This is a genomic window from Ferrovibrio sp., assembly GCF_046297895.1.
Lineage (GTDB): Bacteria > Pseudomonadota > Alphaproteobacteria > Ferrovibrionales > Ferrovibrionaceae > Ferrovibrio.
This window is the reverse complement of record NZ_JBKBHC010000004.1, coordinates 223,415-279,541: the sequence shown is the minus strand read 5'-3', so window position 1 is coordinate 279,541 and position 56,127 is coordinate 223,415. Positions and strand designations below refer to the sequence as shown.

Sequence of the window (56,127 nt, the reverse complement as noted above, 5' to 3'; positions counted from 1 at the left end):
CCACACCGTTCACCTGCGGGTGCCAGGCATCGGAAACGATCAGAATGCGCATGGATAGATCTCGCTTTTCCTCCGGCCCGACCGCCGGCGATTCACCGATTCCCAATTCGATCACGATTCGATGACAGGGCGATGAAAGCCTGGGGATAAGTCGGAGACGGACATGAATCTTCGATGACAATCCACAGGATATGGGCAGGCCGGGACCTTGCTGCGACGCAGCGGACGGCATTGCTGCCGCGCGCCGGCCTTGTCATAATTCGGCCATCCACGGGGGAGTCGACCATGCGCCACAGCCGTCCTTTCGCCATCCTTGCCACTGCCGCCCTCGCTCTGGCGGTCGCCACGTTCGGCACGGCCGTCCGGGCCCAGGACAAGGTGGTGAACATCTACAACTGGTCAGATTACATCGACCCGCAGGTGCTGAAGGATTTCGAGAAGGAGACCGGCATTCGCGTGCGCTACGACGTCTACGATTCCAACGACACGCTGGAATCCAAGCTGCTGGCCGGCAAGACCGGCTACGACATCGTGGTACCGACGCAATACTACATGGCCCGCCAGGTGCAGGCGAAGCTGCTGCGGCCGCTCGACAAGGCCAAGATCCCCAACCTGAAGAACCTCGACCCCGAACTGATGCAGCGGCTGGCGAAGTTCGACCCCGAGAACAGGCACGCCGCCATCTATCTGTGGGGCACCAGCGGCATCGGCCTGAACCCCGACAAGATCAAGCAGCGCCTGACCAACCCACCGGCCAATAGCCTGCGCATGCTGTTCGATCCGGCGGTGGTGTCGAAATTCGCCGATTGCGGCGTGGTGGTGCTGGATGCGCCGGACGAGCTGATGACGGCAGCGCTGAAATATCTCGGTCTCGATCCCAATGCCAAGGATGCCGATAGCATTGCCAAGGCCGAGGCGGCGCTGATGAAAGTGCGGCCCTATATCCGCAAGTTCCACTCCTCGCAGTACATCAACGATCTGGCGAATGGCGATGCCTGCCTGGCCTATGGCTTCTCGGGCGACATCCTGCAGGCCCGCACCCGCGCCGAAGAGGCCAAGAAAGGCGTGCGCGTGCAATACCTGCTGCCCAAGGAAGGTGCGCAGCAATGGTTCGACGTGATGGCGATCCCGGCCGACGCGCCGAACGTCGACAATGCCCATGCCTTCATCAACTACATCCTGCAGCCCAAGGTGATCGCGAAAATCACCAACGCCGTGCAGTATCCCAACGCCGTACCGGCCTCGCTGTCGCTGGTCTCCAAGGAGGCAATGGCCGACAAGGACGTGTTTCCCACCGCTGACATCATCAAGACGCTGTATACCGTGCAGCCCTTCAACCAGAGCGAACAGCGCCTGCTGACCCGTGCCTGGACCCGCGTGAAAGGTGGCAACTGAGATCATGGCGCTGCTGGAACTGCGCGGCGTCACCAAACAGTATGGTGGCGAAACGGCGGTCGATGGCATCGACCTGAATGTCGAGGCCGGAGAAATCCTCGTGCTGCTCGGCCCGTCGGGCTGCGGCAAGTCCACCCTTCTGCGCATGATCGCCGGCCTGGAACTGCCGGATGGCGGCAGCATCCTGCTGGACGGGCAGGACATCACGTCCCTGCCCGCCTACCGCCGGCCGGTGAACATGATGTTCCAGTCCTATGCCTTGTTCCCGCATCTCACCGTGCGCGACAACATCGCCTTCGGCCTGCGCCGCGAAGGCCTGCCGGCGGCCGAGATCGCTACACGCGTGGATGAAGCCATGGCGATGCTCGAGATCGGCGGCTTCGCCGCCCGCAAGCCCGACCAGTTGTCCGGCGGCCAGCAGCAGCGCGTGGCGCTGGCCCGCGCCCTGGTGAAACGGCCGCGCCTCCTGCTGCTGGATGAGCCGCTCGGCGCGCTCGACAAACGCCTGCGCCAGCAGACCCAAGCCGAGCTGCGCAGGCTGAACCGCCAGACCGGCATCGCCTTCGTCTTCGTCACCCACGACAACGACGAGGCGATGGCACTGGCCGACCGCATCGCCGTGATGCAGCATGGTCGCTTCCGTCAGATCGACGCGCCCCGCCGTATCTACGGCCGGCCGGTGGACCGTTTCGTCGCCAGCTTGATGTGCGACATCAACCTGTTCGATGCGGAAGTGCAGGCCGAAAGCGGCGACCTTGTGCTGGCAAAGGCCGGCGGCCTTGATCTGCGGTTTCCCGCCGATGCCACACCGCGCGCGGCCGGCGGCCGGCAGCTGCTTGGCCTGCGGCTGGAGCAGATCGAGATCTCGCGCGAACCCCTGCCCGCTGGACCCAATACCGCCTCTGGTGTCATCACCGATATCGAGTATATCGGCGACATGACCACCATCGCGGCGAAGCTGGCCGATGGCCGCATCCTCAAGGCCTCGCAGCTCAATGCCATCCACGAGCCGCTGCTGGAGCTGGACCAGACCGTCTGGCTGCAATGGGAAGCCGCCGCCGTGATTCCGCTGGCCGACTGAGATGACCCGGCGCGGTTTTGTCCTGATCGCCCTGCCGGCCCTGTGGACCGCCCTGCTGGTGGCCGTGCCGCTGCTGATGGTGCTGAAGATCAGCTTCGCCGAACCGCAGATGGCGCAGCCGCCCTATACGCCGCTGTTCGCCGATGGCGCACTGAGAATCCATTTCGGTAACTATGCCCTGCTGATGGCCGATGCCCTGTATCTGCGCGCCCTTGGCAACAGCCTGCTTTATGCCGGCATCGGCACCGCCTGCTGCCTGACGCTGGGCCTGGCCATCGCGCGGGCGGTGGAGCGCGCGGCGCCGCGCTGGCAGCCCTTCCTGCTGGTGATGATCATCCTGCCCTTCTGGACCTCCTTCCTGATCCGCGTCTATGCCTGGATCGCGCTGCTCAAACCCGAGGGCCTGATCAACGCGGCGCTGGTCTGGCTCGGCCTGATCGACGAGCCGCTGGTGATGATCAACACCGGCTTCGGCGTGGCCCTGGGCATGACCTATTCCTACCTGCCGTTCGCCATCCTGCCGATCTATGCCAGCCTGGTCGGCCAGTCGCCGAAACTGACCGAGGCCGCCGTCGACCTCGGCGCCTCGCCGCTGCAGGCCTTCTGGCTGGTCACGCTGCCGCTGGCGCGGCCGGGACTCATCGCAGCCGGCCTGATGGTGTTTATTCCCATGGTCGGTGAATTCGTCATCCCCGATCTGCTCGGCGGCTCGGCGACCATCATGCTTGGCCAGACCTTGTGGAGCGAGTTCTTCTCCAACCGCGACTGGACCATGGCCAGCGCGCTGGCGGTGCTGCTCACCCTGCTGCTGCTCGGGCCGGCCTTGTGGCTGCAGCGGCTGGAACTGGGGGGCCGCGCACGATGAGGCGCTTCAGCGGCATCAACCTCGCGGCGCTGGCCCTCGGCCTGGCTTTCCTCTACCTGCCGATCCTGCTGGTGGTGATCTTTTCCTTCAACGCCTCCAAGCTGGTCACGGTCTGGGGCGGCTTTTCGCTGCACTGGTACGGCGTGCTGTTTTCCAATCCGGCCTATCTGGAAGCCGCACTGCATTCCCTGCAGATCGCGGTCGTCGCCGCCACGCTGGCCACCCTGCTCGGCACGCTGGGCGCGCTGGCGCTCACCCGGCTCGGCCGCTTTCCCGCCCGTCAGGTTTTCGGCGGCCTGATGCTGGCGCCGATGGTGCTCCCCGAAGTGATCCTCGGCGTCTCCGCGCTGATGCTGTTCGTCGCCCTCAATCTCGAGCGCGGCCTGCTGACCGTAGCGCTGGCCCACGCCACATTCGGCACCGCCTTTGCGCTGGTGATCATCCAGTCGAAACTGGTCAGCCTCGATCCCAACCTGGAAGCCGCCGCGCGCGACCTGGGCGCCGGGCCGGTCTCGGCCTTCCTTCTGGTGACGGTGCCCAGCCTGCTGCCGGCCCTGGTGGCAAGCTGGCTGCTGGCCTTCACGCTGTCGCTGGATGACGTGGTGATCGCATCTTTCGTCAACGGCCCCGGCGCCACGACATTGCCGGTGCGGGTCTACAGCGCCGTGCGCCTGGGCGTCTCACCCGAGATCAACGCGATCTCGACCATCATGCTGGCGCTGGTTAGCCTCTGCGTCATCGCCGCCAGCCTGCTCTACAAGCGCAATCTTCCGAAACGCTGATCAGCGCGCCGCGTCGAAGCGCCGCCAGAATTCGGCTTCATCGGCCGGCAGGCCAAAACGCATCCACTGCGGCTGGCGCTCGAAAATGCGCACATGCACGCCCTGTTTCCGCAGCGACGCCGCCAGCTTCGCGGCTTCGGGCACCTTGGCCAGACGATACAGGCTGGTACCGCCCAGTACATGGATGCCGCGTTCGCGCAGGGCGAGATCGAAGCGCTGGGCGCGGGCGCGCAGCTCATCGCGCATCGCGGCCTGCCAGCCCGTATCGTTCAGCGCCGCAGCGCCAATCGTCAGCGCCGGGCCACTCACCGCCCATGGCCCGAGTGATGCACGCAGGGCTTCGGCCATTGCCGGCTGCGCCAGCACAAAACCCAGCCGCAGGCCGGCCAGGCCAAAGAACTTGCCGAACGAGCGCAGGATGATCAGGCCGGCCGCGCCGGCATCGCCAGCCAGGCTTGCCTCCGGCACCACATCCGCGAAGGCCTCGTCCACGACCAGCCAGCCACTCCTGGCCGCCAGTTCCTGCCGCCAGCGCTGCAGCAGATCGGGCCCCAGTGTGCGGCCATCGGGGTTGTTGGGATTCACCACGACCAGGATATCGGTCTCGGCCAGCGTGCTCGGCAGCCCATCCAGTTCGGTGACGCGATGGCCCAGCAGCCGCCAGGCATAGGCATGCTCGGCATAGGTGGGCCCGAGGATCGTCACCCGTGACGGAGCGAACAGTCGCGGCAGAATCTGGATCGCCGCCTGCGTGCCAGGCAAAGCGGCAATGCCGGCCTCGGCCGGGCAGCCATAGGCCTTGCGCGCCGCCGCCAGCAGGTCGTCCAGCGCGGCGGCAGCGGGCAACCGCCCCCAGTCCTCAGGCCCGAGCGGCGGCAGCGGATAGGCATACGGATTGATGCCGGTGCTGAGGTCCAGCCAGTCGCCCTCATAAGCACCGGGGGTGGCCTTCAGTGCACTGAGATCGCCGCCATGAACCAGCGGCATGTCCCCGGGGGCCGGTTGACGGGATGGCGAAGCCTCGCCCATGGTGGTGTTCTCTTTCATCGGCGGCGATCTTACGGTGTACCCGGTTGCGATCAACCTCTGGCTCCTCGTCATCGCGCTTGGGCTCGATGCCGCCTTCGGCTGGCCGGATGCGCTCTACCGCGCCATCCGCCACCCGGTGGTGTGGATCGGCGCGCTGATCGGCCTGCTCGACCGCAGCCTCAACCGCACGGCCTGGCGTGTCTGGCAGCGGCAGATGGCCGGTATCATTGCCCTGCTGATCCTGCTCGTCATCTGCGCCGGCACGGCCGCCGTGATCAGTGTATTCCTGCGCGCCCTGCCCTGGGGCTGGCTTATCGAGGGTCTGCTGGCCGCCAGCCTGATCGCCCAGCGCAGCCTTTACGATCATGTCGCCGCCGTGGCGCGCGGCCTGGAACAGGACGGCCTTTCCGGCGGCCGCAGGGCCGTAGCCATGATCGTCGGCCGCGACCCTGAGAGCCTGGATGAGGCCGGCGTCAGCCGCGCCGCCATCGAAAGCCTGGCCGAGAATTTTTCCGATGGCGTGGTGGCACCGGCCTTTTGGCTGGCCCTGTTCGGCCTGCCCGGCATCGTGCTCTACAAGGCAGCGAACACCGCCGACAGCATGATCGGCCACAGGAACGACAAATACCGCGCCTTCGGCTGGGCGGCGGCGCGGTTCGACGACCTGCTGAACCTGCCGGCCTCGCGGCTGTCCGCCCTGCTGCTGATCCTCGCCGCCATGATCACGCCGAAGGCTTCGCCCGCCGATGCCTTTGCCGCCGTCGAGCGCGATGCCGGACAGCACAAATCCCCCAATGCCGGCTGGCCCGAAGCGGCCATGGCCGGCGCACTCGGCCTGAAACTGGCCGGTCCGCGCCGCTATGGCGAGCGCTGGGTCGAGGACCACTGGATGGGACATGGCCGCGAAAATTCCAATGCGGCCGATATCCGCCGCGCGTTGCGGCTGTTTGTCGTGGCCTGCCTGCTGCTGTTCGGTGTGGCCGTGCTGGCGGTTATCGCGCTGCGCTGATCAGCGCATCCATATCAAGATGCCGTTCGACGGCGGTGGCCAATGCATCCAGGGCCGCCTCGACATCGGCCTCGTAATTGCCGGTCGCCACCGCGCGTCCGCTCAGCAACGTCAGATAGGCCGAGCGGAAGGCATCGGATGCAAACAGGCCATGCAGGTAGCAGCCCGCGATGCTGCCATCGGCCGAAACGGCGCCGTCGTGACGGTTGTCCAGCCGCAGCAACGGCCGCTCGGCATCGGCGCCGACCGTACGTCCCACATGCATCTCATAACCGCGCACGACCTCGCCGGTGAAGCGTTCAAAACCCTGTGCTTCGTGCAGGGCCTTGTCGCCGGTCAGTTCGGTTTCGACATCCAGCAGCCCCAGGCCCTCCACGGCCTCGGGCGGCCCTTCGATGCCCTGTGGATCGCTTATCACACGACCCAGCATCTGGTAGCCGCCACAGATACCCAGCACGCGGCGGCCGCGCCGCAGATGGCCGACAAGGTCGATATCCCAGCCCTGCTGGCGGAGGAATTTCAGGTCGGCGATGGTGGCCTTCGATCCGGGCAGGATCACCAGCGCAGCCTCGGCCGGCAGGGGCTTGCCGGCCGGCACAAAAACCAGCTTCACCCCCTGCTGCTGCCGCAGCGGATCGAAATCGTCGAAATTGGCGATATGAGCCAGGCGTGGCACGGCGATGACGATATCGCCATCGCTGGCGCCCGCATTGTCCAGCGCCATGCTGTCCTCGGCCGGCAGGCGCACCACCTCGGGCAGGTGCGGCAACACACCGAAACTGCGCCAGCCAGTACGCTGGGTAATGATCCTCAGGCCGTCGTCGAACAGGCTGACATCGCCACGGAACTTGTTGATCAGGAAACCGGCCACCTGCGCCGCCTCTTCCGGCTCCAGCAAGGCCGCCGTGCCGACCAGCGAGGCGATCACGCCGCCGCGGTCGATATCGCCCACCAGCACGACAGGAACACCGGCGCGAGTGGCAAAGCCCATATTGGCGATGTCGTTGGCGCGCAGGTTCACCTCGGCCGGCGAACCGGCGCCTTCCACCACGACGAAATCGGCGTCCTGTTTCAGTTTGCCGAAGCTCTCGGCGACGAAGGGCCACAGCTCGGCCTTCTTCGCCAGATAGCCGCGCGCATCGGTGCTGCCATGGATGCGGCCCTGCACCACGATCTGGCTGGTGCGATCGCCTTGCGGTTTCAGCAGGACGGGATTCATGTGCACGCTGGGCGCCACGCCGGCGGCGCGCGCCTGCAGGGCCTGGGCGCGGCCGATCTCGCCGCCATCGGCCGTGACGGCGGCATTGTTCGACATGTTCTGCGGCTTGAATGGCCGCACGCTGTGACCGCGCCTGACCAGCGCCCGGATCACGCCGGCACAGAGCACCGACTTGCCCACATCCGAGCCGGTGCCCTGGAACATGAGGGCGCGCGCGGTCATTTCAGAATCAGCGGCAATCCGGCCGCCATGAACACGACATGGTCGGCCCTCGCCGCGACAGCTTGGTTCAGGCGGCCCTGATGGTCGCGGAAATCACGCGCCAGCCTGTTGTCGGGCACGATGCCGAGCCCCACCTCGTTGGAGACCAGCAGCACGGGAAACCGCACGGCATCGAGTGCTGCCAGCAGGCCGGCCGTTTCCATTGCAATGTCGCGATTGGCATGCATCAGGTTGGAGAGCCACAGCGTCAGGCAGTCGACCAGCACCGCACCGGTATCGGCGGGCAGGGTCCGCAACGCCTCGGCAATGGCAATCGGCATCTCGACGTCATGCCAGCGGTCGCCGCGGCGCACCTTATGTTCGGCAATACGGGCTCGCATTTCGTCATCCCAGGCTTCCGCCGTGGCAATGTAGACCAACTGCCCGTCACGCTTCTGGGCCAACTCCTCGGCCAGCCGCGACTTGCCCGAACGCGCACCGCCGAGGATCAGGGTGATCTTCGCCTCGGCGCGCGCGGGAGACATTACGCCTTCCCCTTTTCGCGCAAGGTGACGAATTCCTCGGCCGCCGTTGGGTGAATGCCTACGGTGGCATCGAAATCGGCCTTGGTGGCCTTTGCCTTTATGGCGATGGCAATGCCCTGGATGATCTCGCCAGCCTCGTGGCCAACCATATGGGCGCCCACCACGCGGTCGGTCTTCGCATCCACCACCAGCTTCATCAGGATACGCTCATCGCGGCCCGACAGCGTCGCCTTCATCGGTCGGAATATGGTGCGATAGATATCCACCTCGCCATAGGCCTTGCGTGCGTCTTCCTCGCTCAGGCCCACCGTACCCACGCTGGGCTGGCTGAACACGGCGGCTGGCACATCGTTATGATCGGCCTTGCGCGGCTTGTTGCCGAACACGGTATCGGCGAAGGCATGGCCCTCACGGATCGCCACCGGCGTCAGGTTGATGCGGTTGGTCACATCGCCCACAGCGTAGATGTTCTCCACGCTGGAACGCGAATACTCGTCCACCACCACCGCGCCATCGGCATCGGTCTCCACGCCCACGGCTTCCAGGCCCAGGCCATCGGTGTTGGGCTTGCGGCCGGTGGCGGCCATCACGGCATCCACCTCCATCGAGCTGCCATCGGTGAGGTGCGCCAGCAGGCCGCCGGCCACCTTCTCGATCCGCGTGACATCGGTTTTGAGCTTCAGGTCAATGCCGCTTTTGACCAGTTCGCCGGCCAGATGGCTGCGGACATCGTGATCGAAGCCGCGCAGAATCTGCTCGCCGCGATAAAGCTGCGTCACCTTGGCGCCGAAACCGTTGAAGATGCCAGCGAACTCGCAGGCGATATAGCCGCCGCCGATCACGATGATCCGCTTCGGCATCTCCTTCAGATGAAACGCCTCATTGGAGGTGATCATCAGCTCGGCGCCGGGAATGGACGGCTTCACCGGGTGGCCGCCCGTGGCGATCAGGATCGTGCCGGCCGTGACGGGCTTGTCGTTGATCAGGACGGTATGGGCATCCTTCAGCGTGGCGCGACCGTCGAAGGTCTTCGCGCCGGCATTCTCGAACAGGCCGCGGTAGATTTTTTCCAGCCGGCCTATCTCTTTGTCTTTAGCCGCGATCATCGCCGTCCAGTCGAACCGGCTCTCGCCCACGCTCCAGCCGAAACCGGCAGCATCTTTGAAGGCGTGGGAAAATTCCGAACCGTAGACCAGCAGCTTCTTGGGCACGCAGCCGCGGATCACGCAGGTGCCGCCATAACGATATTCCTCTGCCACCGCGACACGGGCGCCATGGCTCGCCGCGATGCGACCGGCGCGTACACCGCCGGAGCCGCCACCGATCACAAACAGGTCGAAATCATACTGGCTCATGGGGGTCCGGTCCTTCCGCAGCATATTCCGCAGGCAATTCATGCCCACGACCGACGCTGGAGATCAAGGTCCGAACCTCAGGATAGCGGTGGGCTGTAGCAATGTGGTGCAGCCGCAGTGCCTCGACAAGCGCGCCACCCAGGCCCAGCAGGCGGTCGGCATGCTGGATCATGACGGTATTGGGCCAGGCCCGGGGCCGGATATCGGCCAGCGTGGCGAAAATATCGGTCTCGCGGCCCGGATTGCGCTGCGCCATCAGGCTGACGGCGGCGGCCGTGGAGCGCGACACCCCGGCAAAGCAATGCACCAGCAGGTGATCCACGCGATCGGCTGCCAGCCGTTCGCCCACCTCAAGTATGGCGGCCACGTCCCGCTCGCCCGGCAGGCTTCGGCCCTCGGCCGGCGTCACGATATCGTAGAAGCGGAACTCGTTGCGCCGCGCCGCCGGATGATGGGCGTAACCATCGGGTTGCGGCGTGCCGGGATCAAGGATGCCGAGAATATGCGTCACGTCGCCGGCAAACTGATGCAGCTCCGCCACGCCGCAGATGCTGAGACGGAACGGCAGCAGGCCACGCGCGACGACCGGACTCATTCACCAATCCTTTTCATTCAACCGTTACCGACTTGGCCAGGTTGCGCGGCTGGTCTACATCGGTGCCCTTCAGCACGGCGACGTGATAGGCCAGAAGCTGAACCGGAATGGCATAGAGGATCGGCGCCACGAAAGGCTCGACCTCGGGCAGAACCACGGTGGCGAAGGTGCGCTCGTCCACATGGGCCAGGCCGGCCTTGTCCGACATGAAGATCACCTTGCCGCCGCGCGCCATCACCTCCTGCATGTTAGAGATGGTCTTCTCGAACAGGCCATCGCTGGGGGCAATGACGATCACCGGCACCTGCTCGTCGATCAGCGCGATTGGGCCGTGCTTCAATTCGCCGGCGGCGTAGCCCTCGGCATGGATGTAGGAAATCTCCTTCAACTTCAGCGCACCCTCCAGCGCGAGCGGGAAGCACGGGCCGCGGCCGATATACAGAACATCGCGCGCATCCATGATCTGCTCGGCCAGGGCCTGCAGATCGTCGTCGTGGTTCAGCACCTCGGCGGCCCGGGCCGGCACCTCGATCAGCGCCCCCATCAGCCGCGCGGCTTCGTCTTGGCTCAGCGCCTTGCGTGCATGGGCCACGGCCAGGCTGAAGGCGGCCAGGGTAACGAGCTGGCAGGTGAATGCCTTGGTGGAGGCCACGCCGATTTCCGGTCCGGCCTTGGTTGGCAGCACGCCGTCGGCTTCGCGTGCCATACTGCTTTCCGGCACATTGACGATCGCCAGGGTGCGCCCGCCATTCTGCTTCACGTAGCGCAGAGCGGCGAGCGTATCGGCCGTCTCGCCTGACTGCGAGATGAAAATGGCCAAACCCTTGGGATCGACCGGTGCCTCGCGGTAACGGAACTCGGAGGCCACATCCACTTCCACGTTGATGCGGGCATAACGTTCCAGCCAGTATTTCGCCACCAGGCCGGAATAATACGAGGTGCCGCAGGCCACGATGGTGATCCGGCTGATTTGCGCCAGGTCGAGCCCGAGATCGGGCAGGTGCACCCAGCGGTCGGTCGGGCTCACCACGGTATTGATGGTATCGCCCATCACCGCTGGCTGCTCGTAGATCTCCTTCTGCATGTAGTGGCGGTAATTGCCCTTGCCGATCATGGCGCCGCTGATCGCAGTGGGACGCACTGCGCGCTGCACTGGTTTGTTGTCGGCATCGAAGAAACGCGCTGCGCCACGGCTCAACACGACCCAATCGCCTTCTTCCAGATAGGCGATCTTGTCGGTCAGCGGCGCCAGCGCCAGGGCATCGGAGCCCAGATACATCTCGCCATTGCCGAACCCGACCGCGAGCGGCGCGCCGCGGCGGGCGCCAATCAGCAGGTCATCCTTGCCGTGGAACAGGATGCCCAGCGCAAAAGCGCCGCGCAGTCGGCCGAGCGCCGTTTTCACCGCTGTTTCGGGATCCATGCCCTCGACGAGATACTGGTCGATCAGTCGGAGCGCCACCTCGGTATCGGTCTGGCTCTGGAAAACCTGCCCTTTGGCAATCAGTTCCTCGGCCAGTTCGCGGTAATTCTCGATAATGCCGTTATGCACGAGCGCCACGCGCTCGGTCGCATGCGGATGGGCGTTGGCCTCGTTCGGTGCGCCATGCGTGGCCCAGCGGGTATGGGCGATGCCGATCAGGCCCTGCAGCGGCAGCTCGGCCAGCCGGCCTTCCAGATTGACGATCTTGCCTTCGGCGCGGCGGCGCTCGATCACGCCCTTCCCGCTCAGCGTGGCGACACCGGCGGAATCATAGCCACGATATTCCAGCCGCTTCAGGCCGTCGATCAGCAGGGGGACGACATTCCGCGTGCCGACGACGCCGACAATTCCGCACATACGCGCTGCTCCTATTTCTTCGTCTTGCGCGCCGCCTTCAGGGCGCGGAACTTCGCTGCAAAGCCGGGCTTGTCGTCCTGACGGCCGCGCGCTACGGCCAGGGCATCGGCCGGTACGTCGCGCGTGACCACGCTGCCGGCTGCCACCATGGCGCCGGCGCCGATCTTCACCGGCGCCACAAGGGCCGAATTCGAGCCAATGAAGGCGCCCGCGCCGATATCTGTGTGATACTTGTCGAAGCCATCGTAATTGCAGGTGATGGTGCCGGCGCCGACATTGGCCTTGGCGCCCACGCGGGCATCGCCGATATAGGTCAGATGATTGACCTTGGCGCCCTTCTCCACGCGGGCATTCTTGATCTCGACGAAATTGCCGATATGAGCCTGCTCGTCGATGCGGGCACCGGGCCGCAGCCGGGCGAACGGTCCGATGGTGGCGCCCGGCGCGATGCTGGCGCCCTCGATATGGCTGTGACTGCGGATCACCACGTCGTCAGCAACACTGACGCCAGGGCCAAACACCACGAAGGGTTCGATCACTACATCGCGGCCGAGTCTGGTATCGCTGCGCAGATATACCGTTTCCGGTGCCGTCATGGTCACGCCGCTGGCCATGGCCGCGGCGCGCAGGCGTTGCTGCATCGCCGCCTCCGCCATGCTCAGCTCGGCCCGGGTGTTGATACCCATCACCTCGACCGGATCGGCCTCCACCACGCGGCAGGTCCAGCCCTGCGCATTGGCATGCTCCACCACGTCGGTCAGCAGGTATTCGCCCTGCGCGTTTTTGTTGCTCAACTTTTTCAGCAGCACGGGCAGCCGCGCGCCGTCCAGCGCCATCAGGCCACCATTGCATAGCCGCACGACCCGCTCCTCGGCCGAGGCATTCTTGTATTCGACGATCTTCTGCAACTGGCCCTTCGCATCGGTGATCAGGCGACCATAGGCAGCCGGATCGGCCGGGCGGAATCCGACGATCACGGCGGCCGGATCACTTTTATGCCGGCGGGCCGCCACCAGGTTTTTCAGCAGACCCGGCGTGAGCAGCGGCGTGTCGCCGAACACCACCAGCACATCGCCGCTGAACCCCTTCAGCGCCGGCAGGGCGGCTATCACTGCATGGCCCGTGCCCTGCGCCGGATGCTGCACGACAGTCTGCGCGGGCCTGGCGGCGTCCATCACGGCGGTCTGGTCCTTGCCGGTCACGACAATGACCCGTTCAGGCTTCAGGCTCGCGGCGACATCCAGTACATGATGCAGCATCGCCCGGCCGGCCACCGGATGCAGCACCTTGGGCAGGCGCGATTTCATCCGCGTGCCCTGGCCGGCAGCCAGGACCACGACCGCCACGCTCCGTTTTCCCGTCTTTCGCTTTGCTGGAGGGCGTTTCGCCATCAACCTGTTCCGTGTACAAAAATCGCGATTCGCCGCATTCGGCGCGGCGGGACTGTGTCATAGCCGCCCAGGGCAACGGAAATCAAATGCTCTTTCCGTCTGTTTCAGGGTCTTTCTAAATGTAACACCATGACTCGTAAGGCAATTCTGTTCGATCTCGACGGCACGCTGGTTGATACGGCGCCCGATCTTGCGGCGGCGACAGATCATGCGTTGACCCGTGCCGGGCGGCCCGCCCTCGGGCTGGAAGCCGTGCGCAGCATGGTGGGGGACGGCGCCCGCGCCCTGCTGGAAAAGGGTTTCAAGGCCAGCGGCGGCATGCCGGGACCCGAGCAGTTTGAGAACGCGTTCACGGATTTCATGGTCTATTACGGCCGCCATCTGGCCGATACCAGCCGCCCCTTTCCCGGCGCGCTGACCTGCCTGGCTTCTCTGGCCGAGCAGGATTACGCACTGGCCGTCTGCACCAACAAGCCCGAGGGCCTCAGCCGCAGCCTGCTGGGCCAGCTCGGTATGCTCGACCTGTTTGGCGCCGTGGTTGGCGGCGACACCCTGGCCATGCGCAAGCCCGATCCCGGCCATATCCACGGCACCGTCGCGGCATTGAACGCGCGTTTGGGCATTGCCCATGGCTGGGCCGCCATGGTGGGCGATTCCGCCAACGACGTGAATGCAGCCAAGGCCGCCGGCCTGCCCTGCGTGGTGGTCAGCTTCGGCTATACGCAGATTCCGCCCCATGAACTGGGCGGCGACCGCCTGATCGACCATTTCGCCGACCTGCCCGAGGCCATCGCCGCGCTCGGAGGCTGAGGCGACCTATTCGGCGTCAGGCTGCTTGTCCGGGGCTGCTTTGGCGAAGGCCTCCAACTGGCGGCACTCGCCATCGATGCGCACCAGTGTCGGATAGGCCGAAAGGTCGCAGTTGAAGCGGCGGGCATTGGCGACCTGCGGCACCAGGCAGATGTCGGCCATGGTGGGGCTGTCGCCGTGGCAGAAACGGCCGGTGGCCGGGCTGCCGCTCAGCATCTTTTCCACCGCCTGAAAGCCGTTTTCGATCCAGTGCTGGTACCATTGGTCCTTCTTGTCCTCCGGCAGTCCCATCTCCTTGACCAGGTAGCGCAGCACGCGAAGGTTGTTCAGCGGGTGGATGTCGCAGGCAATGGCCAGCGCCAGGGCCCTTACGCGGGCCCGCTCCTTGGGATCGGCGGGCAGGAAGGCCGGCTCGGGATGGGTTTCGTCCAGGTATTCCATGATGGCCAGCGACTGGGTCAGCAGCGTTCCGCCATCGACCAGGGCGGGAACCTGCTTCTGGGGATTCAGGCGGGCAAAGTCATCCGACAACTGGTCGTTCTTCTGGAGGTGGATGAAGCTGTTGTCATAGGCGAGCCCCTTCAGATTCAGCGCGATCCGCACCCGGTAGGCGGCCGAGGACCGGAAATACCCATAAAGCAGCATGTAAAACCCTCCCGGAAAGGGCCGGATCGTAGCGCAATACCGTTGTGTTACAAAGCCTTCGAGGGAAATAGGACCAATGGAAGGGTTGCCCCGGCGCCGTCCCGCGCTCTATTGTCTGCCCGCCCATCGGCCCCCATCTGACCGGTGCGGCCAAAAAGACCGCGCGTAGGCAGGGTAGCGCAGAACATGCAGTTGACGATCAATGGCGAAGCCCGCGAGATGGGCGGTGCAGCAACGGTGGCGGAGCTACTGTCCGCCCTGTCGCTCGACGCCCGCAAGATTGCCATCGAACTCAATCGGGAAATCGTGCCGCGTTCGGCCTATGCCGAGACCGCGCTCAACGACGGCGACAAAATCGAGATCGTGCATTTCATTGGCGGCGGCAACGCGCCCATGAAGCCCGCCGAGGACGATTATTTCGAGGTTGCCGGCAAGCGCTTCCGCTCACGCCTGCTGGTCGGCACCGGCAAGTACAAGGATTTCGAGCAGACTAGGCTCGCCATCGAGGCCTCGGGCGCCGAGATCGTCACCGTCGCCGTGCGCCGCGTGAACGTCACTGATCCGAACCAGCCGATGCTGGTCGATTACGTCGATCCCAGGAAGTACACCTACCTGCCCAACACCGCCGGCTGCTACACCGCCGACGATGCGGTGCGCACGCTGCGCCTAGCCCGCGAGGCCGGTGGCTGGAAGCTGGTGAAGCTGGAAGTGCTGGGCGACCAGAAGACGCTCTATCCCGACATGGAAGCCACGCTGGAAGCGACCAAGCTGCTGGTGAAGGACGGATTCGACGTCATGGTCTACTGCGCCGACGATCCGATCGCGGCAAAGAAGCTGGAAGACCTGGGCGCTTGCGCGATCATGCCGCTGGCGGCGCCGATCGGCTCGGGCCTTGGCATCCAGAACCCAGTGAACATCCGCATCATCATCGAGAATGCCAAAGTGCCGGTGCTGGTCGATGCCGGCGTCGGCACCGCCTCGGATGCCGCCATCGCCATGGAACTGGGCTGCGACGGCGTGCTGATGAATACCGCCATCGCCGAAGCGAAAGATCCGATCCGCATGGCCCGGGCCATGAAGCTGGCGATCGAGGCCGGCCGACTGGCCTATCTGGCCGGTCGCATGCCCAAGAAGCGCTATGCCGATCCTTCCTCGCCGCTTGCCGGCCTGATCTGAACCGGCACACGAGGCTCCTGTGGATATCGATATTTACGGTCTGATCGAACAGTATCGCGAGTGGTTCTACATCATCACCTTCGTCTGGACGTTCCTGGAAGGTGAGACCTTCGTGATCTTCGCCGGAGCGGCCGCAAGCCAGGGCATGTTGCATATGTACTGGCTGATCGCGGCTGCCTGGCTAGGCAGCTTTTCCGGCGACCAGCTCTATTTCTGGATCGGCCGGAAATACGGCCACCGTCTGCTCAAGCGATTCCCCAAGCTGCAGGGCGGCGTCAACGTGGCGCTCGACATGCTGCACAAATACCACATCGGCTTCATCCTCAGCTTCCGCTTCATCTACGGCGTGCGCAACTTCTCGTCTCTGGCGATGGGCATGAGCATGATCTCCTGGCCGCGCTTTGCCGTGCTCAACTTCATCGCCGCCGGCCTGTGGGCGAATGCCTTCTCCTGGGCCGGCTATCTGCTGGGCGTCGCCTTCGAGGCGGTGTTGGGCGACATCGCCAAGGATTTCGGCCTGATCATGCTGGCCATCTTCGCCGTGGTCGGCGTGGTGCTGTTCCTGGTGCACCGTCGCGGCAAGGCGCGCTTCGAAGCGCAGATCGCCGCCCAGCAGGCCAAGCAGGTGGTGCCCCCGGCTTCGGAATGACTGCGGCCTAGCGTTCGGTGGCTAGCACGTCCATCTTGCCATTCAGCTTGTCGATGATGCGGTCGAGCTGGGCCGCTTCATCGACAGTCAGGACCGTCAGCAGCTCGCGCTCAAAGCCCAGCGCCAGCGGCGCGATTTCGGCATAAACGCCTTGCCCCTTGCCTGACAGCGTCAGCCGCGACTTGCGCTTGTCGCCATCGTCTCGCTCCCGATCCAGCAGGCCCTTGGATTCCAACGCCGCCACGGCGCGGCTGACTGTCACCTTGTCCATGGCCGAGCGTTCCGCCACCTGGTTGGCACTCAGGCCGGCATAACGGCCGAGGATCGCAATCACCCGCCATTCTGGAATGCCGATGCCGAACCGGTCGGCGTAATGCCGCGACAGCGCGCCGCTGACCCGGTTGGTCAGCACCGAGAGCCGGTAAGGCAGGAACCGCTCCAGTGCCAGCGGCGCTTTGGCCATTTTGGTCTCTCCCATGGCGATGTTCGGCCTTGAATATAGTTTCAAATGTAACTATTATGCGACTCAATCGCAATTCCTTTTGGGAGGATAATCCCCATGGCCGATCTGTTCGACAACCCGATGGGCACCGATGGCTTTGAATTCATCGAATACGCCGCGCCCGAACCCGAGAAGCTGGCTGCGCTGTTCGAGCGCATGGGCTTCGTCGCCGTGGCCAGGCACCGCTCCAAGAACGTGACGCTTTTCCGCCAGGGAGACGTCAATTTCATCCTCAATGCCGAGCCGGCCAGCTTCGCCCAGAGCTTCGCCCGCATCCACGGCCCGTCGATCTGCGCCATGGCCTTCCGCGTGAAGGATGCCGCCAAGGCCTACAAGCGCGCCACCGAGCTGGGCGCCTGGGGTGTCGAGGCCCAGCCCGGCCCGATGGAGTTGAATATCCCCGCCATCAAGGGCATCGGCGACAGCCTGATCTACCTGGTCGACCGCTATGGCGAACGTGGCACCATCTACGATGTCGACTTCGTGCCCCTGCCCGGCGTGGACCGCAATCCGAAGGGTGTTGGCCTCACCTATGTCGACCACCTGACCCACAACGTGCATCGCGGCCGCATGAACGAATGGGCGGAATTCTATGAGCGCCTCTTCAATTTCCGAGAGATCAAGTATTTCGACATCGAAGGCCAGCTCACCGGCCTGAAATCCAAGGCGATGACCAGCCCCTGCGGCAAGATCCGCATTCCCATCAACGAAAGCTCTGACGACAAGTCGCAGATCGTCGAATACCTGAATGCCTATCATGGCGAGGGCATCCAGCATGTGGCGCTGGGTACCGACGACATCTACACGACCGTCAGCACCATGCGCGGCCGCGACGTGCCGTTCCAGTCCACGCTGGACACCTATTACGACCAGGTCGAGGGCCGCGTGCCGGGTCATGGCGAGAATCTCGCCCGCCTGAAGGAGTTGCAGATCCTGATCGACGGCGCGCCGACCCAGAACCAGGGCCTGCTGCTGCAAATCTTTACCGATACCGTGATCGGGCCGATCTTCTTCGAGATCATCCAGCGTAAAGGCAACGAGGGCTTCGGCGAGGGCAACTTCAAGGCCCTGTTCGAGTCCATCGAACTAGACCAGATTCGGCGCGGCGTGCTGAAAGCCAATTAATCAGACAGAAGAGTCAGGAGGAAACGCCCCATGGCCAAGACCTGGATACCCATGACCCACAGCGAGGGCCAGTCCGCGCGGCAGGCCCATGTCGCCCTGCCCCAGGGCACCTTCGAGCGCGAGATGGGCAAGGAAGGCTTCTTCGGCCCCGCCGCCCATCTCTATCACCAGAACCCGCCCACCGGCTGGATCGACTGGGAAGGCCCGCTGAAGCCGCGCGCCTTCGACACGGCGAAGTTCGCCGATGCGGTCGACTGCCCGTGGAAGGCTAAGCTGCTCATGGGCAATGCCCATGTGAAATACCGCCACCTGCTGATCGCCCAGGCGATGGATCACCTGGTGCGCAACGGCGATGGCGACGAGTTGCTGTTCGTGCATGCGGGCAGCGGCGCGCTGTTCTGCGACTTCGGCCATATGGAGTATGGTGAAGGCGATTACATCATGCTGCCGCGCGGCACCATGTGGCGCCTGGAGCCTGCCTCGCCAAGCAAGATCCTGATGATCGAGGCCACCAACGACAGCTATCGCCTGCCCGACAAGGGCCTGCTGGGACCGCATGCGATCTTCGATCCCGGCGTGCTGCAGATTCCGCGCATCGACGATCCCTTCCGCGCCCAGCAGAAGAATGGCCCGGCTTCGGGCGGCAGCAACTGGCGCGTGGTGATCAAGCGCCGCGACCAGATCTCCACCGTAACGTACCCCTTCAACCCGCTCGACGTGGTGGGCTGGAAGGGCGACCTGACCGCGGTGAAGCTGAACTGGCGCGACATCCGGCCGCTGATGAGCCACCGCTATCACCTGCCGCCGAGCGCGCACACCACCTTCCTCGCCTCGCGCTTTGTGGTCTGCACCTTCGTGCCGCGCCCGATCGAATCCGATCCCGAAGCCCTGAAGGTGCCGTTCTTCCACAACAACGACGATTACGACGAGGTGATCTTCTATCACCAGGGTCAGTTCTTCAGCCGCGACAATATCCATCCCGGCATGATCACCGTGCATCCCTGCGGCTTCCCCCATGGCCCGCATCCCAAGGCCTTTGCGGCCGGCGCGAAGGCGGCCCGCAAGGAAACCGACGAAGTGGCGGTGATGCTGGATACCCGGGACGCGCTCGATATCGCGCCGGCGGCCGAGAGCGTCGAGTTCAAGGGCTATGTCGGTACCTGGAACCCTGAAGGCTTCAAGCAGGCCGCCGAGTAAGCACAACCAAGTCTAGGGAGTAATTTGCGATGAAACTCGCCTCGCTGCGGCATGGCCGCGACGGACGTCTCTGCGTGGTCAGCCGCGACCTGGCCCGCATGCTGCCAGTCGACCAGCTCTGCCCCACCCTGCAGATGGCGCTTGATTCCTGGGCCGTGATGGCACCGAAGCTGCAGGCCGTGTACGATGCCCTGAACAAGGGCGAAGCGGCCGGTGCGCTTCCCTTTGACGCCGGCAAGCTGGCCTCGCCGCTGCCGCGCGCCTATCAGTGGTGCGACGGCTCGGCCTATCTCAACCACGTCGAACTGGTGCGCAGGGCGCGCGGCGCCCAGATGCCGCCGGAATTCCTCCACGATCCGCTGATGTATCAGGGCGGCTCGGACGATTTCCTGCCGCCCACCGCCGACATCCCCGTGGCCGACGAGGCCTATGGCATCGATTTCGAGGGCGAGGTGGCTGCGATCACCGGCGACGTGGCTATGGGCTCCTCGTCAGCCCAGGCGGCGGCTCAGATCCGCCTGCTGATGCTGGTGAACGATGTCAGCTTACGCAACCTGATCCCGGCCGAGCTGGCCAAGGGCTTCGGCTTCTTCCATGGCAAACCCTCTACCGCCTTCTCGCCGGTTGCTGTCACGCCCGACGAACTGGGCGACGCCTGGAAGGATTCGAAGGTCTGCCGGCCGCTGGTGACTCATCTGAATGGCAAAAAGTTCGGCGAACCCGATGCCGGCGCCGACATGCAGTTCAGCCTGGCCGATCTGGTCGCCCATGCGGCCAAGACGCGCAACCTGAAGGCCGGCTGCATCGTCGGCTCGGGCACCGTGTCGAACCGAGATGCCAGCAAGGGCTTCTCCTGTCTGGCCGAAATCCGCATGATCGAGACGATCAACGAGGGCAAGCCAAAGACGCCGTTCATGAAGTTCGGCGACCATGTGCGCATCGAGATGTTCGATGCCGCCGGCAAGTCAATCTTCGGCGCCATCGACCAGAAGATCGTGAAATACACAGGCCCGTGACCGCCGTCACGTTGACACTCCTCCCCCTCCCGTTAGTTGGGCTATGCTGCCGCAGCCATCACACGGGAGGGGATCATGGCGCTGACTTTCTATTACGGTTCGGGTTCGCCTTTTGCCTGGCGGGTCTGGCTCGCCCTTGAGCACAAGGGCCTGTCCTACGATTTCCGGCTTATCTCCTTCGACAAGCGCGAGCACAAGACACCGGAATACCTAGCGGTGAATCCACGCGGCGAGGTGCCGGCCCTGGTGGATGACGGTTTCGCCATCTTCGAATCGAATGCCATCGTCGAATACATCGCCGAACGCTGGCCCGAAGGCCCTACGCTCTTCCCCGCCGATATCCGCCAGCGCGCCATCCAGCGCCGCATGATCCGTGAAATCGACAACCATTTCGTCGAAGCCGTCGAGATGATGGTCCGGCCGCTGCTGGAACCCGGCCTGCCCGATGCCGCCGAACGCACGGCGAAGGGCCTCGCCGCCCTGCGCACGGAATTCGCCTACTGGGAAAAATTGCTGACCGGCGACTGGTTCGGCGGTACGGCGCCTTCGGCCGCCGATTTCACGCTCTATCCCAGCGTCGCCATGCTGGGCCGCATCGAGACCCGTAAACCCGGCACCGTGCCGGCCGACCTGATCACGCCGAAGATGGCCGCCTGGCAGCAGCGCATGCGCGCCCTGCCGATCACCGAGAAAACCTGGCCGCCGCACTGGCGGTGAGCGAACCTCTTACGCGCCGATCCCCAGCGCGCGGTCCGACACGAAGGGATTGCCCTGCCGCTCCTGCCCGAAGGTGGAGAGCGGGCCGTGGCCGGGCACGAAGGTGATGTCGTCGCCCAGCGGGAACAGCCGCTCGCGGATCGAGCGGATCAGGTCGGCATGATTGCCGCGAGGAAAATCCGTGCGGCCGATCGAACCCTGGAACAGCACGTCGCCCACCAGCGCCACGCGCGACGGCGCATGCACGAATACCACATGGCCCGGCGTGTGGCCGGGGCAGTGGTAGACATCGAGCGTGAGATTGCCCACCGTCACCGTGTCGCCGTTTTCCAGCCAACGGTCGGGCGTGAAGCTGCGCGAAGGCGGGAAGCCATACTGCTTCGCCGCCTGCGGCATCCCATCGATCCAGAAGGCATCGTCGCGATGCGGCCCCTCGATGGGCAGGTTGAGTTGTTCGGCGATGTCCTTCACCGCGCCGGCATGATCCAGGTGCCCGTGCGTGACCAGCAGTTTTTCCAGTGTCACGCCGCGCCGTTCGGCGGCGGCCAGGAGTTGCTCGGCTTCGCCCCCGGCATCAACCAGCGCGCCGCGCATGGTCTCCGGACACCAGATCAGCGAGCAGTTCTGCTGGAACGGCGTGACGGGATTGATCTCGGCATGCAGGCGAGGCTGCTGGGAGGATGCGGTCATGCCATCGGATTAGCCCGCCATGGCGGGATTGGCAATTGCCGCAGGGCCAGGGACGGCATCAAACCGTATTGTCGAGATACCGCCCCGCAGCCAGGCTGCTGAAGCCGGAACCGGATGCGCCGTAGCCGCCGGAGAGCGGGCCGGAGAGAGAGAACGGCCGTCCGCGGTCCTCGTCGTCTTCCCTGCGCAGACCAAATCCGGCCACGCCGCGCTCGTCATCGGCATTGATGCCAAAGCGGTTGCGACGCCTGTCATCCTCGTCGTCGCGTCCCGGCGGCGTTACCAGGGCCTGCAGATTGGGCACCGGTGGCGGCGGCTCGCTCAGCTTCTGCAGCGGCTTGAACTGATCCTGAACCGCCTGGTAGACCGCGACCACACGCTCGACGATCTCCACCCGGGGCACCAGCGTGGTCTCCTCGGTGATCACCAGGGTTTTCTCGCCCGGCGTCGGCGGCACGGCCGGCTGGCCGGGGATCACCGTTGTCTGCGTGGTGTCGGTTATGCGGGCATAACGATCGAGGATATCCTGCAACCCCTCCGTCGCCTGCTCGCGCAGCCGGTCATCGGCATTGCCGGCGATATCCTGCAGGCCGGCGATATCCTGCAGCGCGCTTTCGACGCGGCGGATGGCCTGCAGATCGAGCGACCCGCCGCGCAGGTCGCTCAGGGTCTGATCGAGAATATCGGCGATGCGCGCGGCGTAACGGCCATTGCCGTTGCCGGGATCGCCGCCGATCCGTTCAAGGAAGTTTTGCAGGGCCGGCACCGCGTTGGACTCGTCATCCAGCGCGCGTCCCAGTCGATCGATGGCGGAACTGACGGCGCGCAGGGAATCGTTGCGCGGATTGCCGTCATACAGCCGCCGGTCGCCCAGTCGGAAAATCACGTCGCGCAGGGCATCGGCGGCACGGCCATTGGTGCTGGATGCCAGTTCGCCCAGTCCGGCGGCAATGCTGATGAAAAAGCCCGGATCGCGGAACAGGTCGGAGAATTGCAGGCCGTCCTCTCCGATCACGCTGTTCTCTATGCGGCGGATGATGCCCGCCAGCGTATCGCCGGCCTCGCCACTGTTCAGCCTGTCGCTGAACCGCTGCAATTCCCGTGTCAGGGCGGGCACGAAGCGGGACGGATTCTCGCCGCTGCCGCGCCGGAAACCTTCGATCAGGTCATTCAGGGCGCCCAGCGCATTTTGGTCCAGGCTGCCCTGGGTAATGGTCACGACATTGGTGCTGTCAGGCGTAGCCGGGCTGCCGGGGCTGCCGCCGGTCTCAACCACTTGGATGCGGCGGCGGATTTCCGCCTCCAGCCGGGTGCGTTCCTCGAACGTCACCTTGGTGCGCACGCTGCTCAGCAGGGCGGCATCCTGCAGCGCCGCGAAGGTATTGTCGCTGACGCGCGGCACATCGAACCGCAGAATCGCCGGCGCCCGCTGAAAGCCGGTTTTTTCCGGCTGGTTCAACGGGGTCGGCAGCAACGGATTCTTCCGATTGCCTTGCTGGTCCGCCGCGGATGGTCCTGACAATAGGGAGAGCGCTGCCCGCCCCGTCACGGCATCAACCATGGAGACAGCTTAACACAACTTTCAATTATGTAATCACCGCGTTTAGGCGAACACCGCTCAACACCGCAACCTGAGCGTTAAGGATAATTTTCTCTGTAAACGAAGTAAAATACGAATACTTACTCCCTTGGCATTAACCATACCGACCAAGAGATGCACAACTTTTGCGAGAGCATCCTTGTATGAGCAGGAACCCCGCAATATCAAACCATCGGGCGATTTTTCCCAATAAACTCGCCCATAAATAGATCTTCGGCATTCACCGTCACTCACGAACGGATTATCGGTCCGCCGCCTGCGGCCGGACCGGTGCTTCCGCCTCTCCGCCGCGACCGGCCTGCATGATCAACGGGTTGCCCGGGGCGATGCGATGGTGTACGGCAAATGCCGGTCTTTCGGAGCGATCACCTCATCATGGCGCAGAAGCGGAAAAAGTCGGGCGGCAAGGCTTCCGGGCTCAAGGCCTCCACGCCGAAGACCTCTACGCCCGTGGTCTATGTGCTGAACGGCCCAAATCTGAATATGCTGGGCCTGCGCCAGCCCGAGATCTACGGCCGCGATACCCTGGCTGACGTGGAAAAGCTTTGTCTTGCCGCCGCGAAACGGCTCGGTATGACCCTGGTTTTCCGCCAGAGCAATCACGAGGGCGAGCTGGTCGACTGGATCCAGGAAGCCCGCTCCCATGCCGACGGCATCGTGCTCAATGCCGGAGCCTATACGCATACCTCGGTCGCGCTTCTCGACGCGCTGAACGCCGCCGAGAAGCCCTGCGTCGAGGTGCATCTGTCCAACATCCACCGGCGCGAGGAATTCCGCCATCATTCCTATGTTTCGCTGGCCGCGAAGGGGATGATCTGCGGTTTCGGGCCGAAGGGATATGTGCTGGCGCTGGAAGCGCTGGCCGATATCGTCTGAACCCTATATTCACAGCCTTAAGCATCACAGGAGTAGCGCATGGCATCCGCGCCTAAGGATAAAGCCGCCAAACCCGCCGCCAGCCGCATCGACCAGCAGATGATCCGCGATCTCGCCGACCTGCTCAACGAGACCGGCCTGACCGAGATCGAGTGGAGCGAAGGCGCGCTGAAAGTGCGGGTCACCAAGGGCGGTACCGTGATGGCCGCCGCCCCGGCCCAGGTTTATGCTCCCGCCCCGGCTGCTGCCGGCGGCGCGGCGGCGCCCGCCGCGGCCGGAAGTGACGACGCCAATCACCCCGGTGCCGTGAAATCGCCGATGGTCGGCACCGTGTATGTGGCATCCGAGCCCGGCGCCGCCCCCTTCGTGAAGGTCGGCGACACCGTGAATGCCGGCCAGACCGTGCTGATCGTCGAGGCCATGAAGACCATGAACCCGATCACCGCGCCCAAGGGCGGCCGCGTGGCCCGCATCCTGATCGAGAACCAGCAGCCGGTCGAATTCGGCCAGGTCCTGCTGGTTATCGAATAAGCGCCGGTCGCCTCCATGTTTGACAAGGTGCTGATCGCCAATCGCGGCGAGATCGCGCTGCGCATCCATCGCGCCTGCCGCGAGATGGGCATCCGGACGGTAGCGGTTCATTCCACCGCTGATGCCGATGCCATGCATGTGCGCATCGCCGATGAATCCGTCTGCATCGGTCCGCCGCCCTCCAGCCAGAGCTATCTCAACATCCCGGCGATCATCTCAGCCGCCGAGATCACTGGCGCGGATGCAATCCATCCCGGCTATGGCTTCCTGTCGGAAAACGCCAAGTTCGCCGAGATCGTCGAGGCCCACGGCATCACCTTCATCGGCCCGACCTCCGAACACATCAAGATGATGGGCGACAAGATCACGGCCAAGCAGGTGGCCAAGGATCTTGGCTTGCCCGTGGTGCCCGGTTCCGATGGCGCCATCGAGAGCGAGGCCCAGGGCCTGAAACTGGCGGACGACATGGGCTATCCCGTGCTGATCAAGGCCACCGCCGGCGGCGGCGGCCGCGGCATGAAGGTGGTGCGGTCGCCGGCTGAATTCGGCTCGGCATTGGCGCAGGCCAAGAACGAGGCGCGCAACGCCTTCGGCAACGACTCGGTCTATGTCGAGAAATACCTCGCCCGGCCGCGCCATATCGAGATGCAGATTTTCGGCGACAGCCATGGCAATGCCGTGCATCTGGGCGAACGCGACTGCTCGCTGCAGCGCCGCCACCAGAAGGTGCTGGAAGAGGCCCGTTCGCCGGCCCTGAACTCCGACCAACGCGACAAGATCGGCAAGATCGCCGCCAATGCCGTCGCCAAGCTGGGCTATCGCGGCGCCGGCACCATCGAATTCCTGTTCGAAAACGGCCAGTTCTATTTCATCGAGATGAACACCCGCCTGCAGGTGGAGCATCCCGTCACCGAGATGATCACCGGCCTGGACCTCGTGCGCGAGCAGCTGCGCATCGCCAACGGCGCGCCGCTGGGCTACACGCAGGACGACATCAAGTTCAACGGCCACGCCATCGAGTGCCGCATCAACGCCGAGAATCCACGTACCTTCGCGCCCTCGCCCGGTCGCGTCACCGACTATCACGTGCCCGGCGGGCTGGGCGTACGCGTCGATTCAGCACTCTACACCGGCTACCAGATTCCGCCGCATTACGACTCGCTGATCGGCAAGCTGATCGTGCACGGCACCAGCCGCAACGAATGCCTGATGCGCCTGCGCCGCTCGCTGGAGGAGTATGTGATCGGCGGGCTGGAAACCACCATTCCGCTGCATCTGGCGCTGATCAACGAACCCGATTTCGTCAATGGTGCCTACGACATCCACTGGCTGGAAGAATTCATCGCCCGCCAAAATTGACCTTGGCAGGGTTAGGGATTTGCGGGATGCGCACTAGCTCCTGGCCATGAGCACGCATCCCGAACCGCTCACGCCCGAACTGCTGCTGCAGGCCTATGCCCGCGGCTATTTCCCGATGGCCGACAGCGCCGACGATCCGGATTATTTCTGGGTCTATCCCACGCGGCGCGGGATCATCCCGCTGGATGGCTTCCACCTGCCGCACCGGCTGGCCCGTACCGTGCGCGCCGCACCCTATGCCGTCACGGTGGATACCGATTTCCCGGCCGTGATCGCGGCCTGCGCCGAACCGACGCAGCACCCCCAGCGCCAGTCGACCTGGATCAACGCAACGATCCGCAATGCCTATATCGAACTGCACCGCCTGGGCTTCGCCCACAGCGTGGAATGCCGTGACGATGCCGGAGTCCTGGTGGGCGGTCTGTATGGCGTGCGGCTGGGCGCGGCCTTCTTCGGCGAGAGCATGTTCAGCCGCGCCACCAACGCCTCCAAGATCGCCTTGGTGCATCTGGTCGGCCGGTTGATCGCCGGCGGTTTCGTGCTACTCGACACGCAATTCGTGACGCCGCACCTGAAGCAGTTCGGCGCCATCGAGGTGCCGCGCCAGCAGTATCTCGACCTGCTGTTCGACGCGCTGCCGCGCCGTGCCGATTTCTACTGCCTGCCGCCCGACGCGCCGCCGGAACTGGTTTTGCAGTCGATCACCCACACATCGTAGACGGGGTGTTCCAGCGGATTGAGGCCGGGACTGGAGGCGAACATCCAGCCGTTGAACAGGGCACTGGCCTGCTGTTCGGGCCGCTGCTCGACGATCTCGAGATAGGCCGCGCTTTCGGGCGGATATTCCGGCGGGCGCTTGCGGCAGACCCGCACGGTCACCTTCAGGGTGCCGAAGCCGATGGTCTGGTCCACCGGCGCCTCGAAGGTGTAGATCCGCGCCGTGATCTTGTCCAAACCCTGCAGCACTGCAACCGGCATCGGGGTGGACGGATATTGCGGCTGCGGATCGGCAGGTTGCGCGCCGGCTGCGGGCGCGACCAGCAGTGCGGCGGCAAGCGATAAACGGCGCAGCAGGGAATGCACGGCCGTCAGTTGGCCTTGGGCAGCGGGCTGAGCGTCGCGTCCTCGCCCTTGTCCTTCGAGCCGCCGGCTCCGGTGGCGCTGAAGATCGCCTGGCCGATCAGATCCATCAGGTTCACCGAGCCCTGCGTATGCTGCACGAAGCTGCCCGGCTTGAGCATCTTGTCGCTGCCGCCCGGTTCGACCGAGAGGTAGTTGCCGCCCAGCAGGCCCTCGGAGGCGATCTTGAGCGCTGTGTCTTCGGGCAGTTCGTAGCGGCTGTCGACCGTGAAGGTCACCACCGCGTCGTAGGTCTTGGGGTCCAGCGACTGCTTGGTGATGGTGCCGATCTTGATGCCGCTGAGCCGCACGTCGCCGCCGATCACCAGGCCGTCGGCGCGGTTGAAGCGCGCCTGCAGTTCATAGCCGGAAATGCGGCCGCTGCCGACCCCGCCAGTGGAATAGGCGAAGGCCAGGAAAAAGCCGGCGACCAGCAGGACCACCGCGCCGATCAGGGTTTCGACCAGATTCCCGCTCATGCCGCCCTCGCCTGCCCGCTTATTCCGGCTGCCAGGCCTGGTAATCGCCGGTCGCCGCCGGGCGATGGCCGCTCTTGGCCACGCTGCCTTCCGGGCGGTAGGCGTAGGGCGTGCCGCTCAGGTTCGGCAGATGCTCTTTTTCCCAGGGCTTGTGCTGCACGCCATGGATCGGCGCCTCGTCGGTGGTGTAGTGCAGCCAAGCATGCCATTCCGGCGGCACCTTCGACGCCTCGGGCTTGCCCTTATAGATCACCCAGCGCTTGCGGCTGCCATCCTTGGCGCGGAAATAGCGGTTGCCGAAGGCGTCCTGGCCAACGGCCTCGCCCTTCCACCAGGTAAAAAGCTTGGTGCCGATCAGACTCATGCTGTGCAACCCCGTCCCAATGCCAGATCAGGAATCCGCTGGAAATTCGGCCGGACTATGGCATTGCCGCCCCGGCAGGGCAAGCCTGCCCATCCCGGCAAATTGGCCTAACGTGCCGTAATCAGGGCGATTTCCTGGGCGAATTCACGCTGCAACTCGGCCCGCGCCTTGCTCTCGAAGGCTGGGTATTTCGCGGCCGCCGCCTGCAGGGCCGGATTGTCGCGCGGCAGCTCCTCGGGCTTGAGGATGTCGCTGCCCTTCACCTGCCCTTTCTGGCCCAACCCCAGCACGGCGCGGGTGATCGCGGTGGTCAGCAGGCGCTGGCCTTCGCCGCTGGCGAAATAGGCATCCAGCGCCTCCAGCTCCGAGCGGCTGTAGCTCTGGGCCGCGGCATTCACCACGGCGCCGCGAAAGCGCGGCCCAGCCGTGGGCGCGCGCTGGCGCAGGTCGGCGGCGCGCTGCTGCTCGGCCGGCGTGCTGGCCGGCAGGAAATTCAGATAGAGCTGGGTCACGGTATCGACCCGCTTTTCCAGTGCGATCGTCGTCATCAGCTTCTCGGCCGCCGCCCGCGCGCCCTTGTCCTGAGCCAGACTCGGGCCGCCCGCCAGCCCGGTCAGCAGGGCGGAGACTATCATCACAGCGGCAAGCAAAAGACGGCGCATCGGCGAATCCTCAGGAACTCAACGAGTCATACTCATACGCCAAAATATGGCGAAATCCAGTCAAGAGAACACAGAACGAACATCACCAAATATACTAAGATTTCTCGTTTGATAGAATCAACGCCCCTCCCCTAGATTTAGCCCTCGTTGCGGTCTGCGGTAACCAGATGTTGGGATTTTCGCCCGATAATCACTGTACCAACCAGAACACAACATCATGATTTTTCTCAAGGTTCGGGCGGGGAGATTACGACGATGCGGATTCAGCGGCATTACACGGTGGCGGGGCAGGATGCATATGCCGGGCTGGAGTGGAAAACCACCACCAGCGAAATCCGCAATCCCGATGGCAGCGTGGTGTTCAAGCTCGACCAGCTCGAGGTGCCGGCGGCCTGGAGCCAGGTGGCGGCCGATGTGCTGGCGCAGAAGTACTTCCGCCGCGCCGGCGTGCCCGTCGCCCTGAAGCCAGTGGAAGAAGCCGATGTGCCGGAATTCCTGTGGCGCCGCGAGGCCGACACGGAAGCCCTGGCGGCCCTGCCCGAGAAAGACCGCACCACCCAGGAAACCAGCGGCCGCGAGGTGTTCGACCGTCTGGCCGGCACCTGGGCCTACTGGGGCTGGAAGGGCGGCTATTTCGACTCCGAGGACGACGCGCGCGCCTTCTTCGACGAGATGCGCTTCATGCTCGCCGCGCAGATCGCGGCGCCGAACTCGCCGCAATGGTTCAACACCGGCCTGCACTGGGCCTATGGCATCGACGGCCCGGCCCAGGGCCACTACTACGTCGATTTCAGAACCGGCCAGCTCACCAAATCGGCCTCGGCCTACGAGCATCCGCAGCCGCATGCCTGCTTCATCCAGTCGGTGCAGGATGACCTCGTCAACGAGGGCGGCATCATGGACCTGTGGGTGCGCGAGGCGCGCCTGTTCAAATACGGCTCGGGCACCGGCAGCAATTTCAGCCGCCTGCGCGGCGAGAACGAGCGCCTGTCGGGCGGCGGCAAGTCGTCGGGCCTGATGAGCTTCCTGAAGATCGGCGACCGCGCCGCCGGCGCCATCAAGTCGGGCGGCACCACGCGCCGCGCCGCCAAGATGGTGATCTGCGACATCGACCATCCCGACATCGAGCAGTTCATCGACTGGAAGGTGATCGAGGAGCAGAAGGTGGCCGCGCTGGTCGCCGGCTCCAGGCTGTCGCAGAAGCATCTGAACGCCATCATGGCCGCCTGTCAGTTGGGCAGTGGTGAAGCGCGCTTCGATGCGAAGAAAAACACTCAGTTGCGCCGCGAGATCGTTGCCGCCCGCAAGGCGATGATTCCGGAAAACTACATCCAGCGCGTGATCCAGTTCGCCAGGCAGGGCTATACCGAGATCGAGTTCCCCGCCTACGACACCGACTGGGATTCGGAAGCCTATCTGTCGGTCTCGGGCCAGAATTCCAACAATTCGGTGCGCGTGAACGACGATTTTCTGCGCGCCGTCGAGCAGGATGGCGACTGGAACCTGATCCGGCGCAACGATGGCAAACCGTCGAAGACGCTGAAGGCCCGCCAGCTCTGGGATCGCGTCGGCTATGCCGCCTGGGCTTCGGCCGATCCGGGCATCCAGTTCGACACGACCATCAACGACTGGCATACCTGCCCGGCCGATGGCCGCATCAACGCGTCGAACCCGTGTTCGGAATACATGTTCCTCGACGACACGGCCTGCAACCTGGCTTCGATGAACTTGATGTGCTTCCGCAAGGCGGATGGCAAATTCGACATCGAAGGCTTCGAGCATGCCACGCGCCTGTGGACCTTGGTGCTGGAGATCAGCGTGCTGATGGCGCAGTTCCCGAGCCGCGAGATCGCCGAGCTGTCCTACAAGTTCCGCACGCTGGGCTTGGGTTACGCCAACCTTGGCGCCCTGCTGATGTCCTGCGGCTATTCCTACGACAGCGACCAGGGCCGCGCGCTGTGCGGCGCCATCACCGCGCTGATGACCGGCATCTCCTACGCCACCTCGGCCGAGATGGCCGGCGAGCTGGGCCCCTTCCCCGGTTACGCGCCGAATGCCGACAACATGCTGCGCGTGATCCGCAACCATCGCCGCGCCGCCCGGGGCGACCATCTGGGCTACGAAGGCCTTGCCACCATGCCGGTGCCGCTGGATCACGCCAGCTGCCCCGACAGCGCGCTGCTGGCCGCGGCCGAGGCGGCCTGGGACCAGGCGCTGGAACTGGGCGAGCAGCATGGCTTCCGCAACGCGCAGGTCAGCGTGATCGCCCCCACCGGCACCATCGGCCTGGTGATGGATTGTGACACCACCGGCATCGAGCCCGATTTTGCGCTGGTGAAGTTCAAGAAGCTGGCCGGCGGCGGCTATTTCAAGATTATCAACCGCACCGTGCCGCTGGCGCTCAAGACGCTCGGCTACAACGACGGCCAGATCAAGGCGATCATCGATCATGCCGTGGGCCATGGCACGCTGGATGGCGCGCCCGGCGTGAACCACCAGACGCTGAAGGCCAAGGGCTTCACCGATGAGGCCATCGCCAAGGCCGAAAAGGGCCTGCGCGGTGCCTTCGACATCAAGTTCGTGCTGAACCGCTGGACGCTGGGCGTGGATTTCTGCCGCAGCCTAGGCTTCACCGACGCCCAGCTCGACGATCCCGCCTTCGACCTGCTCTCGGCACTGGGCTTCACCGGCGCCGAGATCGCCGCCGCCAATCTCTACTGCTGCGGCGCCATGACGGTGGAAGGCGCGCCGGGCCTCAAGGATATGCACCTGCCGGTCTTCGACTGCGCCAATCCCTGCGGCAAGGACGGCGTGCGTTTCCTGTCGGCGGAAAGCCATATCCGCATGATGGCCGCCGCCCAGCCCTTCATCACCGGCGCGATCTCGAAAACCATCAACATGCCCAACCTCGCCACCGTCGAGGATTGCAAGCTGGCCTATATGCTGTCGTGGAAACTCGGCTGCAAGGCCATGGCGCTGTATCGCGATGGCTCCAAGCTGAGCCAGCCGCTGCAGGCTCAGGTGCTGGAAGACGATGTCGAGGATGCGGTCGGCGAGACGGTTGCCGAACAGGTGGCCGAAGCCCCGATGGCCGCGCGCGCGCAGATCATCGCCGAACGCATCGTCGAAAAGCACATCGCCGGCCGCCAGAAGCTGCCGCTGCGCCGCAAGGGCTATACCCAGAAGGCCGTGGTGGGCGGGCATAAGGTGTATCTGCGCACCGGCGAATACGACGACGGCAAACTTGGCGAAATCTTCATCGACATGCACAAGGAAGGCGCCGCCTTCCGCAGCCTGATGAACAATTTCGCCATCGCCATCTCCATCGGCCTGCAGTATGGCGTGCCGCTGGAGGAATTCGTGGATGCCTTCACCTTCACCCGCTTCGAGCCATCGGGCATGGTGGAGGGCAACGACGTCATCAAGATGTCGACCTCGATCCTTGATTACGTGTTCCGCGAACTGGCTGTCAGCTATCTGGGCCGTACGGATCTCGCGCATGTGCAGCCCGACGACCTGCGTCACGACGCGCTGGGGGCGAAGGAAAGCCCGGCATCGATCAAGCTGCAGGTGGAGAAGGAAGCCATCAAGGTGGCTTCCACCGGCTATATCCGCTCCAACCTCTATGTGCTGAAGGGCGGCCAGGATCGCGGTGCCATGGCTGGGCTGCAGGCCACCGGCACGGATGGCCCGACTATGTCGGTCATGCATGTCAGCGCCGACACGCATACCCATGTCGAGATGTCGGCCACCGCCCTCGGCGCCGGCAGCAGCCGGATGGAGCGCATCGCCGAGGCCCGCATGAAGGGCTACGAGGGCGATGCCTGCCCCGAATGCGGCAACTTCACGCTGGTGCGCAACGGCACCTGCCTGAAATGCGATAGCTGCGGCAGCACGACGGGCTGCTCGTAAGGGGCCGCCCGTAAGGCGCCAGCCCGCAAGACGGAATAGCCGGTCTCCTCCGGCCCGCCCCGATGGCCCCCCGGCCATCGGGGCTTTTTATTTTCTCTCGGCAGCTTTTGCCGACAGGGCAGGATCTGCCCCATACCGACAATAAATATTCATTCTATATCAAAATCTTAACCGGTGAAATCAGTGGCCTGCCGCTTGCAAGTCCGTATCCGGACTTAAAACAGCGAGCGACCGATGACCACGATCAACAGCGCCTATGGCTATACCGCCACCATCCTTGCCGGCTCTGCCAAGTCCACCAGCGAACAGACCGGCAGCAGCGGCAGCGGTTCACAGAAGCCTGTGATGGTCGCGAGCGACCTGCGCCAGGATCTGGGTGTGGAGGTTACGCTGTCGCCCGCGGCCTTGCGCGCTCTGGCCGAGCAGGCCAAGGCGGCGGCCACGCCCGACGAGGAAGAGCAGATCACCCAGAAGATGAAGCAAATTCTTTCTGCCATCTTCCTGACCAGCGCCAAACAGGCCGAGGCGGCCGATGCCGCGCTTCCCCCGCTCACCGGCAACGCCACCACCGATACTGCCCGCAAGGCCGCCGCCAAGCAGGCCAGCGACTTCATCGATGGCAAGGCGGCCAATCCCTTCCGCGGCAAGACCGCAGCCGAGCTTGCCGCCGTGATCGTCGATGCCGAGGGCAAATACACGGTGAACGAAAGACGCGCCGCCTTCGCCGAATTCGCCCGTCAGGACCATGTGCTGACGATGGATGCGCTGACACCGAAAACCGAGTTCGACAAGAAGGCCAACGACGCGGAGGTGCCGCAATCGGGCACGGCCGAACGCCTGGCCTCGGCGAAGAAAGCGACCGACTTTCTGAATGGTAAGGCCACCAATCCCTTTGCCACGCTGAACCGCGACCAGCTTACAGAGATCATCGCCAATGACAGTGGCGATTATACAGTGAACGAACGCCGTGCTGCGCTGGCCCGCCGCGACGAGCTGGAAAAAGCCGTTCTTGCCAAGGCAGCCAAGGAACTGAGCTATGCCGAAAAGGCAGTCGCCAACAACGAAAACGTGACCGGCACGCCCGAGCGCGTCGAGCGTGCCCGGCTGGCGACCCGCTTTATCAACGGCTGGGACAAGACCAACCCCTTCGCCGGCCTGACCCGCGAAGAACTGAATGCTATCGTCTTCGACGAAACCAAGAGCTACACCACCAACGAACAGCGCGCCGCCCTTGCCGAACTGAAACAGTATCTGCCGGCGGGCGCGATCCCGGAAGACGCGAAAAAGCCTGTAACCGACAAGGCCAAGGCCGACACGAAAACCGGCAGCGACAAGTCAAAGACCGACGACCCCTACAACACCCAGGGCGCCTACAGCCCGCGCCTGATGCAGCAGGTACTGCGCGCCAGCAACACGCAGTACCTGCTAGGCCTGTTCGGTGGTGGCGGGTCCTTCGGTGGCGGCCTGAGCAGCTATCTTGGCGATGGACGCTACGCCTGAGCCCCCTAAAAGCAAACCGCCCCTGCCGGGGCATGGCAGGGGCGGTCCTTGGTCTGGGAAAGCCTACTTGAGGGAGGAAACGCTTACGCTGACAAATCGACCTTGCTGCCGGTGCCGGCCTTGAGCGGACCAAGCTGGTTCGCCTTCAGGACGACGGCACCCTGCGCCACGGGCTCCACCGGCTGGGCCAGCGGGCGGGGCGTGACGACGAGACTGCCGCTGGCTTTGAGGGGTTCAATCACCGTGGACACGCTACGCTCCTGAAATCTGCGTCACAGCGCGGCAACGGCGCGCTATTCATGATCAGGAGCCTAGACCCGCCCGGGCACGGGCGCAGCTAAAAAGCCGGTAACGTGGCAGGCCGCGCGCAGCCACGGCTCAACGCGCAAATGCAGGCTTTGCATTCGCGTTGTTTTGCCAGCCAGGGCTGATGCATACCCCGTTAGCACACGCGGGCAGACAGGGCATTCCGGCGCCGTAACGCCGCCACGGCGGCCATGCCGCTCTGCGCTTATGCGTCCTCTGCTTATGCCGTCTTCTGGGTCAGCGCAGCTTCCACCTGGGCATCCAGATGTGCGCGCAAGTCCGGCGGCAGATGCAGCCGCGTGGCCAGCAGGGAGAGGTATTCGCGTTCGGCCGGCTGGTCGGGATCGATGGCCAGCCGCGAGGCAAGATAGAGTTCGGCCGCCTGCTCCTCGTTGCCCGCGCTGGCCACGATCTCCTCCAGCCTCACCGGATTGGCCAGCATGGCAAAAACCGTGCTCTTGGCCTCGGCATCCAGCGCCATGCGCTCGATCTCGGCGAACACGCGCTGCTGCTCGGTCGCATCCAGATGGCCATCGGCCTTGGCAGCAGAGATCATGGCGCGCACCAGCGCCAGCTCGAAGGGATTGCCGTCGGCGGCCGGCGCGGCCGAGGGCAGGTATTTCGGCGCCACCTGCGGCATGTCGCCCGGCTGCGCCACGGGGCCTGAGGCCGGGTTCTGCCCGTCCTGCCAGTTGCGATAGGCGCGCCAGGCCAGCAGGCCCAGGGCCGCCGCGCCGCCATAGACGGCGACATTGCCGGCCATCTTGCGCGCCTTCTTGTTGGCCAGCAGCAGGCCCAGCAGCCCGCCCACGGCAAGGCCGCCGGTGCCGCCCAGCCCGTCGATGCTGCGTTTGGCCTGGCCGGCCTGGCCGAGGAACTGGTCCAACAGGGATTTCGCGTCGAGCATTGCTGCGTTAGCCTCCGGATATGTCGAGATCAGGAGATCGGCGCGGCGCGCGCGGAATTCAAGTGCTGTTATTCTGCGCATTGCTGGCGCTGGCGCCATATTTCTGCCGCAATGCGGCGGCGATGGAATCCGAGTGGCGCAGCGAGATTCTGCATCACGTCAACCTGGCGCGCGGCGGCGCCGGCCTCGCGCCGCTGGGCTGGAGCGGGCGCCTCGCCCAAGCCGCGGCAAGCCACGCCGTCGATCTTCAGCGTTGCGGCAAGCTGGCCCATGAGGGCTGCGACGGCAGCGGCCTGCCCCAGCGCCTGGACCGCGCCGCCTATCGCTACCGCGCGGCGGCCGAAAACCTCGCGCTCTGCGCCTGCGACGCCGAAGGCGTGGTGCGGCTGTGGCTCGACAGCGAAGGCCACCGCCGCAACCTGCTCAATCCGGCTGTCACCGAGCTCGGCGCTGACACGCGCGTGGATACCGGCGATCCGCGCCGGGCGCTGTGGGTGCTGGTGCTGGGGCGGGAGTGATCCGCCCTAGGCCTGCCCAAATGCCAGCTTGAGCGCCACGCCCATTTCGGCCAGCGCCTGGTTGGCCTGCGGGATCGCCTTGCCCATCACCACGAAGCCGTGGATCTGGCCGGGGAATTCGCGGAAGGCCACCGGCACGCCGGCTTTCTTCAGCGCCATGGCATAGGCCTCGCCCTCGTCGCGCAGCGGGTCACAGCCCGCCACCACCACATAGGCGGGCGGCAGGTGAGCCAGGCTTTTGGCGCGCAGCGGCGAGGCGCGCCAGTCGTCGCGGTCGGCCTCGCCGTTCAGATACTGCGCCTGGAACCAGTCCATCGCCGAGCGTGTCAGAAGATGGCCCTCGCCGTAGCGTTTGTGCGAGTCCGTATTCATGTGCATGTCGGTGGCCGGATAGATCAGCAGCTGGTAGACGATCTTGGGCACATCGGCGATGCCGCTGGCCGCCTTCTCGCGCGCAGCAATGCAGACCACGGCGGCGAGATTCCCGCCGGCGGAATCGCCACCGACCGCGATGCGCGCCGGATCGATACGCAGGCGCTTGGCTTCCTCGGCCGTCCACAGCAGGGCGGCATAGGCATCGTCCACCGCGCAGGGGAATTTGTGCTCGGGCCCCATGCGGTAATCGACCGAGACCACGGCGCAGCGCGCCTCGTTGGCCAGCGTGCGGCAGGCCACGTCATGGGTGTCGAGGTCGCCGATCACCCAGCCGCCGCCATGGTAGAAAACCAGCGCCGGCAACGGCTCCTTTTTGTCCACGCCGGCTGGGCGGTAATAGCGCAGCGGGATCGGCCCATGCGGGCCGGGAGCCGCGATATTGTCGAGTTCCGACACCTCCGGCGCCGGCGGCGTCACTGCGCCGCGCGTATCCTTGTAGAGCTTGCGCGCACCCTCTGCGCCCAGATCGGCATATTCGGGGCGGTTGGCGGCCTTCACGGCATCGAGCAGGGCTTTGGCTTCCGGGTCGAGCATGGCAAGGCGATCTTTCTTTTGTGTCAGCCCATCTTTTTATATCAGCCCAGGGCGGGAAACAGGCCGCGCAATCCATTGGCGAAGATTTGAACCGCAACGGCGGCCAGCAGCAAGCCGAAAATGCGGTTCAGGATGTTGAGGCCGGTGCGACCGAGCCGGTCGCCGATCGGCTGCGCCAGCTTGAGCACCACCCAGATGCCAAGGCAGATCAGCGCCAGGATCGCCACGCTCAGGCCCTTGTGCTGCCAGCCGGTGCCGCGCTCGATGTAGATGATGGTGGCCGAGATCGAACCGGGACCGACCAGCAGCGGCATGGCAATCGGCACCACGCCGACGGCGGAACGGTCGGATGCCTCGCTGGCCTCCTCGGGCGTCTGCTGCTGCGGGCTGAGCTGGGCGTTGATCATGCTCAGCGCCATCAGGAACAGTACGATGCCGCCGCCGACCTGAAAGGCCGGAAGGCTGGCGCCCAGCAGGCGCAGGATCAGGTCGCCGGAAAATCCTGCCACCACCAGCGTGACGAACACGGCCAGCGCGGCGGTGCGCGCGGTGGCCGAACGCTGCTGTGCCGACCGGCTGTCGGTCAGCAGCAGGAATAAGGGGATCGCCGCGAAGGGATCGAGGATCGAAAACAGCGTGAGGCCGAAGCGGACATAGTCGAGGGCGTCGAGCATGGCCGCTTCGCCGTCACATCGTTACGACTTTTTCTCGGCATCGGGCGCGACAACGCGGATATGCAGCTCGCGCAGTTGCTTCATCGTCACCTCGCTGGGCGCCTGCATCATCAGGTCCTGGGCCTGCTGGTTCATCGGGAACAGCACCACCTCGCGGATATTCGGCTCGTCGGCCAGCAGCATGACGATGCGGTCGATGCCCGGCGCAATGCCGCCATGCGGCGGGGCGCCGAACTTGAACGCGTTCAGCATGCCGCCGAACTTGCCTTCCACCACCTCGGGGCCGTAACCGGCGATCTCGAAGGCCTTGTACATGATCTCGGGGCGATGGTTGCGGATGGCGCCCGACGACAGCTCCACGCCGTTGCAGACGATGTCGTACTGGTAGGCCAGGATGTCGAGCGGATCCTTGGTGTTCAGCGCCTCCAGGCCGCCCTGCGGCATCGAGAAGGGATTGTGGCTGAAATCGATCTTCTTGTCGTCCTCGTTATACTCGAACATCGGGAAGTCGACGATCCAGCAGAACTTGAAGACGTTCTTCTCGCAGATATCCAGCTCGTCACCGATGCGGATGCGCGCCTGGCCGGCCAGCTTGGCGGCGGCCAGTTCCTTGTCGCAGGCGAAGAAGATGGCATCGCCGTCCTTCACGTTGCCCAGCTTCTTCAGCAGGGCGATTCGGTCGGCATCCAGAAACTTGGCGATCGGGCCTTTCGCTTCGCCATTGTCGAAGATGATGTAGCCCAGGCCGGCGGCGCCTTCCTGGCGGGCCCAGTCGTTCATCTTGTCGAAGAAGCTGCGCGGACGGGTTGCAGCACCCGGCGCCGGGATGCCGCGCACCACGCCGCCATTCTCGATACTGCGGGCGAATACGCCGAAGCCGGAACCGCGGAACACCTCGGTCACGTCGGCCAGGATGATCGGGTTGCGCAGGTCCGGCTTGTCGGAGCCATATTTCAGCATCGCCTCGCGATAGGGGATGCGCGGGAAATCCTTCGGGCCGCAATCGCGCCCGTTGGCGAATTCCTGGAACACGCCATGGATCACCGGGCCGACGGCGTTGAACACGTCGTCCTGCTCGACGAAGCTCATCTCGACATCGAGCTGGTAGAACTCGCCCGGGCTGCGGTCCTTGCGGGCATCCTCGTCGCGGAAGCAGGGCGCGATCTGGAAATAGCGGTCGAAGCCCGACACCATGATCAGCTGCTTGAACTGCTGCGGCGCCTGCGGCAGGGCGTAGAAGCGGCCCGGATGCAGGCGGCTGGGCACCAGGAAGTCGCGCGCGCCTTCCGGCGAGCTGGCCGTCAGGATCGGCGTCTGGAATTCCATGAAGCCCTGCTCGGTCATGCGCCGGCGGATCGACGAGATCACCTTGCTGCGCAGGATGATGTTGTTGTGCAGGCGCTCGCGGCGCAGGTCGAGGAAGCGGTATTTCAGGCGGATATCTTCCGGGTATTCCTGCTCGCCGAAGACCGGCATCGGCAGGTCCTGCGCCTCGCCCAGCACCTCGATGCTGGAGACCACCACTTCCACGCTGCCCGTCGGCAGGTTCGGGTTCACCGTCTCGGGCGTGCGGGCCACCACCTTGCCCACCGCGCTGATCACGTATTCCGAGCGCAGGCCTTCCATCTGTTTGAAGGCCTCCGAGCCACTCTCGGCCACGATCTGGGTGATGCCGTAATGGTCGCGCAGGTCGATGAACAGCAGGTTGCCGTGGTCGCGCTTGCGGTGGACCCAGCCAGCCAGTTTGACCTGCTGGCCGACTTCGGCGGGACGGAGCTGACCGCAGGTATGCGTACGATAACGGGACATCGGGGAATCCGTGAAAAGCCGTGGAAATCAAAGCGGGAACAGGCCCCGCCAGAGGCGGAAAGTCAAGGCCGATCCTAGGGGAAAATCGCCACCCGGAACAGTCGGCGGGGTTGGGCCGCGGCCCCCGGCATGCTATGAGGCCCAGCCATGCGTACCGACCCCGCCCCCAACACCGCCCCGATCACCACCACCGACGAACTCAGCCGTTTCTGCGCCTCCCTGGCCACGGCCCCTTACGTGACCGTAGACACCGAGTTCATGCGGGAAACCACCTTCTGGCCCAAGGTCTGCCTGATCCAGGTGGCCGGCCCCGAGGAGGCCCGGGCGATCGACCCGCTGGCCGAGGGCCTGTCGCTGGATCCCCTGTTCGAGCTGCTGCGCAACCGCGCCGTGCTGAAGGTGTTCCATGCCGCCCGGCAGGATCTGGAAATCTTCACCAAGCTGATGGGCGAAGTGCCTGCCCCGCTATTCGACACCCAGGTAGCTGCCATGGTCTGCGGCTTCGGCGACCAAGTGTCGTATGAGCAGCTTGCCTCCAAGCTGGCCGGCGCGCAGATCGACAAATCCTCTCGTTTCACCGACTGGGCTCGCCGCCCGCTGACCGAGAAGCAGGTGCGCTATGCGCTGTCCGATGTTACGCATCTGCGCAAATGCTTCGACAAGCTGCGCGCACGCCTGCTGAAATCGGGCCGCGCCGACTGGCTGAACGAGGAAATGGCCCTGCTGGCCGATCCGGCCACCTACGAAATCCCGCCCGAAAATGCCTGGAAGCGCCTGAAGCCGCGCACCACCAAGCCGGAATACCTGGCCGTGCTGCAGGCCGCTGCCGCCTGGCGCGAGATCGAGGCCCGCAATCGTGATCTGCCACGCCAGCGCATCATTCGCGACGAAACCCTGATGGAGATCGCCGCCCATCCGCCTAAGGTCGCCGACGACCTGGAACGCATGCGCGGCCTTTCCAAGGGCTTCGCCGAGGGCAAGATGGGCGCCGGACTCTTAACGGCCATCGCCGAAAAGCTGGCCAGCCCGCGCGAGACCTGGCCGGTGATGGAGAAGGAGGCCGAACTGCCGCGCGGCATCGGCCCGCTGGTGGAACTGCTGAAGGTGCTGCTGAAGATGAAATGCGACGACTACGACGTCGCGCAGAAGCTGGTCGCCTCCTCGTCCGATCTGGACAAGATCGCCGCCGACGACCGGGCCGACGTGCCGGCCCTGCATGGCTGGCGTCGCGAGATTTTCGGCAACGACGCCCTGCGCCTGAAACATGGCGAACTTGCGCTCGCCGCCGAAGGCAACCGCATCAAGCTGGTCGAGCTGAAGAAGTAGGTATCAGCGCTTCAGCACCCGCACTTCGCCGGCGCGGTTCAGCGCCTTGGCGAAGGCTTCCATACGGCGCTGCACCGCTTCGCCGTCCAGAGCAGCATGCTGGGCCGGGATTTCCAGCACGATCCCGTTGCCGTTCGGCCGCAATTTGCAATCCGACAGGATGCCAGGCACCCCGGCCGAAAGGGTCTGGCCCAGCCGCATCGCGAGCCCCACGCGCTGGGCATAGTCGATCTGTTCGGGATTCAGCATCTGCCAGGCCGGCGCGGCAGTTGGGTCGCTGGCGGTGCCGGCATAGCGGGTGAAGACGATGAGCGCCAGCAGCGCACGCTCGTCCTGCGTGATGGCACCGAACGGCGCGTGCAGGATGATGCCAAGCGACTGTTCGCCGCGGTAATCGGGATGCACGCGCCAGGCCGTGTCGGCCAGGATGGCGGCCGCCAGCCGGATGCGGGCGCGGTCGGCCGGATCGCGGTCGAACAGCGGCGCAATGAAGCGATCCAGTTCCGCGCCATGTTCGGCAAAACGGCTTTCGCGCTGGGCCATGTGGCGGCAATAGGCCAGCAACGGGTCTTCCGAACGCTGCTTCTCGGTCAGCAGCGCATAGGCCAGACCTTCGCGCAGGCCATTGGCCGAAAACACGATGTCCTTCGGTTCCATCGCCCTGATCACGCGCCGCATCACCAGCGCGGCCAGCGGTAGCGCATCCTGGCGCCGGCGCGGCACGCCCTCCACGCGGGCCAGCGAATCCTTGCTCTGCTTGGCGATCAGGCGGGTGAAATCGCTCGCCTCGGCGCGGCCCAGCGTATACTGGTGAATGATGTGCAGCGGGCTGTGCTTCTGAGCCATGTGCACGCGGGCAATGGCGCGCCACGACCCGCCCACGGCATAAAGCGACTTGCCCTTCCACTTCTTCAGCCACTCGACGCCGGCGATCTTCTCGTCGATGAAGCCTTTCACCACGCCGTAATTACCCAGATTGGCAATGCGCAGCGGCCCCAGCGGCAGGGTGACGCTGTCGCCCAGCCTGGCGCCGTCCAGCGATACCAGTTCCAGGCTGCCGCCGCCCAGATCGCCCATCACGCCGCAGGCATCGGGAATGCCCGACAGCACGCCATAGGCCGAATAGGTCGCCTCTTCCTGGCCGGTCAGCACGCGAACGGTCTCGCCGGTATCGCGCTCGATCTGGGTCACGAAGTCGGCGCCGTTGCTGGCATCGCGCACGGCGGCCGTGGCCACAATCTGCAGTGCGCGCACGTTCATGTGGCGGGCCAGCGCAACGAAGCGGCGGATCGCACCCAGCGCCTGTTTCGCACCTTCGATGTCCAGCGCGCCGGTTTCGCTCAGGCCTCGGCCCAGACCGCACAGCACCTTTTCGTTGAACATGGCCGTGGGCAGCCGCAGCGGCTCGTCGAACACCACCAGGCGCACGGAATTCGAGCCGACATCGATCACCCCGAATGGCAATGGCGACGCCGCCTGGGCGGGGACAGGCTTACTGATCGTTTGCGCGATGGCCACTCTTGCCCACCAGACTTGCGGCCGGCGATTCGCCCAGCCCTTCTTTCAGCTTGAGGCGCGGGATCGCCTCGGGTTTCTTCAGTGCCTTACCACGGCCCGACAGGCTGGGATTGGTCATGAAATAGGTATGCGCGCTGAACGCATCAGCCGCTTCCGAGGCACGCACATACTGGTCGTCGGCGCCCAGCCACCAGCTCTGGGCCTGGTCCTTCAAATTGGCCACCATGATCTGGTCCAGGATCTGCTCATGCACCGTGGCATTCTCGATCGGGATCAGAACCTCCACGCGCCGGTCGAAGTTCCGCGGCATCCAGTCGGCCGACGAGATGAAGATCTTAGCCTCCGGCGAAGGCAGCCCCTTGCCGCCGCCGAAGCACACGATGCGCGAATGCTCGAGGAAGCGGCCGATCAGGCTCTTCACCCGGATATTTTCCGACAGGCCCTTCACGCCCGGCCGCAGGCAGCAGATGCCGCGCACGATCAGGTCGATCTGCACGCCGGCCTGGCTGGCCTGATACAGCGCGTCGATCACCACCGGATCGACCAGGCTGTTCATCTTGGCCCAGATCGCCGCCGGTCGGCCTGCCTCGGCATGGCGGATCTCCTCGTTGATCAGCTCCAGCAGGCGCGGGCGCAGCGTGTAGGGCGAGATCGCCACCTTCTTCAGGTTCTCCGGCGCGGCATAGCCGGTCAGGAAGTTGAACAGGCAGGTGGCGTCATGGCCCAGGTCGTTGTCATCGGTAAAGAAGCTGAGATCGGTGTAAACCCGGGCCGTATAGGGATGATAATTGCCGGTGCCGAAATGCACATAGGTGTTCAGATGGCCGCTTTCGCGGCGCACCACCAGGGAAATCTTGGCATGGGTTTTCAGCTCGATGAAGCCATAGACCACCTGCACGCCCACGCGCTCCATGTCGCGCGCCCACTTGATGTTGGCGGCCTCGTCGAACCGTGCCTTCAGTTCGACCAGCGCGGTCACCGATTTGCCGGCCTCAGCCGCCTCGATCAGGGCGCGCACGATCGGGCTGTCATCCGAGGTGCGGTACAGCGTCTGCTTGATCGCCACCACATGCGGGTCGGCCGCCGCCTGACGCAGGAACTGCACCACCACGTCGAAGCTTTCATAGGGGTGATGAACAACCAGATCCTTGGCGCGGATCGCGGCGAAGCAGTCGCCGCCGTAATCGCGGATGCGTTCGGGGAAGCGCGGCGAGAATGGTGGGAATTTCAGGTCGGGCAGATCGTCGACGATCAGCCGTTTGGTATCGGCCAGGCCGAGGATGCCGTCGACCACGATCAACGCCTGCGGACTGACCTCCAGCTCCTCGCAGACGAAGCGTCGCAGATCTTCGGGCATGCCGGCATTGATCTTGAGGCGGATCACGGTGCCGCGACGGCGCCGTTTCAGCGCCGTCTCGAACAGGCGGACCAGATCCTCCGCCTCTTCCTCGATTTCTATATCGCTGTCACGGGTGATGCGGAACAGGCCCGAGCCGAGGATTTCATAGCCCGGGAACAGCTTGTTCAGGAACAGTCCGACCAGGTTTTCCAGCGACACGAAACGGATGCCGTCGCCCGGCAGGCGGGTGAAGCGGTCGACCTGGCTCGGAAGCGGCAGCAGCGCGTTCAGGCTGCGGCCGTCACGAACCCGTCGCATTTGCATCACCATTGCGAAACCGAGATTCGGGATAAACGGGAAAGGATGGGCCGGATCGATGGCCAGCGGGGTCAGGACGGGGAACACATGGGCGAGGAAGTAATCCTCCAGCCAGCGCCGGTCGTCGGCGGTGAGCTGCTCGGGTTCCAGCACATGGATGCCGGCCTGGGCCAGTTCCCCGGTGAGCGAACGCCAGCAGGCCTGCTGGCGGTTCATCAGATCGGTCGCGGCCTCGTTGATCCGGGCAAGCTGCTGCGCGGGGGTGAGGCCGTCCTGGCTGTGCTCCTCGATGCCGGCCTTGATCTGGCCATGCAGGCCGGCCACGCGCACCATGAAGAATTCGTCCAGGTTGTTGGCCGAGATCGAGAGGAAGCGCAGACGCTCCAGCAGCGGGTAGCGCTTGTTGTTGGCCTCTTCCATGACTCTCAGGTTGAAGGCCAGCCACGACAATTCGCGGTTGATGAAGCGGTCGCGCGGGCTGACCGTGATCGGCGGCCGACTGGGAATCGCCGCGCCGCTGGTCACCGGGGTCTGGAGAATGTCGGCCACTTGCTGCATATCAGATGCCTCTGTCGTTACCGGCTAACCGCCCGAGCCCATCGCCGGTCGACGCCTTCGGGTATAGGTCTAACGGGGGTTTATGTCAAAGTGGCGACAGGCCGCAGGCAGCCCCGAAAACAGGGATAAATCCATGTTGCGTCTATGGCTTTTGCGCCATGCCAAATCCGCCTGGGACGATCCGGGGCTGGACGACTTCGCCCGCCCCTTAAGCCCGCGCGGGAAAAAGGCCTGCCGCCTGCTGGCCCGCCACATGGCCGAGCGCAACCTGACCCCGGACCTGGTGCTGTGCTCGCCGGCCACCCGCACGCGCCAGACCTGGGAACGGCTGGAAAAGCGGCTGTCGGGCGGCGTGCCCGACCGCATCCCGGTGCGTTTCGAACCCAGCCTGTACCTGGCCGAGGCCGCCACAATGCTGGCCCTGACCCGCGCGGCGCCCACGGAATGCCGCGAGCTGATGCTGATCGGCCACAACCCGGGCATGGAGGATTTCGCCGCGCGCCTGTCGGGCAGCGCCGCCGGCGACGCGCTGGAGCGGCTGGGCGAGAAATTCCCCACCGGCGGACTGGCCGAGATCGCCTTCCCCGCCAAGGCCTGGGCCCAGGTGGCGCCGAAGGGCGGCTTCCTCGCCAGTTTCGTCGTGCCGGCGCAACTGAAAGACGGCTAGGATCGCCGCATGGGCGACGTGGTGAACCTGAACAAACTGCGCAAGGCGCGCGACCGCGATGCGGCGAAGGAACGCGCGGCGGAGAACCGGGTCCGGTTCGGCCGGCCGAAAGCCGCACGCGAGAAGCAGGAGAAAGAAGCCGAGCGCGCCGCGAAGGACCTCGACGGCAAGAAGCTCGATTAATCCGCCGCCTGCTCCAGCAGCCTGCGCGCCAGCGCCACCGTCACGGCGCGGCTTTCCGCCAAAGCGGCGGCATCCAGCGCCGCCACCCAGTGGCGCGCGGCATGGAACGAGCGCTCGATGCGCGGCACCAGGTATTTCACGACGTCTTCGCCCACGGCCAGCTGGCGGTCGGCGAACAGCTTCACCAGCACGGCGCCCAGCAGCGCGTCGTCGGGCTCGGCTATGCCCTGGGCCGGCATGGCCTTCAGGCGCGACATCAGGTCGGGCAGCGCATAGGGCCACTGGGCCGGCGGCGCGCTGCCGGTCAGCAGCAGGGAATGGCCGCGCTCGCGGATCAGGTTGACCAGGTGGAACAGGGCTGCCGCATCGGCCACGCCATCGGCATCGTCGACGCAGAGCGGCCCCTGCGCCAGGGCATCGACGCCGCCGGCCGTGACGGCTGCCGCGTCCATGATCTGTCCGCCCGATTGCGCCGCCCAGATATGCGCCAGATGGGTCTTGCCGCTGCCCGGCGGCCCGTAGAGCACGAGGATGCCGTTCGGCCAGCCGGGCCAGCGGTCGATCCAGCCCAGGGCGTCGGCATTGCCGTCGGCGACGAGGAAATCCTCGCGCGCCCACGAGGTCGGCAGGCTGAGGCCGAGGCTCAACTGCTTGTGCGCCATCGGAGCTTACTCGGGTTTCTTCGGCGCGCCGGGCTTGTAGAGCCAGCTTTCGCGATAGCGTTCCAGCGCGAAGCGGGCCAGCACGCCGATCACCGCGAAGATCGGCACCGCCAGCAGGATGCCGACGAAGCCGAACAGGCTGCCGCCGGCCAGCAGCGCGAACATGATCCAAACGGGATGCAGGCCGACGCGGTCGCCGATCAGCACCGGATGCAGGAAATTGCCCTCGACCACCTGGCCGATGATGAACAGCGCCGCCACTAGGCCGATCATCAGCGGGTCGTCCCAGTACTGCGCCACCGCCACGCCCACGGAGGCGACGAAACCCAGCGTGGTGCCGACATAGGGGATGAACGAGATCATCCCGGCGGTAATCCCGATGAACAGGCCGAACTGCAGGCCGAGCGCGGTGAGCCCGATGCCGTAGAAGGCGGCCAGGCACAGGCAGACCAGCAGCTGCCCGCGCACGAAGCCGGCCAGCACCTTGTCGATCTCGCCGGCCTGCGTGCGGATCGTCTCGGCATGGTCCAGCGGCAGGAAGGAATCGACCTTGGCGACCAGCAAGTCCCAGTCGCGCAGCAGGTAGAAGCTGACCACCGGCGTGATCACCATCAGCGACAGCAGGTTGAACACCGCCTGCCCGCCTCCCAGCAGGCCGGTGAGAATGCCGCCCAGCACCTTCATGATCTCGTCGCGGTTGCCGTTCAGCGCCGCCTTCAGGTCCATGTTGAGGTCGAGGCCCAGCCGCTGCGCCCAGTCCATCACCCAGGGCAATACGCGGTCCTGGAACAGCGCGGCATATTCCGGCAGGTGGATCAGAAAACGCTCGAACTGGTCGCGCACCAGCGGCACCAGAAGCAGGATCACCAGCACCACGGCGATGAAGAACAGCGACAGGATCAGCAGCGTCGCCAGCCAGCGCGGCACGCGGCGGCGCTGCAGCCAGTCGGCGGCGGGGTCGAGGAAATAGGCCACCGCCATGCCGGCCACGAAGGGCAGCAGGATGTCGCCCAGCAGGATCAGCAGGGCGACGGCGACAATGAGAATGCCGGTCCAGGCGGCCATCTGTTCGCGCTGGGTCACTTGCGGCCCCGCATTTCCCAGTAGCCGTCGCGCTGGGTCAGCACGATGTCGCGCTGCGCCAGCGCGGTGCCGAGCTGCGCCGGCTCGCCGTAGAAATCGAGCAGAAGCTGCGCGTCGCGATGCGAGAGCTGCAGCACGTCCACCTTGCGCACGATCGGCACGGCGGCCAGGGCGGCGCGCAGCCTGGTCCATTCCGCCAGGCTGCCGAAGCCGGCCATCACGCTGAGCTGGCCCTGCTTTTCCAGGTCGATCACGGTGGCGTATTTCCAGCGCACCTCGATCCGACGCGTCAGGTCCAGCGCCGCGGTCAGCAGCGTTTCCTCCAGCGTGCCGCCGGTGACGGTGAGCATGTCGAGATTGTTCAGGAAGTCGGCCGGGCCCTGATGCTGCAGATAGATGTCGATGCGCATATTGCCCGGATCGGCCTGCTGCAGCGTCGCCGTCGCCACCAGCACGTCGTCGTAATTGCCCCGGCGCATCAGCGCGCGCAGGTCGTCCGACCCGCTCATCAGCCGCTCCAGCGACGGCCCGCCTTCGGCTGCGGCCGGCGCGATGCTCAGCGGCACCAGGCTGTCGGTCTCCGGCCGGCGCTGCCAGGCCTCGCGCCAGGGATTCTCGGCCTCCCAGATGCGCACGCCCTCCGCCGTCTGCCACACCGGCACCACCAGCACCGGCCGGCTGGTCGTCTCGGAATACGGAATGCGCGCTTCCTGCAGCAGGCGGCGGATCGCGTCGGCGCGGAACTGCACGGTGATTTTTCCGATATAGCGCGTGGCCGAGGTGCGCTCCTCGTCGATGCCGAAGCCGGCCACGGCATCGTTCAGGATCGCCTCGCTGGCGCGCGGCAGGCGGCCATGGTCGTCGGGCAAGGTCAGGCGGCGCATGAGCTGGGCGAAGGCCCGGCGCTGGCCATCGGCTATGGCCACCGGGCGGGCGGCCGCCGCGCTCTCGGCGCTGGCATCCACGGCCACGCCGGCGACGCTGAAGGGGTTGGCCGGCCTGGCCGCCTGGGCCATGCCTTGAGTCCCGGCCTGGGCCATGGCCTCGGGCCGCGCGGCGAGGATCAGCGTGGCGCTAAATATGAAAGCAAAACAAGCCGTTAGCGGTCGCCGAAGGAGCATTGCAAAGACAGGGGGAATGAGTATGTTGCCACGATTAGCGCACACCGCCCACCATAGCCCATCGTGGAGGCCACCATCAACACGTCGCCGCTTTATAAGGCTGCCGGAGTCGATATCGACGCTGGCGAGGCCCTGGTCGATGCCATCAAGCCGCTGGCCGCCTCCACCCGCCGCAAGGGCGCCGATGCCAGCCTCGGCGGCTTCGGTGCGCTGTTCGACCTCAAGGCCGCGGGCTTCACCGACCCCATCCTCGTCTCCTCGACCGACGGCGTCGGCACCAAGCTGAAGATCGCCATCGAGACCGGCCGGCATGACGGCGTGGGCATCGACCTGGTGGCCATGGTGGTGAACGACATCCTGGTGCAGGGCGCCGAGCCGCTGTTCTTCCTCGACTACTACGCCACCGGCAAACTTGAAGTGGATGTCGCCCGCCGCGTGGTGGCCGGCATCGCCGAGGGCTGCCGCCAGGCCGGCTGCGCGCTGACGGGGGGCGAAACCGCCGAGATGCCCGGCATGTATGCGGCGAAAGACTACGACCTCGCCGGCTTTGCCGTGGGCGCCGCCGAACGCGGCAAGCTGCTTCCCAAGGACGTGAAACCGGGCGACGTGCTGCTGGGCATCGAATCCTCGGGCGTACATTCCAATGGCTTCTCGCTGGTGCGCAAGGTGATCGCCGACAATGGCCTCACTTTTGAGTCCCCCGCGCCGTTCGAGACATCGAAGCCGCTGGCCGAGATCCTCATGATGCCAACGCGCATCTATGTGAAAAGTTGCATGCCGCTGGTGCGCGAGGGCCTGATCAAGGCGATGGCGCATATCACCGGCGGCGGCCTGGTCGACAACATTCCGCGCGTGCTGCCCGATGGCACCGATGCCATCGTCGACGCCAATGGCTGGGCCCTGCCGCCGGTATTCCGCTGGCTGAAATCGGCCGGGAAGATCGAGGATGCCGAGATGGCGCGCGCCTTCAACTGCGGCATCGGCCTGGTGGTGGTGGTGGCGAAGGAAAAGGCCGACACCGTGATGCAGAAGCTGAAAAATGCCGGCGAGCTGGTGCACCGCATCGGCGTGATCGAGGCGCAGCAGGACCGCGGCGCCGAGCCGATGGTGAGCATGCGCAACTGCGACACGGCCTGGAACTAGTTCTGTAATGATCCCCGCGAAGCGTAGAACAGCCGTGCTGATCTCCGGGCGCGGCAGCAACCTGCGCGCCCTGATCGAGGCCAGCGAAACCGGCGCCGATTATCCCGCCCGCATCGCCCTGGTGCTGAGCAACAAGCCCGAGGCCGAAGGCCTGGCGATCGCGCGCGAACACGGCATCGAAACGGCGGTGATCGAAAGCAAGGGCAAGGAACGCGCGGCCTTTGACGCCGAGATGCATGCCCTGCTGCAATCGAAAGGCATCGAACTGGTCTGCCTGGCCGGCTTCATGCGGCTGCTGACGCCCGACTTCGTGCAGGCCTGGTATGGCCGCATGATCAACATCCACCCGTCCCTCCTGCCGGCCTTCAAGGGCACGCAGGTGCATGAACGCGTGGTGGCCGCCGGCGTGCGCGTCACCGGCTGCACCGTGCATTTCGTCAGCCCGGAAATGGACGAAGGCCCGATCATTTTGCAGGCCACCGTGCCGGTGCCGCCGGATGCCACGGCCGAAAGCGTGGCGGCGGCCGTGCTGGAACAGGAACACGCGCTCTATCCGCAGGCGCTGAAACTGTTGGCCGAGGGGAAGCTGGTGATCGAGGGGCAAAGGGTAAGGCTTGGGTAACAAACCGCTTGCATGCACCCCTGACGCAAAAAGTCTTGGGGATGCAACGCAACCGAGGTTGTCTCAATCCAATTCAGAAAAATCGATAGGGCTATTGTACATATTTAGCCGATATTTTTGCTCGTAATTCATAATTTTCCGCATTGGCCGAGTCATGTATGATAACCGCTTTAGATCGAAATCAGAAAGACTTGCATATTTCCGCACACAATCACCAATTACCTCCCGCTCAATAGATGAAAGATGATTTCCATCTTTTTGGGAGAACAGATCAGTTGCCACTCGCAATCGAATTTGATCACCGACCAACTTCTTAATCACGCCTACTCTTTTAATAAGTTGCCGAATATGAAGATCAACCGCATAGGGGCCATCTTTCTGGCGGATGATATAACTAGCTGTTAAGCGGGTACCTGCGCGCCGATAATATTCAACTTCCGTAAGATAGAATATTTTATGCAATGCAAAGTAACCCAACTCACCAGATAGATCGAGAATTTCCCTCACAACCCAATACGTCTTCTCGTTTCGGATAGATGAACCGAGACTCTTCTTAGCCTTTCCTTCTGATCGAGCGATATCGTGAACAAACTTATAGTCGCTTAATTGATTATGAAAACTACGGTGTATCATTGCTCTCTGGCCAGGATGATACAGCGGGATCAATATTCGACCATACCAACGATGCTTAGTGCGCACATGAGACGACAAACTTAGATTGTGATTCTCGATAGAACGCACTGCCGCAAGCGCCACGGTACCCAATGTAACAACTACCTTAGGATTGACTATATCGATTTGTCGCTTCAAGAAGTTTGAGCAATTCTCAATCTCCGTTTTGGTCGGCGGAGCGTTGTTTCCTTTATCATCTCTCGGATTGCACAAGGCGCTATTAGTGATAAACAAATCTGATCGTGATAACCCCACTTGCGCAATCAATTCTTCAAAATTATCGCCTGACTTATCGCCATGAAATGGAATTAATGAGCCATCAGCCCCCAACCGCCCCGGGGCTTCCCCTACGAATAAAATTCTAGCGTTTAGAGAGCCGCAGCTATGGCCTAAAACGCGCTGGCTAGACGACATTCTAGGGCAGCGATCACATCGCTGAACCTCACCAACCAACTCATCAAAAGGCCGAGACAATGAAAGGCCTATTTTAGACATCAACGCACCACTGCAATTAATCTTCCCAGTAGATTCTTGCGCGGTGTATAGGCATGGACTGAATGACAGATCAAGTTCCCCGGCCGTTTTCCAGTTGCATTAGCAATAAACTCGAGAAGCATGCCTAATGCCAAAAAATTTCCTAGCGCCTTGTTGAGATAATCGTGATTTCTATAAACAACGACTAAATCCAGAGAATCATCCAAGTGCCAAATAATCTCACCAAATTGCCAACAAGGGCCACCGCGTCTCTGGGGGCTGTCTTGCCCCGGATCGCTCAAATGCATAACTAGAGCGGCTTCGGCACGCGGCCACAGATTAATTTTCTCAATGACACGCTCAAGCTGATTCACATGGTTTGGCCCATAAGAAACAAGCCTTTGAAAGTATGTCCCCCATCCTTCACGCGCATGCCCTGGCCGCGCTAGATATCGCCGCCTCGCTTTTAAATATCGATCATAAATCGCTGCGCGACCAAGCCCCGGAATGGCAGCAATCTTATACGGGAAAGCCGTCTTCACGACTGATGACAGATCATCACAATCACGGTCTATGTGATGCGGTGAATATAAATCTAGCCAGTCACGTTGGAATATCGTCGGCCGCCGCACAATAACAAGCAAGCTGTGCTGAGCTCCATTGTCATGAATGAACTGAGAGGCCGCTTTCCATGCATCCACGGCCGACACACCTTCAATTCTATGCCCTATCATCGATAGCCGCCGCTTATAGATGGGGAGCCATTTTATCAACACCCACATATTTTACTGTGTGCGTATCTAAATTTACTTCGACGCGCCCTCCCCTGTTTTCCACGAGACTATGGAATAGCTTGTATCCTTGGAATATTGCCTGTCGCCATTGTTTAGCAGTCCGCTCACGAACCTCTAAGTTCTGAACCATCTCCATAACTCTTTTAAGCAGACTCAAATCGATAACATCCACGGTTTTAAAATCATCATAATGCTCTTTGTGGTTAAACACATACAAAGAGACGGCCTCTTCCGCGATTATTGCTCGCGCGCCATCTTCTATTTCATCCTTTAATTTATCACTCTTTCGCTTTCTACTTAGAAGTGCCCGAATAACTGGCGACCACCCCAGCACTGCTGCATAGGCGAGGTGGAATGCATCATGATAACGATACCCATCCTTGCGATTAGAATTATCAGTGAGTGTGTCGCCGATAGTAATTCCGCTAATGGCCATTTTGACTATCGTCCTACCCGCCCCCCCGTCTTCGGATGGCAGTGTCTTTTCATAAAAATCTACGAAAAACACCCGAGGCAATTGTTCATCCTTTGGATCTGCTTCATCGAAAAATTTATTATGCCCTTCGGCATGCAGACCCTTAGCCTTACGGATATTACGTTGTGCAATTCCTTCCAGTGTAAGTTGGTGAAGTTGCGCCACGCTGCTCAAATACCAAAGCACATCACCTAATTCGATTTCCAAAGCATCACGGAATACCTTTTCATTCATTGAGCCCGTAGTTTTTTTCTTCCAAAGACTGAGCACCTCACCAATTTCGCTTGCTAACCCATAGACTGAGGTTTCGGGTTTTTTGGTATCGTCAGTTTCATGTTGTTCAGCTTGATATTCTCCAAATTCCATGTCCGCCCCCTAGTGTTTATTAAATGCTACGCAGAGCTCCTCTCACCTAAAAGTGGAAATTTTTATTCAAATGATCCGCTCCGCTGCAGATCAACTCAGCGCATACAATTGTCTGCTATTGACCTCTGGCCAGAATTAGATATAATTCTACTTTTGTTCTTATACGATATCTTCATTGGAAATCGTGAATACGTAGATATGCGTGGCCGTCCGACGGTGGCCGGCGATAGCGCGCGATACGTGTTTTTAAGCGGCGATGGATGCCGACAGGCCGAGATAAGCGGCGATAAGTGACGATATGCGGCGATAGCCCAAACGAACACAAACGAAGCGTAACGAGCAGAAACGAACACTGACGAAGCATAACGAACACAAACGAAGCAAAACGAACCGTAACGAACGCAAACGAACACGAACGAAATCAAACGAAGCGATTAAGACGTGGATGCCCGGGTCAAGCCCGGGCATGACGAGTGTTGGGCGGCATCGTGGCCGCAAAACAAAAGGCCCGGCATCACTGCCGGGCCCTCGTTCGCTCAGTCCGGAGACTGAAAGCTTTATGTCAGCCGACGATTTCGGTGCCCGAGAAGAAATAGGCGATTTCCACGGCCGCCGTTTCCGGTGCGTCCGAGCCGTGCACCGAGTTGGCTTCGATGCTCTCGGCGAATTCCTTGCGGATGGTGCCCGGGGCCGCATTGGCCGGGTTGGTGGCGCCCATCACGTCGCGGTACTTGGCGATGGCGTTCTCGCCTTCCAGCACCTGCACCACAACGGGGCCCGAGATCATGAAGCTGACCAGGTCCTTGAAGAAGGGGCGCGCGGCATGCACGCCGTAGAAGGTCTCGGCCTGCTTCTGGCTCATCCAGATGCGCTTCTGCGCCACGATGCGCAGGCCGGCGGCCTCGATCTTGGCATTGATCGCGCCGGTCAGGTTGCGGCGGGTCGCGTCCGGCTTGATGATCGAAAAGGTGCGTTCGAGCGCCATGAAGGTCCGTCCTTTGGGTCTTGTGGGTCTTGGCTAAAATTCGGTGGCGGGTATATAGAGGCTCCGCCTGAAGCCCGCAACCGTCGCGGCCTGTGCAAAACCCGGCCGCACTGCCCCGGCCCCTTATTTAAGTCCTTAAAAATGCTCTCTTTTCGCGACCTGACCTACCGGATTGCCGGCCGTGTGCTGCTCGACCATGTGTCGGCCACCATCCCGGCCGGGCACAAGGTGGGCCTGGTCGGCCGCAACGGCACCGGCAAATCGACGCTGTTCAAGATCATCTGCGGCGAGCTGCAGACCGAGACCGGCGGCGTCGAGCTGCCCAACGACTGCAAGATCGCCAAGTTGCCGCAGGAACCGCCCGACGGCGAGCAGACGCCGATCCAATATGTGCTGGCCGCCGACACCGAACGCGAGGCCCTGCTGATCGAGGCCGAGGCGCTGGAAGACTCCTCCAGCATGGAGGATGCCGAGCGCATCGCCGCAGTCCACATGCGCCTGGCCGAGATCGACGCCCATAGCGCGCCGGCCCGCGCCGCCGTGATCCTGGCCGGCCTTGGCTTCGACGAGGCGATGCAGAACCGGCCGCTGAGTTCCTTCTCGGGCGGCTGGCGCATGCGCGTGGCTTTGGCTGGCTGCCTGTTCGCCGAACCCGATCTGCTGCTGCTGGACGAGCCGACCAACCACCTCGACCTCGAAGCCTCGCTGTGGCTGGAAGGTTATCTGAAGACCTATCCGCGCACGTTCCTGCTGATCAGCCACGACCGGCATTTCCTCAATTCCGCCATCGAGCACATCCTGCATATCGACAACACCAAGCTTGTGCTCTATCGCGGCAATTACGACACCTTCGAGACCGAACGCCGCCTGCGCATGGAGCAGCAGACGGCCTTCGCCCAGCGCCAGGCCGAGCAGCGCAAGCATATGGAGGAATTCGTCGCGCGTTTCCGGGCTTCCGCGTCCAAGGCACGCCAGGCCCAGAGCCGCCTGAAGATGCTGGCCAAGATGCAGCCCATCGCGGCCGCCGTGGAAGATCCCAGCGTGATCTTCCGCCTGCCCGATCCGGAAGAACTGCCGCCGCCGCTGATCGTGCTGGATCACCTCACCGCCGGCTACACGCCCGACAAGCCGGTGTTGCGCAACATCGACCTGCGCATCGACATGGAAGACCGCATCGCCATGCTGGGCGCCAACGGCAACGGCAAGTCCACGCTGGCGAAAATCCTGGCCGGCACGCTCAAGCCCCAGGGCGGCAAGCTGCAGCGCTCGGGCAAACTGCGCATCGGCTATTTCGCCCAGGACCAGGACGACGTGCTGGACGAAAACCGCACGCCGGTCGAGCATCTGCAGGACCTGATGAAGACCGCCACGGTGGAACAGTTGCGCACGCGGCTGGGCAGCTTCGGCCTGACCCGCGAAAAGGCGCAGACGGTGGCGGGCAAGCTATCGGGCGGCGAACGCGCGCGCCTGCTGTTTGCCATGGTCACGCATCATGCACCACACCTGCTGATCCTCGACGAGCCGACCAACCATCTCGACATGGATACGCGCGACGCACTGGTGCAGGCGGTGAACGAATACAAGGGTGCCGTGATTCTCGTCAGCCATGATCGCCACATGGCCGAGGCCTGCGCCGACCGCTTCTGGCTGGTGGCCGATGGCGGCGTGAAGGATTTCGACGGCGATCTCGACGATTACGCCAAATACCTGGCCGACAAGCGCCGGGCCGCAGCCACGGTGAAGCTGAAAGGCGGCGGGGCGGCGAGCACCGATGCCTCCTCCGTCGACCGCAAGGCCGACCGCAAGGCCGCGGCCGCCGCGCGCCAGGCGCTCGCGCCCTTGCGCATCGCCGTGCAGAACGCGGAAAAGGCGATGGCGAAACTCAACGCCGAAAAGATGCGGCTGGACGCCACGCTGGCCGACCCCGACACCTACACGAAGATGCCGCCGGCCAAGCAGGCCGAGTTGCAGAAGCAGCATGGCGAGGTGGTGAAGAAGCTCGAAGAAGCCGAGGAAGCCTGGCTTGAGGCACAGGCCAAACTGGAAGAAGCCCAGGGCGAGGCGGCGTAAAAAAGAAACTCGTGGATGCCCGGGCCAAGCCCGGGCATGACGATTATATTTGAGTGTCATGGCCGGGCTTGACCCGGCCATCCACGCCTTAACTCACCCCTCGGCCTTCTTGACCCAGCCGCCGGTCTCGCTCTGCTGCCAATAGGTCAGGGTGTGGCCGGCGTCTTTCGCGCGTTTCCAGCGCTGGCGCGCGCTCTCCACGGCGACCTCATCGTTGCCGTCGAACAGGTCGCAGACACGGGCATAGGCCGAAACGTCCCCGGCATCGGCGCCGTCGACCAGGAACAGCACGTCGGCGTTGTTGGGGCGCTCGTCCGCGGTGGTCAGATAGA

Annotated in this window: 56 protein-coding genes (2 of these 56 only partly in view); 25 read left to right on the top strand and 31 right to left on the bottom strand. The window is 64.0% G+C overall.

Features of this window, described 5'->3' with window-relative positions:
• Nucleotides 1–52 carry the 5' end (the start) of a glycosyltransferase family 4 protein gene (locus ACK4FK_RS08485; protein WP_409743873.1) on the bottom strand. 1,022 nt of this gene lie to the left of the window's left edge, so the window shows 52 of its 1,074 coding nt (coding positions 1–52); the start codon lies at nt 50–52; its stop codon lies beyond the left edge, outside the window.
• Between the two features lie 233 nt (nt 53–285).
• On the opposite strand from ACK4FK_RS08485, the gene ACK4FK_RS08480 reads away from it, so the two are divergent.
• From ACK4FK_RS08480 to ACK4FK_RS08465, 4 genes are read left to right on the top strand one after another with little or no spacing between them, the layout of a single operon-like run.
• Nucleotides 286–1,395, top strand: coding sequence for a polyamine ABC transporter substrate-binding protein (locus ACK4FK_RS08480; RefSeq protein WP_409743870.1), 1,110 nt, complete (start codon nt 286–288; stop codon nt 1,393–1,395).
• Nucleotides 1,385–2,476: an ABC transporter ATP-binding protein gene (locus tag ACK4FK_RS08475; protein WP_409743867.1), complete on the top strand. Its 1,092-nt coding sequence runs from the start codon at nt 1,385–1,387 to the stop codon at nt 2,474–2,476. The genes ACK4FK_RS08480 and ACK4FK_RS08475 overlap by 11 nt, the downstream gene beginning before the upstream one ends.
• A gap of 1 nt (nt 2,477) precedes the next feature.
• A complete protein-coding gene (locus ACK4FK_RS08470) occupies nt 2,478–3,341 on the top strand; it encodes an ABC transporter permease (protein WP_409743864.1) in 864 nt (287 codons plus the stop codon).
• The gene (locus ACK4FK_RS08465) at nt 3,338–4,123 is read left to right on the top strand and encodes an ABC transporter permease (protein ID WP_409743861.1); all 786 of its coding nucleotides are present in this window, start codon (nt 3,338–3,340) and stop codon (nt 4,121–4,123) included. Before ACK4FK_RS08470 ends, ACK4FK_RS08465 begins: the two co-directional genes overlap by 4 nt.
• Here the strand turns inward: ACK4FK_RS08465 and cobD are convergent, their stop codons facing one another.
• Nucleotides 4,124–5,170 (bottom strand): threonine-phosphate decarboxylase CobD, encoded by a 1,047-nt coding sequence (cobD, locus tag ACK4FK_RS08460; protein ID WP_409743858.1) that lies wholly within the window; start codon nt 5,168–5,170, stop codon nt 4,124–4,126.
• Here cobD and cbiB point away from each other — a divergent pair.
• On the top strand, nt 5,151–6,161 hold the full coding sequence (gene cbiB / locus ACK4FK_RS08455; RefSeq protein ID WP_409743855.1) for an adenosylcobinamide-phosphate synthase CbiB: 1,011 nt from the start codon (nt 5,151–5,153) through the stop codon (nt 6,159–6,161). The two genes, cobD and cbiB, sit on opposite strands and share 20 nt — an antisense overlap.
• Here cbiB and ACK4FK_RS08450 read toward each other — a convergent pair.
• From ACK4FK_RS08450 to glmU, 6 genes are read right to left on the bottom strand one after another with little or no spacing between them, the layout of a single operon-like run.
• Nucleotides 6,145–7,602 carry a cobyric acid synthase gene (locus tag ACK4FK_RS08450; protein ID WP_409743852.1) on the bottom strand — a complete coding sequence of 486 codons (1,458 nt, stop codon included), beginning with the start codon at nt 7,600–7,602 and terminating at the stop codon, nt 6,145–6,147. The two genes, cbiB and ACK4FK_RS08450, sit on opposite strands and share 17 nt — an antisense overlap.
• Nucleotides 7,599–8,126, bottom strand: a complete 528-nt coding sequence (gene cobU / locus ACK4FK_RS08445; RefSeq protein ID WP_409743849.1) for a bifunctional adenosylcobinamide kinase/adenosylcobinamide-phosphate guanylyltransferase — start codon at nt 8,124–8,126, stop codon at nt 7,599–7,601. The genes ACK4FK_RS08450 and cobU overlap by 4 nt, the downstream gene beginning before the upstream one ends.
• Complete coding sequence (gene gor / locus ACK4FK_RS08440) at nt 8,126–9,481, bottom strand: glutathione-disulfide reductase (RefSeq protein ID WP_409743847.1); 1,356 nt, start codon at nt 9,479–9,481, stop codon at nt 8,126–8,128. The genes cobU and gor overlap by 1 nt, the downstream gene beginning before the upstream one ends.
• Entirely contained in the window at nt 9,468–10,076 is a 609-nt protein-coding gene (locus ACK4FK_RS08435) for a tyrosine phosphatase family protein (RefSeq protein ID WP_409743844.1), read from the bottom strand. Before ACK4FK_RS08435 ends, gor begins: the two co-directional genes overlap by 14 nt.
• Before the next feature lie 13 nt (nt 10,077–10,089).
• The gene (gene glmS / locus ACK4FK_RS08430) at nt 10,090–11,916 is read right to left on the bottom strand and encodes a glutamine--fructose-6-phosphate transaminase (isomerizing) (RefSeq protein WP_409743841.1); all 1,827 of its coding nucleotides are present in this window, start codon (nt 11,914–11,916) and stop codon (nt 10,090–10,092) included.
• Nucleotides 11,917–11,927: 11 nt separating this feature from the next.
• Nucleotides 11,928–13,307 (bottom strand): bifunctional UDP-N-acetylglucosamine diphosphorylase/glucosamine-1-phosphate N-acetyltransferase GlmU, encoded by a 1,380-nt coding sequence (gene glmU, locus ACK4FK_RS08425; RefSeq protein WP_409743838.1) that lies wholly within the window; start codon nt 13,305–13,307, stop codon nt 11,928–11,930.
• 129 nt (nt 13,308–13,436) lie between these two features.
• On the opposite strand from glmU, the gene gph reads away from it, so the two are divergent.
• The gene (gene gph, locus ACK4FK_RS08420) at nt 13,437–14,117 is read left to right on the top strand and encodes a phosphoglycolate phosphatase (protein ID WP_409743835.1); all 681 of its coding nucleotides are present in this window, start codon (nt 13,437–13,439) and stop codon (nt 14,115–14,117) included.
• A gap of 6 nt (nt 14,118–14,123) precedes the next feature.
• Here gph and maiA read toward each other — a convergent pair whose 3' ends face one another.
• On the bottom strand, nt 14,124–14,762 hold the full coding sequence (gene maiA, locus ACK4FK_RS08415; RefSeq protein ID WP_409743832.1) for a maleylacetoacetate isomerase: 639 nt from the start codon (nt 14,760–14,762) through the stop codon (nt 14,124–14,126).
• 186 nt (nt 14,763–14,948) lie between these two features.
• Here maiA and thiS point away from each other — a divergent pair, with 186 nt between their 5' ends.
• Nucleotides 14,949–15,938, top strand: coding sequence for a sulfur carrier protein ThiS (gene thiS, locus ACK4FK_RS08410; RefSeq protein WP_409743828.1), 990 nt, complete (start codon nt 14,949–14,951; stop codon nt 15,936–15,938).
• A 19-nt stretch (nt 15,939–15,957) separates the two neighbouring features.
• Nucleotides 15,958–16,587 carry a DedA family protein gene (locus ACK4FK_RS08405; RefSeq protein ID WP_409743825.1) on the top strand — a complete coding sequence of 210 codons (630 nt, stop codon included), beginning with the start codon at nt 15,958–15,960 and terminating at the stop codon, nt 16,585–16,587.
• Nucleotides 16,588–16,594: 7 nt separating this feature from the next.
• On the opposite strand, the gene ACK4FK_RS08400 is transcribed toward ACK4FK_RS08405, so the two are convergent.
• A complete protein-coding gene (locus tag ACK4FK_RS08400; RefSeq protein ID WP_409743822.1) occupies nt 16,595–17,050 on the bottom strand; it encodes a MarR family winged helix-turn-helix transcriptional regulator in 456 nt (151 codons plus the stop codon).
• Between the two features lie 96 nt (nt 17,051–17,146).
• On the opposite strand from ACK4FK_RS08400, the gene hppD reads away from it, so the two are divergent.
• From hppD to ACK4FK_RS08380, 4 genes are all read left to right on the top strand, one after another.
• Entirely contained in the window at nt 17,147–18,214 is a 1,068-nt protein-coding gene (hppD, locus tag ACK4FK_RS08395) for a 4-hydroxyphenylpyruvate dioxygenase (RefSeq protein ID WP_409743819.1), read from the top strand.
• 30 nt (nt 18,215–18,244) lie between these two features.
• A complete protein-coding gene (locus ACK4FK_RS08390) occupies nt 18,245–19,411 on the top strand; it encodes a homogentisate 1,2-dioxygenase (protein WP_409743816.1) in 1,167 nt (388 codons plus the stop codon).
• A 29-nt stretch (nt 19,412–19,440) separates the two neighbouring features.
• Nucleotides 19,441–20,427: a fumarylacetoacetate hydrolase family protein gene (locus ACK4FK_RS08385; protein ID WP_409743813.1), complete on the top strand. Its 987-nt coding sequence runs from the start codon at nt 19,441–19,443 to the stop codon at nt 20,425–20,427.
• Nucleotides 20,428–20,502: 75 nt separating this feature from the next.
• Nucleotides 20,503–21,144, top strand: a complete 642-nt coding sequence (locus ACK4FK_RS08380; protein ID WP_409743810.1) for a glutathione S-transferase family protein — start codon at nt 20,503–20,505, stop codon at nt 21,142–21,144.
• 9 nt (nt 21,145–21,153) lie between these two features.
• Here the strand turns inward: ACK4FK_RS08380 and ACK4FK_RS08375 are convergent, their stop codons facing one another.
• On the bottom strand, nt 21,154–21,834 hold the full coding sequence (locus tag ACK4FK_RS08375; protein ID WP_409743808.1) for an MBL fold metallo-hydrolase: 681 nt from the start codon (nt 21,832–21,834) through the stop codon (nt 21,154–21,156).
• A gap of 58 nt (nt 21,835–21,892) precedes the next feature.
• The gene (locus ACK4FK_RS08370) at nt 21,893–23,308 is read right to left on the bottom strand and encodes a hypothetical protein (protein ID WP_409743805.1); all 1,416 of its coding nucleotides are present in this window, start codon (nt 23,306–23,308) and stop codon (nt 21,893–21,895) included.
• Nucleotides 23,309–23,809: 501 nt separating this feature from the next.
• On the opposite strand from ACK4FK_RS08370, the gene aroQ reads away from it, so the two are divergent.
• The 4 genes from aroQ to aat are packed head-to-tail and all read left to right on the top strand — an operon-like array spanning nt 23,810 to nt 26,918.
• A complete protein-coding gene (gene aroQ, locus ACK4FK_RS08365) occupies nt 23,810–24,310 on the top strand; it encodes a type II 3-dehydroquinate dehydratase (protein ID WP_409744183.1) in 501 nt (166 codons plus the stop codon).
• Between the two features lie 39 nt (nt 24,311–24,349).
• Complete coding sequence (gene accB, locus ACK4FK_RS08360) at nt 24,350–24,841, top strand: acetyl-CoA carboxylase biotin carboxyl carrier protein (protein WP_409743802.1); 492 nt, start codon at nt 24,350–24,352, stop codon at nt 24,839–24,841.
• 15 nt (nt 24,842–24,856) lie between these two features.
• Nucleotides 24,857–26,200: an acetyl-CoA carboxylase biotin carboxylase subunit gene (gene accC / locus ACK4FK_RS08355; protein WP_409743798.1), complete on the top strand. Its 1,344-nt coding sequence runs from the start codon at nt 24,857–24,859 to the stop codon at nt 26,198–26,200.
• 46 nt (nt 26,201–26,246) lie between these two features.
• On the top strand, nt 26,247–26,918 hold the full coding sequence (gene aat / locus ACK4FK_RS08350) for a leucyl/phenylalanyl-tRNA--protein transferase (protein WP_409743796.1): 672 nt from the start codon (nt 26,247–26,249) through the stop codon (nt 26,916–26,918).
• Here the strand turns inward: aat and ACK4FK_RS08345 are convergent.
• From ACK4FK_RS08345 to ACK4FK_RS08330, 4 genes are all read right to left on the bottom strand, one after another.
• Nucleotides 26,855–27,283, bottom strand: a complete 429-nt coding sequence (locus ACK4FK_RS08345; RefSeq protein WP_409743793.1) for a DUF2155 domain-containing protein — start codon at nt 27,281–27,283, stop codon at nt 26,855–26,857. The genes aat and ACK4FK_RS08345 overlap by 64 nt on opposite strands.
• Nucleotides 27,284–27,288: 5 nt before the next feature.
• Entirely contained in the window at nt 27,289–27,798 is a 510-nt protein-coding gene (mlaD, locus tag ACK4FK_RS08340; RefSeq protein ID WP_409743791.1) for an outer membrane lipid asymmetry maintenance protein MlaD, read from the bottom strand.
• Nucleotides 27,799–27,817: 19 nt separating this feature from the next.
• Nucleotides 27,818–28,162 carry an NADH:ubiquinone oxidoreductase subunit NDUFA12 gene (locus ACK4FK_RS08335; protein WP_409743788.1) on the bottom strand — a complete coding sequence of 115 codons (345 nt, stop codon included), beginning with the start codon at nt 28,160–28,162 and terminating at the stop codon, nt 27,818–27,820.
• A 107-nt stretch (nt 28,163–28,269) separates the two neighbouring features.
• Nucleotides 28,270–28,824, bottom strand: coding sequence for a hypothetical protein (locus tag ACK4FK_RS08330; protein WP_409743786.1), 555 nt, complete (start codon nt 28,822–28,824; stop codon nt 28,270–28,272).
• A 255-nt stretch (nt 28,825–29,079) separates the two neighbouring features.
• On the opposite strand from ACK4FK_RS08330, the gene ACK4FK_RS08325 reads away from it, so the two are divergent.
• Together ACK4FK_RS08325 and ACK4FK_RS08320 are read left to right on the top strand one after the other, a co-directional pair.
• Nucleotides 29,080–32,736: a vitamin B12-dependent ribonucleotide reductase gene (locus ACK4FK_RS08325; protein ID WP_409743783.1), complete on the top strand. Its 3,657-nt coding sequence runs from the start codon at nt 29,080–29,082 to the stop codon at nt 32,734–32,736.
• A 234-nt stretch (nt 32,737–32,970) separates the two neighbouring features.
• A complete protein-coding gene (locus ACK4FK_RS08320) occupies nt 32,971–34,236 on the top strand; it encodes a hypothetical protein (RefSeq protein WP_409743780.1) in 1,266 nt (421 codons plus the stop codon).
• A gap of 83 nt (nt 34,237–34,319) precedes the next feature.
• Here the strand turns inward: ACK4FK_RS08320 and ACK4FK_RS08315 are convergent, their stop codons facing one another.
• Complete coding sequence (locus ACK4FK_RS08315) at nt 34,320–34,478, bottom strand: hypothetical protein (protein ID WP_409743778.1); 159 nt, start codon at nt 34,476–34,478, stop codon at nt 34,320–34,322.
• A gap of 284 nt (nt 34,479–34,762) precedes the next feature.
• Nucleotides 34,763–35,449, bottom strand: coding sequence for a tellurite resistance TerB family protein (locus ACK4FK_RS08310; RefSeq protein WP_409743776.1), 687 nt, complete (start codon nt 35,447–35,449; stop codon nt 34,763–34,765).
• A gap of 62 nt (nt 35,450–35,511) precedes the next feature.
• Here ACK4FK_RS08310 and ACK4FK_RS08305 point away from each other — a divergent pair, with 62 nt between their 5' ends.
• Nucleotides 35,512–35,967: a CAP domain-containing protein gene (locus ACK4FK_RS08305; protein WP_409743773.1), complete on the top strand. Its 456-nt coding sequence runs from the start codon at nt 35,512–35,514 to the stop codon at nt 35,965–35,967.
• A gap of 6 nt (nt 35,968–35,973) precedes the next feature.
• Here the strand turns inward: ACK4FK_RS08305 and ACK4FK_RS08300 are convergent, their stop codons facing one another.
• From ACK4FK_RS08300 to aspS, 3 genes are read right to left on the bottom strand one after another with little or no spacing between them, the layout of a single operon-like run.
• Entirely contained in the window at nt 35,974–36,936 is a 963-nt protein-coding gene (locus ACK4FK_RS08300) for an alpha/beta hydrolase (protein WP_409743771.1), read from the bottom strand.
• A 41-nt stretch (nt 36,937–36,977) separates the two neighbouring features.
• A complete protein-coding gene (locus ACK4FK_RS08295; protein WP_409743768.1) occupies nt 36,978–37,610 on the bottom strand; it encodes a MarC family protein in 633 nt (210 codons plus the stop codon).
• A 21-nt stretch (nt 37,611–37,631) separates the two neighbouring features.
• Complete coding sequence (gene aspS / locus ACK4FK_RS08290) at nt 37,632–39,419, bottom strand: aspartate--tRNA ligase (protein ID WP_409743766.1); 1,788 nt, start codon at nt 39,417–39,419, stop codon at nt 37,632–37,634.
• A 147-nt stretch (nt 39,420–39,566) separates the two neighbouring features.
• Between aspS and rnd the strand changes: the two genes are divergently transcribed.
• Complete coding sequence (gene rnd / locus ACK4FK_RS08285; protein WP_409743763.1) at nt 39,567–40,745, top strand: ribonuclease D; 1,179 nt, start codon at nt 39,567–39,569, stop codon at nt 40,743–40,745.
• A 3-nt stretch (nt 40,746–40,748) separates the two neighbouring features.
• Here rnd and ACK4FK_RS08280 read toward each other — a convergent pair whose 3' ends face one another.
• Entirely contained in the window at nt 40,749–42,263 is a 1,515-nt protein-coding gene (locus tag ACK4FK_RS08280) for a hypothetical protein (protein WP_409743760.1), read from the bottom strand.
• Nucleotides 42,238–44,478 carry an RNA degradosome polyphosphate kinase gene (locus ACK4FK_RS08275; protein WP_409743757.1) on the bottom strand — a complete coding sequence of 747 codons (2,241 nt, stop codon included), beginning with the start codon at nt 44,476–44,478 and terminating at the stop codon, nt 42,238–42,240. The genes ACK4FK_RS08280 and ACK4FK_RS08275 overlap by 26 nt, the downstream gene beginning before the upstream one ends.
• 133 nt (nt 44,479–44,611) lie before the next feature.
• Here ACK4FK_RS08275 and ACK4FK_RS08270 point away from each other — a divergent pair, with 133 nt between their 5' ends.
• Together ACK4FK_RS08270 and ACK4FK_RS08265 are read left to right on the top strand one after the other, a co-directional pair.
• Entirely contained in the window at nt 44,612–45,145 is a 534-nt protein-coding gene (locus tag ACK4FK_RS08270; protein ID WP_409743755.1) for a SixA phosphatase family protein, read from the top strand.
• A 9-nt stretch (nt 45,146–45,154) separates the two neighbouring features.
• Complete coding sequence (locus ACK4FK_RS08265; RefSeq protein WP_409743752.1) at nt 45,155–45,328, top strand: DUF4169 family protein; 174 nt, start codon at nt 45,155–45,157, stop codon at nt 45,326–45,328.
• Here the strand turns inward: ACK4FK_RS08265 and ACK4FK_RS08260 are convergent.
• The 3 genes from ACK4FK_RS08260 to ACK4FK_RS08250 are packed head-to-tail and all read right to left on the bottom strand — an operon-like array spanning nt 45,325 to nt 48,089.
• Entirely contained in the window at nt 45,325–45,990 is a 666-nt protein-coding gene (locus tag ACK4FK_RS08260) for an HdaA/DnaA family protein (protein ID WP_409743749.1), read from the bottom strand. The two genes, ACK4FK_RS08265 and ACK4FK_RS08260, sit on opposite strands and share 4 nt — an antisense overlap.
• A 6-nt stretch (nt 45,991–45,996) precedes the next feature.
• Nucleotides 45,997–47,073: an AI-2E family transporter gene (locus tag ACK4FK_RS08255; RefSeq protein ID WP_409743747.1), complete on the bottom strand. Its 1,077-nt coding sequence runs from the start codon at nt 47,071–47,073 to the stop codon at nt 45,997–45,999.
• Entirely contained in the window at nt 47,070–48,089 is a 1,020-nt protein-coding gene (locus ACK4FK_RS08250; protein ID WP_409743744.1) for a DUF2066 domain-containing protein, read from the bottom strand. The genes ACK4FK_RS08255 and ACK4FK_RS08250 overlap by 4 nt, the downstream gene beginning before the upstream one ends.
• A 168-nt stretch (nt 48,090–48,257) precedes the next feature.
• Between ACK4FK_RS08250 and purM the strand changes: the two genes are divergently transcribed.
• Entirely contained in the window at nt 48,258–49,337 is a 1,080-nt protein-coding gene (purM, locus tag ACK4FK_RS08245) for a phosphoribosylformylglycinamidine cyclo-ligase (RefSeq protein ID WP_409743741.1), read from the top strand.
• Between the two features lie 7 nt (nt 49,338–49,344).
• Entirely contained in the window at nt 49,345–49,959 is a 615-nt protein-coding gene (purN, locus tag ACK4FK_RS08240) for a phosphoribosylglycinamide formyltransferase (protein ID WP_409743738.1), read from the top strand.
• A 63-nt stretch (nt 49,960–50,022) separates the two neighbouring features.
• Here the strand turns inward: purN and ACK4FK_RS08235 are convergent, their stop codons facing one another.
• The 4 genes from ACK4FK_RS08235 to ndk all read right to left on the bottom strand — a co-directional run bounded on the left by ACK4FK_RS08235 (nt 50,023) and on the right by ndk (nt 53,725).
• Complete coding sequence (locus ACK4FK_RS08235) at nt 50,023–51,045, bottom strand: uracil-DNA glycosylase (protein ID WP_409743735.1); 1,023 nt, start codon at nt 51,043–51,045, stop codon at nt 50,023–50,025.
• 80 nt (nt 51,046–51,125) lie between these two features.
• Nucleotides 51,126–51,815: a hypothetical protein gene (locus ACK4FK_RS08230; protein ID WP_409743733.1), complete on the bottom strand. Its 690-nt coding sequence runs from the start codon at nt 51,813–51,815 to the stop codon at nt 51,126–51,128.
• 37 nt (nt 51,816–51,852) lie between these two features.
• The gene (locus ACK4FK_RS08225) at nt 51,853–52,740 is read right to left on the bottom strand and encodes a nucleoside triphosphate pyrophosphohydrolase family protein (RefSeq protein WP_409743730.1); all 888 of its coding nucleotides are present in this window, start codon (nt 52,738–52,740) and stop codon (nt 51,853–51,855) included.
• Nucleotides 52,741–53,302: 562 nt separating this feature from the next.
• On the bottom strand, nt 53,303–53,725 hold the full coding sequence (ndk, locus tag ACK4FK_RS08220) for a nucleoside-diphosphate kinase (RefSeq protein WP_374304464.1): 423 nt from the start codon (nt 53,723–53,725) through the stop codon (nt 53,303–53,305).
• Between the two features lie 141 nt (nt 53,726–53,866).
• Here ndk and ACK4FK_RS08215 point away from each other — a divergent pair, with 141 nt between their 5' ends.
• A complete protein-coding gene (locus ACK4FK_RS08215; protein WP_409743727.1) occupies nt 53,867–55,795 on the top strand; it encodes an ABC-F family ATP-binding cassette domain-containing protein in 1,929 nt (642 codons plus the stop codon).
• Between the two features lie 93 nt (nt 55,796–55,888).
• On the opposite strand, the gene ACK4FK_RS08210 is transcribed toward ACK4FK_RS08215, so the two are convergent.
• A protein-coding gene (locus ACK4FK_RS08210) for a DNA polymerase III subunit chi (RefSeq protein WP_409743724.1) crosses the window boundary here: on the bottom strand, nt 55,889–56,127 show its 3' portion. Its footprint extends 217 nt past the window's final position; 239 of the gene's 456 nt are visible here — the last part of the coding sequence; its start codon lies off the right edge, out of view — the gene reads right to left on this strand; its stop codon occupies nt 55,889–55,891.

Coding starts and splice junctions, on each gene's coding strand:
- ACK4FK_RS08480 (WP_409743870.1), top strand. CDS start 286: ATGCGCCACAGCCGTCCTTTCGCCATCCTTGCCACTGCCGCCCTCGCT.
- ACK4FK_RS08470 (WP_409743864.1), top strand. CDS start 2,478: ATGACCCGGCGCGGTTTTGTCCTGATCGCCCTGCCGGCCCTGTGGACC.
- ACK4FK_RS08465 (WP_409743861.1), top strand. CDS start 3,338: ATGAGGCGCTTCAGCGGCATCAACCTCGCGGCGCTGGCCCTCGGCCTG.
- cbiB (WP_409743855.1), top strand. CDS start 5,151: ATGGTGGTGTTCTCTTTCATCGGCGGCGATCTTACGGTGTACCCGGTT.
- cobD (WP_409743858.1), bottom strand. CDS start 5,170: ATGAAAGAGAACACCACCATGGGCGAGGCTTCGCCATCCCGTCAACCG.
- ACK4FK_RS08450 (WP_409743852.1), bottom strand. CDS start 7,602: ATGACCGCGCGCGCCCTCATGTTCCAGGGCACCGGCTCGGATGTGGGC.
- cobU (WP_409743849.1), bottom strand. CDS start 8,126: ATGTCTCCCGCGCGCGCCGAGGCGAAGATCACCCTGATCCTCGGCGGT.
- gor (WP_409743847.1), bottom strand. CDS start 9,481: ATGAGCCAGTATGATTTCGACCTGTTTGTGATCGGTGGCGGCTCCGGC.
- ACK4FK_RS08435 (WP_409743844.1), bottom strand. CDS start 10,076: ATGAGTCCGGTCGTCGCGCGTGGCCTGCTGCCGTTCCGTCTCAGCATC.
- glmS (WP_409743841.1), bottom strand. CDS start 11,916: ATGTGCGGAATTGTCGGCGTCGTCGGCACGCGGAATGTCGTCCCCCTG.
- glmU (WP_409743838.1), bottom strand. CDS start 13,307: ATGGCGAAACGCCCTCCAGCAAAGCGAAAGACGGGAAAACGGAGCGTG.
- gph (WP_409743835.1), top strand. CDS start 13,437: ATGACTCGTAAGGCAATTCTGTTCGATCTCGACGGCACGCTGGTTGAT.
- maiA (WP_409743832.1), bottom strand. CDS start 14,762: ATGCTGCTTTATGGGTATTTCCGGTCCTCGGCCGCCTACCGGGTGCGG.
- thiS (WP_409743828.1), top strand. CDS start 14,949: ATGCAGTTGACGATCAATGGCGAAGCCCGCGAGATGGGCGGTGCAGCA.
- ACK4FK_RS08400 (WP_409743822.1), bottom strand. CDS start 17,050: ATGGCCAAAGCGCCGCTGGCACTGGAGCGGTTCCTGCCTTACCGGCTC.
- hppD (WP_409743819.1), top strand. CDS start 17,147: ATGGCCGATCTGTTCGACAACCCGATGGGCACCGATGGCTTTGAATTC.
- ACK4FK_RS08390 (WP_409743816.1), top strand. CDS start 18,245: ATGGCCAAGACCTGGATACCCATGACCCACAGCGAGGGCCAGTCCGCG.
- ACK4FK_RS08385 (WP_409743813.1), top strand. CDS start 19,441: ATGAAACTCGCCTCGCTGCGGCATGGCCGCGACGGACGTCTCTGCGTG.
- ACK4FK_RS08380 (WP_409743810.1), top strand. CDS start 20,503: ATGGCGCTGACTTTCTATTACGGTTCGGGTTCGCCTTTTGCCTGGCGG.
- ACK4FK_RS08375 (WP_409743808.1), bottom strand. CDS start 21,834: ATGACCGCATCCTCCCAGCAGCCTCGCCTGCATGCCGAGATCAATCCC.
- aroQ (WP_409744183.1), top strand. CDS start 23,810: ATGGCGCAGAAGCGGAAAAAGTCGGGCGGCAAGGCTTCCGGGCTCAAG.
- accB (WP_409743802.1), top strand. CDS start 24,350: ATGGCATCCGCGCCTAAGGATAAAGCCGCCAAACCCGCCGCCAGCCGC.
- accC (WP_409743798.1), top strand. CDS start 24,857: ATGTTTGACAAGGTGCTGATCGCCAATCGCGGCGAGATCGCGCTGCGC.
- aat (WP_409743796.1), top strand. CDS start 26,247: ATGAGCACGCATCCCGAACCGCTCACGCCCGAACTGCTGCTGCAGGCC.
- mlaD (WP_409743791.1), bottom strand. CDS start 27,798: ATGAGCGGGAATCTGGTCGAAACCCTGATCGGCGCGGTGGTCCTGCTG.
- ACK4FK_RS08335 (WP_409743788.1), bottom strand. CDS start 28,162: ATGAGTCTGATCGGCACCAAGCTTTTTACCTGGTGGAAGGGCGAGGCC.
- ACK4FK_RS08330 (WP_409743786.1), bottom strand. CDS start 28,824: ATGCGCCGTCTTTTGCTTGCCGCTGTGATGATAGTCTCCGCCCTGCTG.
- ACK4FK_RS08325 (WP_409743783.1), top strand. CDS start 29,080: ATGCGGATTCAGCGGCATTACACGGTGGCGGGGCAGGATGCATATGCC.
- ACK4FK_RS08320 (WP_409743780.1), top strand. CDS start 32,971: ATGACCACGATCAACAGCGCCTATGGCTATACCGCCACCATCCTTGCC.
- ACK4FK_RS08310 (WP_409743776.1), bottom strand. CDS start 35,449: ATGCTCGACGCGAAATCCCTGTTGGACCAGTTCCTCGGCCAGGCCGGC.
- ACK4FK_RS08300 (WP_409743771.1), bottom strand. CDS start 36,936: ATGCTCGACCCGGAAGCCAAAGCCCTGCTCGATGCCGTGAAGGCCGCC.
- ACK4FK_RS08295 (WP_409743768.1), bottom strand. CDS start 37,610: ATGCTCGACGCCCTCGACTATGTCCGCTTCGGCCTCACGCTGTTTTCG.
- aspS (WP_409743766.1), bottom strand. CDS start 39,419: ATGTCCCGTTATCGTACGCATACCTGCGGTCAGCTCCGTCCCGCCGAA.
- rnd (WP_409743763.1), top strand. CDS start 39,567: ATGCGTACCGACCCCGCCCCCAACACCGCCCCGATCACCACCACCGAC.
- ACK4FK_RS08275 (WP_409743757.1), bottom strand. CDS start 44,478: ATGCAGCAAGTGGCCGACATTCTCCAGACCCCGGTGACCAGCGGCGCG.
- ACK4FK_RS08270 (WP_409743755.1), top strand. CDS start 44,612: ATGTTGCGTCTATGGCTTTTGCGCCATGCCAAATCCGCCTGGGACGAT.
- ACK4FK_RS08265 (WP_409743752.1), top strand. CDS start 45,155: ATGGGCGACGTGGTGAACCTGAACAAACTGCGCAAGGCGCGCGACCGC.
- ACK4FK_RS08260 (WP_409743749.1), bottom strand. CDS start 45,990: ATGGCGCACAAGCAGTTGAGCCTCGGCCTCAGCCTGCCGACCTCGTGG.
- ACK4FK_RS08250 (WP_409743744.1), bottom strand. CDS start 48,089: ATGGCCCAGGCGGCCAGGCCGGCCAACCCCTTCAGCGTCGCCGGCGTG.
- purN (WP_409743738.1), top strand. CDS start 49,345: ATGATCCCCGCGAAGCGTAGAACAGCCGTGCTGATCTCCGGGCGCGGC.
- ACK4FK_RS08235 (WP_409743735.1), bottom strand. CDS start 51,045: ATGTCGTCTAGCCAGCGCGTTTTAGGCCATAGCTGCGGCTCTCTAAAC.
- ACK4FK_RS08225 (WP_409743730.1), bottom strand. CDS start 52,740: ATGGAATTTGGAGAATATCAAGCTGAACAACATGAAACTGACGATACC.
- ndk (WP_374304464.1), bottom strand. CDS start 53,725: ATGGCGCTCGAACGCACCTTTTCGATCATCAAGCCGGACGCGACCCGC.
- ACK4FK_RS08215 (WP_409743727.1), top strand. CDS start 53,867: ATGCTCTCTTTTCGCGACCTGACCTACCGGATTGCCGGCCGTGTGCTG.